A 57671-nucleotide genomic window follows, 5' to 3' on the forward strand; every position below is an offset into this window, starting at 1 on the left:
ATGCCACGGAACATGGCCGCCTTGCCCTGGTAGATAAAGCCAAGCATCACGGCAAACACGACGCATGCCACCCAGGCAATAGAAAGCTTGTGGGTATAGACGTAAGCGACACCCGCATTGTTCTTGTGGGTATTCCAGAAATTGTCGAGAAGATCTTCGAGCTTATTCATTTTTCAATCCTCCTTACATTTCCGTCGTTGCGTCTTGCATCATGAACTGGACATCCGAAATACCTTCGACCTTCGATAGGAGCGTGAGGATTTCGGCAGCGGGCTTTGTGGCACGGAGGCGAATCTGGTAAGCGACGTCCAAGCGGGCACCGCCATCGACCTCGCGCATCGTAATCAAAATAAACGTCTTTAAATTGCCCTTCATGATATCTTCAATCTGGCCACGAACCTTGGGTTCGTTCGGGAGGGCAAAGCGGAGCATGCCGTCAAAGAAGTGCTTGGTGCCAAGACCCGTGCGGGAAAGGAGGAACGCGACACAGCTGAAAGCGATTGTACCGCCCACAGCGGCACCCCAGGCATAAACACCGCAACCGATACCTGCACCGAGAGCGGCAAAGATGAACATGATATCGCGCGGGTCCTTAAAGCTCGTACGGAAGCGGACCACCGAGAGAGCACCCATCATGCCAAGACCACGACCAACGTTATCGCCGATAGCCTGCATCACCATTGCGGCGACCACGGCACTAAGCACAATGCCCTGCACAAAATTTCGCGAATACGAAAGTCCAAGGAACGTCTTTTCATAGGTCCAGGCAATCGTCGAAGACAAGACAAAAGCCAAAATCAAGGTGTATGCAAGCGTAATAATCGTTGCATTTGTTGAGCTGGACTGGACAGCAAGAAGGTCAAGCATAGTAACTCCGTTAATTAATTCTTTTTTTTGCCCGTTTCCCCAAAATCTACTTAAAAACAAGCAAAACACACTCGAAATTATGTAAATAATGGACTAACAAAAAAATTACAATCCGCTTTTTTGATTCGGATTTGGGCGAATATCACCCAATTTTTTTATTACAGGCTGTAGAACCCACGCTAAAAATAATAAAAGTACATTTTTCGTTTCTGAAAAAAATAATTACACGTTGGTTACTCTAACAACGCATTGAGTCAGTCGCAACGTATGTTTATTTTAGGTAACAATTCAGCGGTTTGAAGGCGGTTGATACCTACAATTTACAGCGTCTAGTTAACAGAAAGTTACAAAGAAGTCCTTGCGGAGTAAAGGCGAACTGAATGGAGCAATTCTATATTCGGAATGACAAAAGTCCTCACGATTGTGAGGACTTTTGGGGGTGTTGAGGAGTGTTTTATTTATAAGCCGTTTTTGTTGAATAGCGTGTAGCCGCGAACGAGGCCGCCTTCGTAAAGACGTACAATGTAATTGCCGTTCTTGAGGCCCGCAATATCAACCGTGAAGTTGTTTGCACCGGCGGAGAGCATCTGCGAAAGTTTCAGGCGCCCATCCATCGAGTAGATTTTCACGCTTGTCGTTTTTGCAAGCGGGAGGTTCGATTCGATTTGGAGAGTCTGCGAAGTGGCACGCACGCGGAATCCCTGATTTGCGGCGGCAACAGGCTTGATACTTACTGGTTGTGGCTTTGGCTTGTTGCGGAGAAGGCGCACGCTATAGATGCCGCCAACCATTCCAGAGCTTGCCGAGAAGGAGATACGCACAATCTTTTTGCCCTTCACCATTTTATCCGGAATCGGGTACGTGACATTCACGAATTCATCTTTTTTCCAGCGGTTCGAAATCGTTTCGGTCACGAGCTTTTCGCCGTCAATGGAAATATCGAATTCGCGAGTGCATCCTTCGTTGCCCCAGTAGCGCACCATGAGACTCAAGGAATCTTCGCTATTCGTCTCGAATTCGTAGCTGATGAGACCGCCATCGCCGCCGGAGCACTTACCAGCATCGCGGTAGAATTCACCTTGGTGCGTGCCCGAAGTGGAATTTTCGATTTTCATCTTGTGGTCTACTTCTGGCTGCTGCTCGCCCGGAGCGACCTTATCGACAGTCTTTTCGTCAAGCGCCAAGGCTTCTTTTTGCTCTTTTTCAAGGCGGGCGAGAATGCTCGGGTCCGTAAGCACCATCCAGTACATCATGTAACGGGCGTCATGCACTTCGTAGAAGGGCTGCAAAAGCAGGTTTGCGTCTTTTTGCTTTGCGAAGAGGTAAGGCGCCTTGAAGTGCAAGGGTTCGCCCTTCACGGGTTCCACTTTCGAGGGGATATCTTCTTTTTTGCTTGCAAGCATCGGCGCCTGATCCAGCGATTCCAGCGCACCGGAGGCAATGTGGCTCCAGCGACCATCATCGGCGACAAGGCCGTTCAGGTTCGCCGTTCCCGTCTTTGCAGAAAGCACAATCGGACCATGCAAAAGCGCCACGTAATCGGTCACGCCCGGCAAATCTTCGACATGCGTGTACATCGGGTAAAGCACTTCGACGACATCGCCCGACTTCCAGGACTTCCCTGCCGAAACATAGCTCGACGGCGTAGACTTTTTCACGACGGTATCGCCATTGACGATGACCTTGAATTCCCCTTCCTTGACCCAGTACGGATGGCGAATCTGCATGTCAAATTCACCGCTACCGGTAATCGTAAACTTGGAACTTTCGCCCTTCGGGAAGGCGGTTTCCTGCTTGATTTTGACGCTCTTGTCTTTCCAGTTCAAGACGGAAGCGGCAAAGAGGTTCACATAAAGCGAATTGCCATCTTTCGTATAAATAAACTGATTGTACTTGGCCGGATTTTCCATGCCCGAACCCACGCAGCACCACATACCCGCATTGACCTTGGAATACACGCGGTAATGGCGCGGACGAGCCGGAGTAAAGTACACGTAGCCGCCATGTGTCGGGTGGATTGTCGAAAGGATGTGATTGAAGAGGGCGCGTTCGTAGAAGTCGGTGTAATGCGCATCGTGCTTGATGTTGAACAGACGTTCCGTCAACTTGAGCATGTTGTACGTATTACAGGATTCTGGTCCTTCACGTTCTTCGATGAATTTTTTATGGTTGTTGAGCGCCGGGAAATGTTCCGAAATGCTGTTGCCGCCAATGGCGATACTGCGTTTATTCACGACCGTCTGCCAGAAGAAATCGGAGCCCTTCTTGTACTTTTCATCGCCCGAGAGTTCTGCAATTCGAGCAAAACCCACAACCTTCGGCACCTGCGTATTCGCGTGGACATTCGTTAAGTTGTCATTGCCCTGCGACATCGGATTCAAAAGCCACTGGTGCGACCACTTCTTGGCCGCATTCAGGTACTTCTCGTTTTTCGTGAGATAGTAAGCGTCCGCATAGACTTCGGGCATGCCACCGTGTTCCGTACCGAGCATCTGTTGCATCTTGGAATCGTTCAGGCCGTTCGTAATCGTAATGCCCCAGTCGCAAAGCGCCAAGAACATCGTCTTTGCCTGTTCGTAGCCCGCATAAACGTAAGCATCGCGGAGGCCCGCATAAAGCTTGTGGATATTGTACCACGGCACCCAATAGCCGTTCTGGGCGCCCGCATTGCCACTCTTCATGCTAAGCCACATCTTTTTGCCGTTGGGAACGCCACTGATATAGCCCTTGAAATTGTTGTCCTTGGAATTCTGGTCCTGAATCGTCTTGAGTTCTTTCAAGATGTATTCGAGACGTTCCTTGACTTGGACGTCATCGTTATCGGCATAATGCATGGCCAAGGCACTCAGATAATGCCCAAGCACGTGGCCGTCGAGGCCCGCCCAGTTCGGGAACTTGCTCGCCTTGGGGCGCATGCCTGCTTCTTCGTAAAAAGGCGCCAGCAAGCGGTCCACATCGTAGCTGAGGAGCGTTTCGACGTTCAAGTCCTGACGTTCCTTCAAAACGCCATCCAAAAGCTGTACATCCGACAACGCGAACATGTCAGGGTACAGCAAATCCTGTGAAAATCCGAGACCGCACGCAAGCCCCGTCAAAGCAAGAGCCGTGCGAACACGTTTACCAAACCATCCGAAATTCATTGTTTCCACCTTTTTTCTAGCCCAAGGGAGATTCCCGCTCGGAGGCGGGAATGACATGCAAGGTTTTCATGCAAGAAAGCCCCACACTCTAGAAAATAGATTGGAAAATAGGGGTCAGATAAGGGGTGGATTCAATTAGTTTTGACAATTCTACAATAGGGTTTTACGGTCAGAAGGAATCTATGTGAACCCCATCATCGCCACAATTGGTCTTTGATTCGACGGTAAAATTGCTCAAATACGCGTCATAATCGGCTTGTTCGTCAGTATAGGCACAATAAGCTTCTAGAGAACCGTCATCATCACAGGCGCCACTGAGCTGGTCATTTACATTTTGAAGCAAGCACAAGTCTTTAAACTGTTCAAAAATCGCTTCACAGCCTTGGCCAAATTTTTCCACTTTTACTATTCGTTCTATACGATTATCTAGACCAAACTTAAACTTTGCAGAATAAGATTTTTCATCGACAGAACAAGAAACAGCAGCTCCTTTTTCGACCTCATAGACCTCAATTTTACCTTCAGTCTTTTTGTCATATCCTTTTGTTGTAGCATCAATGACATACTCTTTAGTAGCATTACTGGCAAAATCAATGTTGACAGAAACCGTTAGCTCTTCTTTAACCACAACAATATAAGTTGCATGCGCATTCCCCGAAACATGCTGCGTAACAGAACTGGAACTCAAAGAAGATTCCGGCGGGAAATTAATCCAAACGCTGCTCGAGGAACTATTGCTTGAAGAATTTTGTTCCTCGCTAATACCCGCCATAGGATTGGCGTTCGGGTCAACAGTTCCACTAGAGCATGCAACCAATGCAAGCCACGAGATGAATCCGATTATATAAAAGCTCTTTTTAAGCATGTTTCTTCCCAATTATTTTATTGGTGACGGGAAAAAATTGAAAGTTTATTCTGCACACTTGATCAAAATTACCACATTCATTCGCAATTGCAACTACTTTTTTGCAACAAGCCTTAATTTCTTCGACAATTCTCTTATAAGCGTCCTGATTTACGCCAAGAGTAATGCCGTTAAAGAAACGTTCACTTGCTGAATAGCGGTCTACGGCACGGGCAGCCATAATTGCCATCTCTTTGTGCATAGCACGGATAGCAATAGGGAGCGCTTCCTTGGAACCGATAACCGTCTGCGCCGTCTGCGTGTAGACTTTTTCGTCTTCCTTTTTCAAGAAGCCGGCCTTCACGAGAAAATTGAGCACATCGCGAACTTCTTCGGCAGAGACGTATTCCTTGCACTCCTCGGCAATGTCGCGAGGGGTCGCCCCCGGCATGAGCGGTGCAAGTTCACGGATAACCGGATATTTCCAAGATTCATAATACTGGAACGCCTCTTTATCGACAACGCGAACTTCGTGCTCTAAGGCAATTCGCTGCATTTCGAGGAGCGCCGCACGCTGGGATTCGTTATTTTCGGCATTTCCAAATGCAACAAGCTGGTAAAAATATTGTTCTTCGTAGTCGACAAGTCCCATGGATTTTGCAACTTGGCACGCCTTGATTTTGCTGAGCTTGCTCTGTCCCATGCAAACGAGTTTCAAGAAATTCGGCGAAGAAAACCCGGCATTTCTGCAAAATTCGCGCCATGAGAACGAACCTAGACGTTTGCGTTCGTCGTAGTAATCCTGCAAGTAGAGGTGGTAATCCCGGTACTCAAAAATAGACTTCATAATACATAAAATAAATTTTTACATACAAAAACGCAATATCTGTATTATACGCAAAAGCATATTTTTAGGCTATAAAAGGGGTAATTTTATAAAAAAACGTAACTTTTCAAAGCTATATAATACACCTTGTATAATAGAGAAAAAGGACGTAATTAGTTTTGCCGATTCAACAAAAGGCGATATTATTTTATGGTAATGACACGGATGTCCTGATCAATCTTTAAAATATACCGGCCAGCACGTGACACGCGGTACTGACGGTTCATCCCCCAAGAACTCTGATAAAGCATTTTGCCCCGAGAATCGAAAACGGACACCATGGCATTAAAATCAGGGGTCGTAATTTGAAGGTCACGTCCAACAACTTGGACATTGTGCAGTCCTATGTTTTTGACGCCCGACAAAACGGTTGTACCTTTACCCGTTGAATCAAGAGGCACCGCAAGACTCAACAAATCTTCCGAACACATATACTCCGCAAGAGACGCAATAATGGGCAAGCCTTTGTCAGCACATCTGGACCAAATTTTGTTATCCGCAGAAGCGTTTTGATTCAACAAATCCACAAAGTTGGAATTTTCCGCTTCGGTCTTCGAAACACCCTTAGTTTCGCTTATTGTTGCAAGCGAATCAATGGATGCCACGGTCTTCAATTTATCGCCATCAACCGCATATATTCGACTTAAAGACGACGTATCTTTAGCCATTCCCACCAAAGATCCAGCCATATTGTCGGACTGCACGGAAGCCATCGAATAACTGTTTGTAATGCCGGAATTATTCAACATGCCTACAATCCCGCCGGCAGCGGCATTATTTTCAACATTAGGACACGTTGCCTCTACAGTGCCGTAATTCACGACATTTTCGACAAGTCCATCTAAAGAAACGCCAACAATTCCACCGGCTTCCGGGTAGTTAATGACTGGATTTCCGGTATCGTAATCCTTACTCAATTCCGAGCTTGCCTGGGCTTTCATCGAACCATAGTTGGCACATTTTGAAACGGAGCCTTGGTAATTAAATCCAGCAATTCCGCCAACGCGAGCCTCGGCGTTCCGAGTTGACATTTCTGTTTTCGTATCCACATGGATGTTCCCGACATTGACACATTCCATGATTTTTCCGCCTGCATTATACCCGACAATACCGCCAATAGTTCCAGCTACACGAATGGACTTTGCTCCACTGCCGGACATAGCCGCATAATTAACGCAATTCGAAACTGTCCCGCCATTTTTCCCGACAATACCACCAACATAATAGCCTGTATATTCGCCTGTATGCGTTATAACTACTTTATTCGTTGAATGAGAAACAGATCCCCGCGCATTCTGCCCCACAAGACCGCCAGCAAAACTCGTACGTTTTGCATTCATGCGGCCCGAAACAAAGCTGCTATCTACCGTTCCATTTAGCAAATACGCAACAATACCTCCCCCACAAGGCGCAATTTCATTGGGAAAGTCACTATTCATATCGATATTCTTGAGGTTCAGATTCTTTATAACGCCCTGACCGCCAACAATTCCAAAAAGGCCAAACATGCCATGATTCGAAACAGAACCAACGCTCTTAAGGCCATATATGGCATGGTGATTTCCGTCAAACACTCCCTTAAACACGATGCTGTCTGGGGCTCCAATAGCAGTCCAAACTGTAGAGCCAACGCTTGCAGAATCCTTGCCCATGAAGATATCGTTTTCGAGGACTGCATTTATGGAATCATTGCCAGCCTCAATTTGAGCCTTGAACCAGGCCAGTTCTTCAGGACTTGTAATAGACCAATAGGTTTTTCCGCCAACCTCTCGCGAAGAAGACGGTTGAGACGCATCACCCGACCATTCTGCAAAACAAAAAGCAGAAAGGATATACAGAATGCCAATAATTCTTTTCACTTCACTCATATCAACGTCTCACTACAATTTTTCAACAAAATATAAAATTTCAAAAATGATGACCAAATATAAAATAAAGGGGCGGTTTATGCCGTCCCTTATTATACCGAAGCAAAATTTAAACACCTATTCTTCGTCAGGATTGAAATGATTTTCGAAGCTTTTGAAAAGCGGACCCCAGTAATAATTATAAATATCATCAACCTTCACATAGGTTACTTCGTTTTCATTATTCCATGCCTTGTACTTGGTCACTTTTATGGTGCATGTTTTTTCATCGCCCTTCACATCAATATAATAGCGGTGCGTTATTTTGCCCATGCCTCCACTATAGTTAGTCACATTCCCTGTACGGTAGCCTGTATATGTGGCATAAACTAAAGCGTCATGACGTTCTGTCACAATTCGCCCGTTTTCGGCATCTTCTTTAGTCAGCGCAACCTTTTTCTCGGCAAACGCTCCTTTCACCGCATTGAAGCAAGTTCCAACAGGCTGGTTATAGCTTTTAGTGAGGTACTGGTCATAGAGATTGGGATCATCCAATTGCATGGTTTTAGCACATCCAGTGAGAAGCGCAAATACAACCGTCAAAACAGGAAAAAGTTTTTTCATAGGGGGCTCCCTCTTTATATTTGAATATCCTACAAAATAATATAAATAAATCCCCGCCGAGGCGGAGATTTTTATTCAAAACGATGTCAGGAAATATCCGCGGGGTGGTTTTGTTAGCGAATCTGGACTTGCATCACCTTGCCCTGGCATTTTGCAATGTAGTTGCCTTGGCGGAGGCCCTGCAACTGCATTTCGGTCTTGGACGAAGCGGCAGCTCCGACGCTACGAACAAGGTTTCCGTTCATATCGAACAGCATAATCTTGCCGGAACCGTAAAGCGTATTGCCATTGCGATGGAATTTCACCTGAGCGCCCGCGAGAACCGTCGGCAATGCAATCGTCGCCGAGCTACTAGACTGCGTAATTTCGCTGGAGCTAGAAACTGCGACGCTAGAACTAGAGGCAGGCGCGTCGTTACCGCCATTGATAAAGTCTTCGACGTGCGTGACGCCATTGTTCACGTAATTGCCGAGGCCATACACACCGCGCATAGCATTGATAACGTCCGTTTCGAGAACCTTGCCCACCGGCGAAGATTGACGGCGGAGGTAAGCCATGTTGTCGTAGCCCGAATTGCTTTCGTTGCCCATATCCCAAAGAATCGGGGTAAGGCCGTACTGCTTAGCAGCCGAAACGACATCCTTGTGCCATTGCACGCGGCCCTGCTTGTGGAGATTCAGGTCGGAGCCATTCAATTCCGGAGAGCGAACGTTTGCACCGAACTCGCCGACAATGACCGGGTAACCCTTGTCCACGTAATTCGTCTTCATCTTGGCGAACTGTTCCTGCGGATGCACGATGCTCCCAAGTTTGGAATCGACGGAGCCCGCCCAGGCGTTGTAACCCGCATTGCGCTTAGGTTCGCCAGCCTTGGTGTAATCGCCGTAGTAGTACTGCGGCTGAATCGGTTCACTGGCACCCCAGTCCTGCGGGCTCGTCATGAGTGTGTACTGATATGGGTCGTAGTAGTGCACTTCGAACATCAGGCGACCTTCAACCTTGTCCTTCGGGAAGGTGCTTACCGGAGCACTTTTGACCGACTTGTCAATGTCCGTATTGAGGCCTTGGATAATCAAGGTACGCGTTGCATTGTTGCCGCCCGTAGCGCGGACAGCATCAATGAACGTCTGGTAGTAGTGCATAAGCGTAGACACGTGCTGCGATGTCCACGTATTCACATTCGGACCGGGTTCGTTTGCGCCGGCAAAAAGCAAACGTTCGTTGTAGTCCTTAAACTTGTTCGCAATCTGCGTCCAGTAAGTCTTCATCTTGTTGTCGATGTTGCTATTGACGCTCGTGCCGATGTTGCTCTGGAACCAGCCACCTTCACCTTCGTGGTGGATGTTGAGGATTGTGTAAAGACCTGCGCGCATGGCGTAATCAACGACCGTCTTCACAGAATCAAGCCAAGTTTCGGTGACCTTGCCACCGCTAGTGTGACTGTCCCAAGCGCAAGGAATACGCACCGTATTGAAGCCTGCCGCCTTCACGGAGTCAAGCAAAGCCTGAGTCGGGTAAGGGTTGCCCCACAAAGTCGGGTTGTTCGGCACTTCCATCGAGTTGCCGATATTGAAGCCCAAGCCCATCTTGGCCTGAACATCCTTTGCGGTCGGAAGAGTCGCTGCAGAAACGGCGCCTGCAAGCATCGCTACGCCACAGGCAATTCCAAAAAATTTTGATTGAACCATAACATCTCCTTAAATACCCCCACTATGAATATAATCAAAAGAATTCGGAAAAGGCGATGTCACAAAAAAGGAAGAATTGACAAAAAGGAACGGGGTCTCAATTTAATGCTATTTTACCAATTCTCCTGCGCAGGTCTTTTTAGATTCTGCGATAAAAACGCTTAAAAGAGTGTCGAAATCAGCAGTTTCGTCTGAATAGACACAATCTGCCAAAAGCAGTCCATTTTCATCACAAGAGACACCTAATTCATCATTTCCATTTTTGATGGAGCATGAGCTCCTAAAATCTTCAAACATGCTATCACAAACACTACCGTTTATTTTCACACGCACATTTCTCTTTACAAGATTTGAGCCTTCAACTTTAAATTTAGCGGAATATGCAACAGTCTCATTTTCGCAAACAGCCGATGCACCATTTTCTTCGGCATAGACATCAATTTTCCCAAATGGCTTGCCTCCTTTCCATTCTTCGCCGCCCTTCGCTATTTCAAGCGTCTGCGTAATTTCAGACTTAAATACAATTCCATCAGAGTCAAAGCCCTTCATCCCAGGTCCACCATTTGAAGAACTACTGTTATTTGCATAAACAGCAGGATTTGCATTCGGGTCAATCGAAGAACCACCTCCTAAAGAATCATCGGTACAAGCCAACGTAAAAAAGAACAAAGAAAAGGCAATCAAAACAAGGATCTTATTACGCATGTTTTTTCTCCTTAATTTTATTCGTCACTGGGAAAAATTGAAAGTTCACTCGGCAAACTTGGTTCGTCTTTTTATTTGCGCCAACAACGGCAACAATTCTTTTACAGCTATCCTTAATAATATCAACAATTTTATCGTAGGCAACTTCATCGACACCAACCGTAATCCCGGTAAAAAAGCGTTCCTTTGCAGAATATCGATCCACAGCACGTAATGCCATACCCGCCATTTCCTTATGCATTGCCCGAATCGCAGCCGAAAGAGCATCCTTAGAACCAATAACGGTTTGATCTGTCTGCGAATAAATTTTATCCCCTTCTTTTTTCAAGAAGCCAGCATTGACAAGAAAATCGATAACATCCCGGATTTCTTCGGCAGAGACGTATTCCTTGCATTCTTCAGCCATTTCGCGCGGATTGGCCCCTGGCATTAACGGCGCTAGTTCGCGAATAACAGGATATTTCCAGGATTCATAATATTGGAGTGCATCTTTGTCTATAACACGAGCTTTATGTTCAGAGGCAATCCGTTGCATTTCAGCTAGAGCAGCATTTTTCACATCATCATCTACGGCATTCCCAAAGATGACTAATTGTCTAAAGTATTCTTCTTCATATTCAACAAGACCCATAGCTCTTGCGACTTGGCCGGATTTCACTTTGCTAAGATTCCATGCGCCGTCACGAACAAGCTTTAAAAAATTTGGAGACGAGAAACCGGCTTCACGGCAAAACATACGCCATGAAAATTTTTCATACCGTTTACGTTCGTCTAAGTAGTCTTGCAAATAGAGACGATAATCGTTATACTCAAAAATCGATTTCATACTCCGAACCCTTAAAATAGAGTAAAATCCTCGAAGGGACATCGAGGATTTTTCCATAAATTGAGCTAAATAAACAAAGAAAAACTACCGACGGTGAGGAATAATGCGTAAAGTCCCTATTCCTCTTTTACGTAGGCAATGGGATAAATAACCGCATAGCGATTTATACTAACAAATTTCACACCAACATATTCCATAGGAACATCTATTTCATAATTGGCATAGCAGGCACCACATTTAAACACTTCTTGACCAACAACATGTTTTGTCGAATCTGTTAAATAAATAATAGTATCTTGGGGATATTCATAGTAGTCTATGGAAACTAGCAACGTATCTTCCAACTTTTCAAGAGATATATTCGATATTTTTCCATAATACCAACAAATTGCACGCATTTTTTCTTTCAATACAGCAGAACCGTCCTCATTCATATACAAATAAACAGAATCATTTACAGATGCAGTCTTTTTTAATGCGTCTCCATTGCCGCCACACGAGCCTTCACTTGCAACAAAAGAGACTGAATCTAGTTTAGCCACTGTTGAAATATTTGGGGCAATCACCTGCAAATTATTGGAATCGGAGTCATTGGAGCAGGCGGCAAAAAGGCCAATGGACATCACAAGGCTCACAAATGGAACAAATATTTTTTTCATCATAATTGACCTCTTTGTTTTTCTAGAAATAAAATTAACAGAAAAAAGATTCTTTGAAAAGTATAAAAGCACACGTATTTTTTCTTTTTCTTCAATTTTTCCGTCATTTTCTTTCAATTCTTTTCTCAAGTGAATAGAATACGACAAAAAGGATTGGCGACGGTAGGCAAAAGGGGCTGCCAGGCAGTCCCTTTTATAAACGTGTTACTACACCAAAGAAGATTCGCAAGCTACTTACTGTTGTAGGTCGCCCGAGAATCCCGAAGTTTAAGAACCTTACTTTCGGGAAGGTGCGAGTACTTGACAATTTTTTCAATCGGTTCATTGTCGGCGAGCATGTCAAGAGCCACCGCAGTACGTTCATCGTCACGACCTTCAACGCGGCCTTCTACACGCCCTTCTGCAAGGCCCTCGGCTCGGGCATTTTTCTTTTCAACATAGAGTTCATAATTGTGGTCGCTCATTTTCATAGCCTCGCTTACAAGAAAGTCCTCTGTAAAGATACTCAATTTAGCCTTTTCCTGCAATAGGGCATATTGCGAGCCCTTAGGAACATCAACAAGGCTTTCATTGTTCAGCCCATCGAACACGCGAAGCCACAACGCAAGCCTACTGTTGTCCTGTTCGTATTTGCGTTTGAGAAATTTGGGAATTTCAACAAGCGTTATCGTTTCCTTGTCGTAAAACAGCTCATTATCCTGATTCTTAAGTTGAATACAGTGTCTGTAATTGCGCGACTCGGGGAATCCGTCAAACATCTGAAGGCTAATGACATTCAAGTTGCGAAGTTTGTAATCATCGCCCTTAATACGACTTGCAATTATATGCTTTGCAGCATAAAGAACCAGACGGCTATTAAAAGATTCATGTTCGACATGCTGAACTTCGAGCACAATACGATCCTGACGCTGGTCGAGCGCTACAACATCCGAGGTAATGCTCTTGCCAAACGCACTTGGAAGAGCGGGATTTACAAAAGAGACCTGTTCAATGCAATCACCGCCATCAAGCTTAAGCACAGCATTGAGGAAATCCACGGTAATCGACTCGTTTTCAGGTGTTCCGAAAAGTAATTTGAAGATATTGTCATTATAAACATATACATATTTGTAGAGTTTATTGTATTTGGCAATACATGCGGAGACATCGCCTCCATTCTTGTACGTTTCGCTGATATCTTTGAGCATTTCAGCATATTGCGTTTTATTCATCAATGTTCCTTTGCCGCAAGCGGCTAAATTTGCATAAGCGGGGGGTGCTACCATGTAAAAAAGGCAACAGACAAAAACCCCGCCATACGGCAGTTTAATTTTACAGTTTCTCTGCAACTACAGAGAGAATATTTAGCGCAGTGTATTTAGCACTTTGTTCCAAAGTCTAGACATGCAAATTCTGACCTTGGTTAGCGGGGCATTCATGTCCACGAATTAATATACACTATTCAAAAAGCGCGGTAAAGGGGACCTCTTGTCGGCGGAAAATACGCAAAAAAAAACAAAGCCCTCGCCTTTTAGCGAGAGCTTTGTTAAATGGTGATTCCGGCACGTCCCCATCAAGCGAGGACAGGTAGGCCGGAATGACAGTCCAAGCAAGAATTACTTCTTCAAGAACTCATTGATGCCTGCAGCAGCACGACGACCTTCGCCCATGGCGAGGATCACGGTTGCAGCGCCGAGCACGATGTCGCCACCTGCATAGACCTTTTCCATAAAGGTCTTGTTGGCGGTTGCATCTTCGAGAAGGATGTGACCCTTCTTGTCGACGGAGAGTTCCGGAGTGGTGTTGCTGATAAGCGGGTTGGAACCGTTACCGATTGCAACGAGCACGGTGTCGCATTCGATTTCGAAGCTTGCGCCTTCGACCTTGACCGGACGCGGACGGCCCTTTTCGTCGGGTTCGCCGAGTTCGTACTTGTCGACGAGCATGCCGCGGACGTGACCGGCTTCATCGCCAAGAATCTTGGCCGGGTTCTGCAAGACGCAGAATTCGACACCTTCTTCCTGAGCGTGGAGAACTTCTTCCTTACGGGCCGGAAGTTCGTTCATGCTACGACGGTAAATGATACGGACCTTTTCTGCACCGAGGCGGAGAGCCATACGGGCAGCGTCCATAGCGACGTTACCACCACCGAGGACGACAACGTTCTTGCCCGGCCACATCGGCGTATCGGCATTTTCCTTGTCGTAGGCGCGCATGAGGTTTGCACGGGTGAGGTATTCGTTAGCAGCGAACACACCGACGAGGTTTTCACCTTCGATGTTCATGAACAACGGAAGACCAGCACCGGTACCAACGAACACAGCGTCAAAGCCATCCTTTTCGATGAGGTCCTTGAGCTTGCGAGTACGGCCAATCACAAAGTTCGTTTCAAACTTCACGCCCATAGCGGCGAGAGATTCAATTTCCTTGTCCACAATCTTCTTCGGAAGACGGAATTCAGGAATACCATAGCGGACCACGCCACCGAGCTTGTGGAAAGCTTCGAAGATGGTCACGTCGTGGCCTTCGCGGCGAACGTCAGCAGCGACGACCAAGCCGGCAGGACCGGAACCGATCACAGCCACCTTCTTGCCCGTTGCAGGCTTAACAGCCGGAACGGAAGCACCACCGTTGTTGCGTTCATAGTCAGCAGCAAAGCGTTCCAAGCGACCGATTGCGACAGCCTGGTTCACATCCTTGTGCATCTTGCCCATCGTGCAGTTCATCTGGCACTGACGTTCCTGCGGGCAAACACGACCGCAGATAGCCGGGAGCAAGCTGGTTTCCTTAATCTTGGCGATAGCGGCCTTGAAGTCGCCTTCGGCAATCTTTGCGATGAAGGCCGGAATGTCGATGTGTACCGGGCAGCTTTCGACGCAGAACGGCTTCTTGCAGTTAAGGCAGCGGTTAGCTTCGACGATAGCCTGAGCTTCGGTATAACCCTGAGCCACTTCTTCCATCACGCGTGCGCGATAGGACGGTTCGAGCTGCGGCATCGGCTGAGCCGGGATAGCAGTCTTGTCCTTCGGCTTCAAGGGCTTCGGAAGGGCATTAATCTTTTCAAGTTCCACCTTGGCGGCGGCGTCCAACTGTTCACGAGTCAAATGTTCAGACATTACTTGCTCTCCTTGGCCTTTGCGTCAGCCATCTTGTCAATGTTGCACTTGTGGCCATCGTTTGCACCGAAGCGGTGCAGAGATTCCTGTTCCTGGGGCTTGAATGCACCCATACGCTGGAGCATGTTGTTCCAGTCGACTTCGTGGCCGTCGAATTCCGGGCCATCGACGCAGACGAACTTCGTCTTGCCGCCGATAGTGACGCGGCAACCACCGCACATGCCCGTACCGTCGACCATGATGCTGTTGAGGCTAACGACAGTCTTCACACCATACGGCTTGGTGGTGAGAGCGCAGAACTTCATCATAATCGGAGGACCGATAGCGATGACCATGTCCGGCTTGCCCTTAGTGTCTTCGCAAAGTTCCTTAAGCGGTTCAGTCACGAGACCCTTGCGGCCATAAGAACCGTCGTCGGTCATGAAAATGATGTTGTCAGCAAGAGCGGTCATTTCTTCCTTCATGAGGAAGAGGCTTTCGTTGCGAGCACCCATGATGATAGTCACCTTGTTGCCTGCAGCCTTGAGAGCCTGAACGATCGGGTGCATCGGGGCAATACCGACACCACCGCAAACGCAGACCACGTGACCAAAGTTGTCGATATGGGTCGGAGAACCGAGCGGGCCAACCAAGACCGGGATATCGTCACCGACTTCGAACTTGGAGAGTTCGGTCGTCGTCTTGCCAACCGTCTGGAAAATGAGGGTGATAGAACCTTCTTCAGTATCGGCATCGGCGATGGTGAGCGGAACGCGTTCACCATTGTCCTTGTTCGTCTGGAGGATGATAAATTGTCCTGCCTTACGTTCTTGCGCGATCAGCGGGGCGTGGACGCGGAATTGGAATACCGCGGGAGATAACTGCTTTTTAAAGAGAATTTTTGCCATAATGCGAGGCAATATAGAAATTTTTTTTGACCACTGATAGTAAAATTATATGAATGAAAGGTAGCAAAAGCCCCGTTTTCGCAAACGCCCGATAATTCCAACCGATGCTATAGGTTTTACCAATAATTAATGTATATTTAGGTTCAAAGGAGTCATGAATCATGAGAGTATCAACGAAAGGTCGATACGCTATTCGCGTTATTATTGATATGGCAGAAAACGGAGAATCCGAATTCCACTCACTGCACAATCTGGCGGAACGTCAGGGACTTTCTGAAAAATATCTCGAAGCGATTCTTGGAACACTCGTGAAAAACAATGTGCTCGAAGGTGCCCGCGGCAAAGGCGGCGGCTACAAGCTCGCAAAGCCGGCTGCTGAGCTCACGGTCTGGGAAATCCTGAACGTCATCGAGACTTCCATTAGCCCGGTAGAATGTGTTGCTGACGGGAAAAACGGTTGCGACCGTGCAGACGTCTGCCCGACACTCCCGATGTGGAAGGACTTGGCGAAAATCATCAAGGATTACTTCACGGGAATTACCATCAGCCAGCTAGTGAAACAGAAGCCGACCAAAACGAAGTAGTAGTTTTTACTTCGCGTAACCCACTGGGTTGTTCAACAGCGGAGTTTCCGTATCGGACAACTTCAACAACTTCTTGATAGCAGGGGTATCCATAGTCATTCGCGGACGCGTGACAAAACCTGCACCTGCGCAGAACAAGTTCACGTTCTCGCTTACGATACCGACATCAATCGCCATCGCGAGTTTTGCATGCGCATCACTAGTTCCGAACTTTTTTTCGTCGGCCACAAACAAAAGGCTCACAGGCGCGGACTTAGCCCAATCTTGACGGTCGGCAATCAGCCCACGATGGTCACCCTTCGCCACCTGCTTCAAAGAATTTTCTTTGTTCAAATATTCCGAAACGCCCTTAGCCGTAAACACGAACACGCGAACTTCCTGGAAATTACGTGCTGTGGGTGACGTAATTTTGCCTTCGGCGGGGCGGTTCACCCCGATAGCCGCAAAGAGCAAGTTCGACAAGTCCTGGTCACTCAGCATTTTGTCGCTGAACTCATTGCCCGAACTGCGGCTCCAAAGAGCCTCCATCACATTCTTGCCGAGCGACTTGGCCGGTGCCGGAAGTTTCTGAACCTGAGCCATGGAAAGAGCGCAGCAAAGAAGCGTCGTCAAAAGCATGGAAACAATTTGTCTTTTCATAAATTTCTCCTTGGTGAAATGGCTTTGATAATACCAAATCAAATATACCCTTTTTATGAACAACAAAAATAGGATAAACTAAGAGTTCTTAATCAACTCTGCAAGTTCATCCTGTGCGGCGGGGTTGTTTGCATAATTCCGCATAACCGATTTCATGTCGAGAAGGATGCAGTGGATTTTGTGGTAAGGCTTTGAACGGTCTTTCCAATCGCCGTAAATGTAGCCCGCACGTTTCATTGCATAAACGTCATTGCGAGGGAGCTCCGCGACCGCGGCAATCTCATCCCATTTTTCCGCATCCGCACAATACGGCATAATGAAAGCATTGTAGATAGGTTTTGGCAGAGCGTCATTCTGAGAATGCGTAGCATTCGAAGAATCTCCATTCGCTCCTAAAATTTCTTTCCAGTGCGTTTCCACATATTCCGCATAAGCCATCTGCTTGCAAACAGACTCAGCACCAGGCAAATGCGAATTGAAACCAGTCAAGCCGTATTTGTAGTACTTGGAATCAAGGATATACACACCCTCCCCCATAACCATTATCGTATCTGGTCGGAGCGTAGAACGATGATTTTCATCCTTATTATCTTCATCCTGATAATTGAAGCCATCACCATTCCTTGAACCTTCAACGACAAACTTAAGGTGCGGATTAAATTTATCCTTGGTGACCCCCTGCGGCAACTTCCCGAAAATCTTATCCACCATCGCTTCCCACACGGGGGCGAACTTGTTGACTCCGAAATAGAATTCGTTTGCAGTCTTTCCGTCTTCGGTTTTATGCCCAGCAAGATACTCCACAATTCGCGCCAAGTCGGCGAGCAAGCGTAAATCACGGTCGTTAAACGTTTTCGCAAGCTTGGAATGAATTGCGTTGCAGAACAGGTCATAATCAAAATCCAACTGCGGCTCTTCGGACGGATCTATGCCGAATAAAAATCCGAGTTTCACAAGAGCGTCATGAACGCAGAACTTGTGGACTTGCGTAATGAGCGTATCTTCGTTATAACTGACTTTACGGGCGACAAAATCCAGGTACACAAGATTCTGTTCATTTTCAGTAATGACGGGTCGCACGGCCTTGATTGTCCGTCCCCAACTGATTTTCCCGTTCGCGCCCTTTTTGTACAGAATTTCCTTTTCATCAAGGTAACCGAAATCGAGAAAATTTCGGATAACATTCAAGTACGAAACCATCGGAAATTCAGATTCGCCATGTTCCTCCGCGAATGTGGAAATAGAGGAATTCTGATGAATCTGTTCCTGCAGCGAAGGGTCAGAAAGCACCGTAAAAAGATTGACAACACATTCCCGTAATTCATCTTCGGGGAGCTCGCGCAAGGCCGAGTCGTCTTTGAAATATCCCAAGGGAAAGATGATACTTGTTTCTAGCGCTCCATCTTCCTTTGATTTTTCACAGCGAATGCCGACGAACTCGGTCTCCGAATTCGCCTTGGATTCGCAGGAACATATTTCGTTCAGTTTTTGCATCAAGGATTACAGCGTTGGCGATGCTACAAATGCGACAAGATTCGCCTTGTCCTTGAAAACGTCAAAGCGTTCTTTCCCTTCAGACGGTTTTTCAAAGAAGTTAATCAGTTTTTCCAACGTGTCGATACCATCTGCAAAAATCTGCGGACGCTTGAACTTGAAAACGTCATCCCACAGGAACTTCAAAACCTTTTCGGCAAAGACCTTGTCGTCGATAATGCCGCCCACGTTGCTCACAAACCAGACTCCAAGCCGCTTGTCTTCGGTGCTAGAAAGACCCTTGAGGGTGGCCGTAATTTTGGCGTTGATCCATCCCCAGAATTGTCCCCATTTAATACCGGTATCGTCAATTTCCGCTTCGTATTGTGTTTTGACAGCGGGCTTAGTGAGGTCAAATTCGTTGCGAACCAGTTCCATGTCGAAACGGCGCTGGAATGCGTTATCCAACGTGAACACATTCTGGTCGCTAGTATTCATCGTCGCCAAGATGGAAAGGTTAGGCGGTAGGCGGATAGCCGTATTCGCATTGAAGTGAATTTCTTTTATTTTAATTTCTTCAATAGGTTCACCGTCGTTCCGTTCTTGGTAAGAACCATCATCCAGTTCTGTTGTTTTGCGGATATACGCATTAACATCATCGTTCTGGACAAAATACTGGCTCCAGCCTTCTGTAAACGTGTTTACCGCCGCATTTGCAGGGTCGTTGCCGAGAGAGTCCGTTTCACCAGCCTTGAGCCTATCCAACAACTGGAAGGTGTCGCCGAAAATGGCGGCCGCATTACCGCGGTTGATTTCTTCGATAACCAGGTAAAATTGTTCATTGGGATTGAGATAAGCCCGCTTGATAATTTGCGTAAACGGCCCGGGCGTAAATTCGTAGGTGACGTGACCGTTGACTTTCGGCAAGATTTGCCCGATGAACTCGGCGTTGGTGTATTCCGGATGGAACACGACACGAACCTTGTTCTTCTCAGGAACGTCCTTCAGTTGCTCCCTGATTTTATTGCTCTTTCCGCAACCCGGAACACCGTAATAGATGATTTGGGAAGGAGTATGGGAGGAAGAAAAATTAAAGAAGAAAAAATTTTGCCCACCGGAAGATACCTGCATTGACGCTGGTAACAGGCTCATCCACGTTTTCTTTCTCGTTTCAGGATTTGCATATGATTCATGAATATCGGAAACTTTAATAACAGAAACAATCAATTTACTTTGCTCAACAACGTCAATCGCATATGCAAACCAGCATGCGTTCGGTCCACCCAACTTAACTTGAACAGCATCATAAAAATCTTTGTTATTAAATTCACCTATAGATGTTGAATCGGAATATTTCAGCGTCCTTCTTCCTTTATGCGTATTTTCGTTTTCACGAGTAACAAGAAGAATAAATGGTTTGTCAATAGAAATCAATTTTTCATCAAGTTTTATATAAACGTTATTAAAGATTGCGGCTTTAGTGATTTCATATTTACTTTCAGCGCTTTGCGATTCAATCGCTTTATACTCCTTGCCTCCCTTTCCCAATTTACAGGATATAGAATTTGAAAGCGGGCAATAACAATAATCCATACCAATCAAAATTTCCGCAGCACCGGGATATGTTAGTTTGTAATCTGGAGCAGATTGTCCGAGAGCTGTACCCCAAGAAGGTGTTCCTCCTCCAGTTTCAATGGAGGCGTTAAAGAAAAGAGAGCCTAAATCAATATTCATTATAGTTGCCTCCATATATGGGTCAAAAGAATTCCGACGACATTCACATCCCAGCCATTTCCGGCTCTTTTGGATAATTGTGAATAAGACTGATTGTCGAAGTTGATTTCGCAATTCTTTTTATCACGAGATATGTCAAAACCCATCAGACGAAATTGCTCATGAACAGACATCTTTCGAACAATTTCTTTGCCCTTATCTTTACCAGATTTCTTAGGCGGCTCAATAACACGAAGACTATTATGTTCCGGCTGGGTGATTGTTATGCTGTAGCCATCTTTTTTGATTTTCTTGTTATACACGTCAAAACACAACGGCGTTTTTACGACAAAAGAATCAATATGATGTTTCTCCTTCAAATGAGCAATTTGTTCATCTGACAGATAAAGAAATTTTTCAGGGGAATTGTCCAAGAAATCTGCCATTTTCAAATCACTTTGGATTTCTGGGGGCTTTATTTCAAAGTTTTCCGGTAATCCACCTAATCGAGCGAACATCCAAAGGCGCTCTCTATTTTGCGGAACCCCATAATCCTTCGAGTTCAGAACAACCTTTGCCAATGTGTTTTCTTCCGTCGTGCCATATCCCATTTCAATCAAGTCTTTTACAAGTTGATCGTGGATGGGCTTAAACTTTCCAGAAGTAAAGCCTTTAACATTTTCCAAAAGGATATACTTCGGCTTTTTTACTCGACATATTCGAATGATATGTCCAAGCATTGCCCCTCGACCATAGGGATCTTCGGTTCCCAATTGCATTCCTGCGGAAGAGAATGGTTGGCAAGGAAAACCGCCTGTAAACAAATCAAAATCAGGCAATTCATTAGGGTCAATCTGTGTGATGTCGCCCCAATTCTTTATAGGGTTTCCTTTCGCATCACGATGATTCGCGTCAAATAACTTCGAAGCGTATTTATCGAACTCTGAATAACCAACAACAGTGTAATCAAAATTCGTCAAAGCTTTTTTTGCTCTTTTCAATCCAAAGGATGCTCCGCCATAACCAGCAAAGCCTTCAAAAACCCTGATTACATTCTTCTTCTGTCGAGTCTGGGCCATATCGCTCCGTTTTGAAAGTGAACGAGTTCACTCTCGCGGGAGCGGTTCTGGCCGATTCGCTTGGCCGGGGTGCGGACAAAAAGAACGGCGGGGAGCCGACTCACTCCTCGCCTAAAAGCGCGACATTTTCAAAAGAATACAATACACCCGCACAATCTTGCAATGGATTGCTTCACCCTTTCAGGGTTCGCAATGACGTTGCAAAACATCCCGGGCGGATACAGTACGCCCAGGGTACACTACGCCCATGCAATCCACGGGCGATGGCGAGTCATTGTCTTATTCTCGTTGTTGAAATTGTCGAAGTTCCAGATAGAGGACAAGAGCAAAACTCAGCGAGTCTACCCCTGTTCGGCACTAGTCCAATCTTTTTCGGAAACAAAAAAGGCGTGGAGTTGAATGCATTTACCTACCTGAGGCCTTCGACTGCCCACAACGAATAAACGCAAACAACTCACGCCCCAAAAGGTCGTGCGGCATAAACAAATACAAATTTGCTATGTAACCAAACGATGCGGCAGGCGGAGACCTGTCGCAGACGTGAGCGTCCGTCTTGTTCCCGTTGTTGAAATTGTCGAAGTTTCAGATAGAGAACAAGAGAAAACTCTATTTTACGGGTGAAATATAGATTATTCCGGTGTCAAAAGGTGACGCCACGCTTGGAAGGCAAGAAAAAAGCAAAAAAACGCAGAATTCAACCGCCTGCAGGGGTCGATTTTCCTCGAAATTATCAAAATTTTCGCGAAAATCGCCAATTGTCATAATGTGACATCCGAAGAATGTATATTTGTATCAAGAACACTTTACCCCGCCTTTTTTTGCTTGTAGGCGGAAGGAGTAGAAGATGGCTAGAAAGACCGAAAAAACGGATGATATCGCACTTAACCCGCTTATGGAGTCGGGCATCGGAAAGATGATTCAAGTCATTCGAGGCAAGCAAGTGTTGCTAGACCGCGATTTGGCAACGCTTTACGGGGTGGAAACGAAGCGTATAAATGAGCAGGTAAAGCGCAACATTGAGCGCTTTCCTAAAGATTTCTGCTTTCAACTGGATGCCACGGAGCATAAATTTTTGAGATCGCAAATTGCGACCACAAAAACCGAAACCAGAGGAGGCCGACAATATTTTCCATATGTTTTTACCGAACAAGGCGTTGCGATGCTGTCTTCGGTTCTAAAAAGCGAGACAGCAATCAAAGTCAACATAGCCATCATGCGGGCTTTCGTGCAATTGCGTCACCTTATGATGGGTAACGGCGGTCTTATCAACCGTCTTTCAAATGTAGAAGCAAAGGATTTGGAACAGGACAGCCGCTTGACTGGTCATGACGAGCATCTGCTTGACCATGACCGAAAATTTGACGAACTTTTCGAGGCGATGGACCGTGGCGAGCTCAAAACCAAGGGTTTATTTTACAACAACCAGGAGTTCGATGCCTATGTATTTGTCTGCGACCTGATTCGTCAGGCAAAGAAAAGAATCGTACTTGTCGACAGGTACGTGACTGAAAAAACGTTGACCATGATGCTCAAACGGGAAAAGGGCGTTTCTGTGACAATCTACACCTACGACAAAAGCAAAGTCCTTGAAATGGACCTAGCCACTTACAACGAACAATATCCTGACAGCCCGATGCAAGTCTTGCCAAGTTACGGAATGCACGACCGATTCTTGTTCATAGACGATACGGCCTACCACTTCGGGGCTTCGCTCAAGGACCTTGGCAAGAATACGTTCTTCTTTACGCAGGAAGATTTCACATTGGACGAAGTGCTGAAGGAATCGCAGAAGATTCAGGCAGAAAAAGAAAGCCAGGCATTACAAGGTGACAATGCGGATTAGAGTTCTGCGGGGGGTTATTTTCCTCATTTCACTTCTCGGATTGCAATTCCAGCAAATCGGCTTGCAAGGAACCATCGTTCGGGTAATATTTAAGCGCGACATTCAGCAGGCGCACAGCCTCATCGTCGCGTTTTTGCGCGTGGGCATCGTAGGCCATATTCTTGAAGCCAAAGACTGCTTCGGAGTTTCCGTTCTTGGCGGCAAGTTCGTAAGCTGATTCCGCACGATCATAGAACTTGGCATCGTACGCGAGATTGCCCATAAAGATTGCAGCATCAGAAAAATCGGGTTTGATTTGCAGAATGTTATTCAAGATTTCCATTGCAATGTAGGGCTTTTTGTCTTCGGCGAGGACATCGGCAAGTTTATACATAATCTGCACATCATCGTTTTTGATGCTGAGCGCTTCGCGGTAGGCATTTGCACTTTCGTCATAATTTTTGTTCAAACGATGAACATCACCAAGATAAACCAAGAAATCCGTTTCTTCGGGATGGAGCGTGTAGCCTTCGCGGATTACGGTGACGGCTCGGTCAAAATCGTTCAAAGCTATGTTTGCCTCGGAGAGCTGATAAACTATGCTAATGTCATTTTTGTCGAGACCGTAAGCATTTTCGATGGCACGGAGGGCACCAACTTTGTCGCCAGTTTTGGAATAGGCTTCGCCTAGATAGAGCCAGCCAGAAATGTTGTTCGGGTCAAGTTTTAACGCCCTGTGATAAACGGCAATACATTCGGGATATTGTCTGAGGCGGAAATAGACGCTCGCCATGTTGAAAAGCGCAGGAGCAAAATTGCCTTCAGAAAAGTCTACGGCCTTGCGGTAAGCAGCAGCTGCTTCCGGAAATTTTCCCATTTGATAATAGCTGTTTGCGACATTGAAACTCACGGCAACGGGATCGGCGCCGCGGTCTTGTGCTTTATGGTACAGCATAATAGCTTGCTTGAACTTTCCATCACGATAAAGGGCGTTTGCGCGTTCCATCAAGTCAAAGGAAGACTGGGCCGCAAACGACGACATTACAAAAAGCAAAACAAGAAAAAATGGTTTCATACTAGTCTCTAAATTTCACTTCGAAGGGTTGTTCCATTCCGCAGAAGGCAACTGCCTTGCCGTCTTTTTCGGCAGGTGCAAAAGTCATACGAGCGATAGCATCCTTCCCCGCTTGCGCAAGTCCCGAGCCTACCGGAGATTCTTCAATCACCTTGATATCGTAAGCGCGGCCGCCAACGTCAACACAAAAGCTCAAGCGCAGCATCGCATCGATTTCACGGTCACGAATTTGCGGCGGCACCTGGAAATTTGCAATAGAGCGGCTTTCCGGTTTTTTATCGACATCACCCTTTCCGGTAGACATGGCGCCGCCACGGAAATCAGCTACAAGTTCTTCGCTAATTGCGGCTCCTGTCGTTCCCGAAACAGCACCGAGATTCATCGCAAAACGTGGGCCCGCCTTGGGGGAGCGCGAGTTCGATTTTTGACGGTTCGGTTTGCGCGCGGTATGCTTTTTCTCGACTTTCTTTTCGACTTCTTCGATTTTTTTCACGGAGACTTCGGTCTTGACAAATTTTCTTTCATGGAATACTTTGCCGTTCAAGAACAAGTTCGCCATCGTCACAGAAAATACGAGAACCAGACTCGCGAGAATCGCTGCGAGAAGGATTGTAAAACGCTTTAAAAACTTTTTTATAAACTTTTGCATAATTAAAAACTTCACTGGATTCTTCGACTACACTTCGTTTCGCTCAGGATGACAAGATGCAATTTCAAGATTTTTACTGGATTGCTTCGCTACGCTCGCAATGACGTATTTTTGAACCCTATGGTCCTCAGGACGATTTTCCGCGAATGGCGCCCCCGGAACGGAGTCCGGGGTGACACAAACCGTCACTCGGCTTGGGCGGCGATGGAGACTTTCTTGACTCCGGCCAAATTGCACATATCAATGACCTGAACGAGCACGCCGGTTTCGGCTTCTTTATCCGCAATTACAACGGCTTCACGATCGGGCGCTTTCGCAAGCGACTGCTTCAAGATATCTTGCAGGCTCGCCAAATCCACCTGGCGTTCATTCATGTGGATTGTTCCTTCGCGCGTGATGGCAATGAGCAAGTTTTCTTTTTCAAGTTGGCTTGCAGATTGCGCCTGCGGTTTTGTCACATCCACGCCCGTTTCGCGAGTGAATGACGACGTCACCACAAAAAAGATGAGGAGGATGAACACTATGTCCATGAGCGGGCCCATTTCGATGCCCACGTCTTTCTGTTTTCTTCTCGGTAAATTAAAGTCCATAATAAACCTCTTAGATTGCTTCGCCGCTTCGCGGCTCGCAATGACGTAAAATGCAAGAGTCGTCTGCATAAGTTTCATTAATGCGAGAGTCATCAGCACGGGTTGCAAAATAGTTGTCAATCACAGTTGCGCCAAGTTCCATTTCCTGTTTCAAGATTTCAATGCGTTCGTCCAAACGTTGTTTCAAGAGCGTCAGCGGGAACGCAATTAAAAGTCCACTCTGCGTCGAAATCAGCGCTTCCGAAATTCCATCCGCCATCAGCACGGGATTCTGGTTACCGTATAGCGTGATCACTTCGAAAGTAGAAACCATCCCCGTGACTGTTCCAAGCAAGCCCAAGAGCGGAGCGGCAGCCGCCATCACAGAAACAATGTGATTTCCCTGTTCCATGTAACGCACGCTTTTCATCATACGCACTTGCATATAGTCGCGGAACTCATCATAATTTTTCCGAGCGACTTCAATTGCGTACGAAAGTTCTCGCGAGAGGAATCCACCACGTTTGCGAAGTTTTGTCAAAGTCACCTGAACACGCTGTTCATCAGTGCTAGACTCTGTTCCGTCACCAGCTTTTTCGCCAGTCAAGCTGCGTTGCATGCGCCTTACGACTTTATGAATATCATTCTTGAAAAAGTCGCTACCAATGCGCAGCCAGCTCGCAAACAGGAAGTAGAACCCGACAACACCCGCCAAGAGAATGGGGAGCATCACCACCCCACCCGCCTCATACGTATTCCGCAGGGATTCTATGAATATGTAATGAAAATCAGTCAACTTTTTCCTTCCCGAAGACTTTATTCATAAGCGAGGTGCTTTGTACATAGAGTTCGCTGGTAATCTTTTCAATTTTTTCGCTCAACAGGCCATGCAAAATCATCACGGGGATAGCGATGATTAAGCCGGTTTCAGTCGTGACAAGCGCTTCGGAAATGCCACCAGCGAGCACACGAGCATCATTTGTTCCAACTTCGGTAATCACGGTAAAGAGCGTGATGATACCAGTCACCGTACCCAACAGGCCCAAAAGCGGAGCGATAGTTCCCATCGCAGCCAAAAGGCCCATGCGACGTTCGAGTTTCGGCTGTTCACGGAGCAAAGCTTCTTGCAAGGCGCGTTCCGCATTTTCGCGTGTATCGTTCACCTTGTTGAGCACGGCAAACAGCACCATTGCAAGGCTCGTCTCTTTTTTAAGGCAAAGGTTTGCAGCTTCATTGTACTTTTTCTCAGCAACAAGTTCATTCATCGTCTTGGTAAAGCGACGACCGAGATGACCGCGATAAGAAAGCATCACGAAACGTTCAAGGAACAGGAGGAGCGCAATAATCGCCACAAGCATCAGCGGATACATCACGATACCGCCCTTCTTGAAGAACGCATGGAACTGTTCCGTCCAGGTGAGTTCCTTAACATCAGAAATAGAATTCTTGATAGCCTTATTTTGCAGCACATCCAGAGGAATTGCGATAGTCGCAGACTGATTGCCCGTTGCAGAACTCGTCACTGTTTCTGCCTGTTTCACAGCAGCCTTGATGTTCGTCGCCATTTCAGTCGGCAAACCTGCATTCCATTCAAAAATTTTTCCTTGCAATGCACCAGAACGCATCAGTGCCTGCACATCGCCATTGTCGTTTGCAACTTCACCGAGGAACACAGTTCCCAAGCGCATGCGAGTCACATTCACATCCGGGCGAGAGCCCACCTGCGAAACTTCATTGCCATAGAATTGCGTATAAGTGACTTCGTGACGTTTCAGCAAATCATCCATAAAGCCTTGTACCGCAGCAATCGTATTCGGCACCTTCTTTTCGGCTTCAATGTTCGCCTGCTTCAAGCGCAACAAGCGAGCGTTCATTCCGACCGGATAATCGCCAGCGACATCGCCAAGCGTCTTTTCAATCGAAAGTTTCACCTGCGTATTGAGGGCATCAAAGGCGATTTCTTCACTCTTAGATTTTTCTTCGGCTTCTTCGGTGATGTTCTTGCTCGACATCGCTTCTTCGGTGATGCGGCCAAGATCTGTCGAAAGTTTCGAATAGCGACCGTCAAGCTCACGCGTTTTGTTCTGGTGTTCTTCCGTCATTTGCGATTCCGCATAGCGATTGCTCCAATGCTTGGCATCGAGCTTTTCGAGGGAATCTGCTTTTTGCATACGGATGCGAGTGAGCGTTTCGACTTCGCGCTGCAAGTTGCGCACTTCGACTTGCAACAAAGAATCCTTGATGCGAGCTTCGTCTTCGGCGCTTTTCTTACCGTCATTAGACCACGGCCAAGCAAAGGCGGAGGAGGCGAGCAATAAGACAAATGCAAAAATGATTTGACGCATAGATTGCTTCGCCGTTTCGCGGCTCGCAATGACGTTTTTTTCTTCGCTCAGAATGACGCTTGTTTTCATTTTGCACCTCCCACAACAGACAAACTTACCGGCAAGTTCACAATCTGAGGAGGCTTTTTCGCCTGTTTCACATCAATTGCAAGTTTCACCGCTGCGCGTTCCTCTAGATTCAGGTTTTCATTCCATTCGTACACAACATTACCATTTTCAATCTTGCGTTCGAGGCGACCATACTGTGCGCCGTTTTCGTCCACATAAACCATCCACTGGTTACCAATGCGGAGGATCGAAGCGTTCACGATTTCGCCATCCTTGCGAGTCAATGGGCTATTGACAATCGCAACTTCGTCACCGAACTTGATTTCTTCATTCAGCAAGGACTTGAGGCGAGAAAAAGCTTCTTCTTCGGAAGCATTGCCGCTTTCGATTTCACGAGTGAGCGACTTGGCGCGATCCAGCCTGCTTTCGCGTTCCCACGGAAGAGTCTGTGCAATTTGCGATTCCAGCTTTTTGCTGATTTTTGCAAGTTCCAGGCGCAAGGCGCGGCGCTTCGCAGCCACATTTTCACTGCGATTCTTTGCACGGGCTTGTTTGTTGCGCTCTTGCTGGAGGCTTGCGGCCACCTTACGGATTTTCGCATTCAGGCTGTCGATTTCTGCAACGCGACGATCCGAATCCGCTTTGTAGCGCTGTTCAAGCACCTTATGGCGCGAAACATCCGCACGGAGCATCGAATCTGTCGATGCGATTTTCACATTCAGCTTTTGAATCTCGGAATTCAACTTTTCCTTTTGCATCTTCAAGTCACGAATCTCGGACTCGTAATCCGCAAAAGCATTCACCGCCAAAAAGGCTGACATCAAAATAATAACAAGTTTCTTTTTCATATTCACCTATGTAACACCTAAGCTACTTAAATCTGTCACCAGAAAAATGAAAATTTAATTTTCTTAAAAACAAACCTCTTTAATATACAGCACGAGTTCCTCCTGTCGAATATGTTATAGGCTCAACACAAACCTTAGTACCTTCATGCTTGTAGCCTAAATCTTTGCAAACAGCATATTCTTCATTGCAGGGGTCTTCACACCATTTTTTGACTTCTTTTTCCCATATAGTCGATTTCAAACCGTCCACAACATAGCGGCTTACCATGGCAGGGCCACATTGCGGATACTTCTTGTAATTCCAATTGCGATCAGAGCACCAGAGCCACAAATAAGAATTACATTCATTTTTAGACAAGCTATCGTTACACATTGTCTTTAAATTCGTACAATTTGCGATATCGTTATTTTTAAAATTACTAGCCACGCAATATCGTTTTAATCCATCGGCATAAGCCATTGACTTTTTCTCAGCAGTAATGGTATCAGGCAGATACTTGCTCCACTTGTCAACATCCCAATCTTCTTCGTTTGCTTGCATCATAGCCGCTTTTACACGAGATGGATAGCAAACGTCTTCGTTTTCGACATATTCGAGGTCGCTATTGCTATAATACAAATAAGCATTTTCATTCGCCGATTCCAAGTCGCTAGAGGGGCCACGTCCAGCACAATAAACATCCAAATAAAGTCTACAACCTTTTGAATCCCAACCTTTTGAATTATCTCCATCTTCATTTTTACAATGTCGATTCGCAATGCGTTTCATACTCACCCATTTTTCAGAGTTCACTTTCATAAACACTGTTGTACGCGCCATTCCTGTAAACACGCCCATTCCATTTTCGATATTGGATTCAGGAACAACACGTGAATCCGAAACAGACTGTTTTACCTTATTCACATAATCAATATAGGACTCATCCGTTGAATAAAGATCTACAGAAAATTGGCCCACCGGAAGCATCATATTCGTCAGGTGAAGAGTATCCAAATTTTTGATACCACCAATTATATAGTTTGCGGCATACCCGAGATTCTGCTGCGTTTCCAAAGGATCGTGCATTGCAATGCCGCGGTAGCCATCTTCATCTTCAGAGGTAAAGCCTTCAAACATTTTATTGACGGTCGTGTTCGTGGCCTCACCGTTCTTGGAACCGTAATTCATTATGGATAAAACGCCACGGACAGAATGGTCATAGTCTAATGCAGCTCTTACAAATTCCATATCCATCGGGTATTCCAAGAAATCCATTTCAACTACATCGCCATCATTATACTCCACCCATTCAAAACTTCCGTCTTGCTTGGGGATATTGAAACCCTTGACCTTCACAGGGTTTGGAATTGTCGCTTTAGCCTTATACGTCGATTCTACATAATGGCCTGCACTATCCCATTCAAATGTCGCTTCAAGCGTGTATGTTTCGCCTTCGATACCTGTATAATTGGGTCCGCATGTAACATATCCAGCCGCAGGAATGCATTTCGAAACCATCAAGTAAGACGATGGATAAAAGCAATTTGGAGTGCTACCGGATGCCGTAAGTTGAATCGTCTCTTCTTCACCTTTACCAAATTCACCTCCAAAGCGACCTTTCATAGTCACCTTGGCGTTTTTGTAAAATGCAAAGTTTTCTGCCGTTGTTTCATCAAGTTCATAGACTTTCGAGAAGCAAACCTCCGGTCTTTCACCCGCGACAATGTAACCGTACGTATAAATGCCGGTATAGATATCACGTTCCTCAGGATAGTATTCCCACGGGCCATGGAAATCGCAAGCCGTAAGGATAAAAGACGAGAGAATCCAGACGAGAGACGAGAGGAATCGCCTACAAAAAACATTATAGATTGCTTCGCCACTACCGTGACTCGCAATGACGCCTACATTCTTACATTCAAAAAAAACATTCATAACAAACCTTCTTGACTATTAACTACAAACTATTAACCAGCAACTAAAAGTAGTATTCATAATTCAGCATAATCGGTAAAAAGGGGAACTGAGTAATTTCTGTTTTCTTCGGAGGAGTCTTTTTCGTATCGTAATAGGTAAAGAACATGTTTTCGTGATTTGTCAAGTTGATAATCGTCCAACTAAAGTTCCACTTGCCTTCGCGACCAATATCAATCGCCTTCAAGTCCACGCGGAAGTAGTCTGTTTGGCGGCCCGCATTGCGGCTTCCCGGAAGCACGACAATTTCATCTGAATATCTTTGGTGCCCCAAATCCTGGGAAACATAATATCCTTTGTATTCACTGATCGGCATACCCGACGAATACTTTAGCGCCAGCGACGAGCGGAAATAACGACCTTTTTTCTTGTGTTTCCAAAGGGCATCTTCACCGCCCTTCCAATTAATCCCCAAATCCAACTTTAATGCATACGGCTGATGCCAACTCGGGAAATAAGCCTTGGTCCCATCATTTGTTCGTGCAACGCTAAGACTTTGGCTCCAGTTGATTCCGCCAAACCACCAACCTTTATCTTTACGGAGCGATAGCTCGTAACCAAGGGAATAGCCTTCTGCCGTACCAAAGCCATCCGCAATCACAAAATCATCCGATGAAGTTTCTTCATTACTGTCAAGAACAGCCTTAAACGTATTCAAATCGTTTTGCGTCTTGTAATAAACGCCTGCCGTAAAATCGTAGCCTTCAAAGAGGTCGCGTTGGCTATATTCCGCAGCAAACAACCATGACGATGACGGTTTCGTCCGTTTGCCCTTGGATGTTGTCGTTGCCGGGTAATAAAATTCGTTCAATGTTTCTTGGTCCGTATAAACAATGGAATTCAAGTATTGCAAGTAATAACCGCCATACAGTTCCAGCGACTTTGTATCATCGAGATTGATGTTCAACGATGCGCGCGGTTCCACACCAAAATGTTTCGCAGCCGTTTGATAATTGAAACGCAAACCATATTGCAACAAGTAATCGGGATTTATTTTCCATGCATCTTGCACATAAGCGACATGATGGAAAGTTTTTTGAATGTCCTTAATTGTCATCGAAGCCATCGCTTCTTGATAGCGTTCATAATCATATTCTAGTTCGTAGCCCATCGTAACTGTATGATTGTCGATACCACGATAATTCAACCACTGCTTACCGGCAAATGTATAGAGGAACATTTCAATGGACATGAGGTCGCCCACCTTCATCGTCTGGTAGAATTTACTGTAAGCGAGTGTCGCATTGTAATCCAGGTCGCCATTAATCCGGTGATAGATTCCAAGCGGTATCGCAACATTACCCCAGTCCATGTAAAGCGGGTCAAATTCCAAGCGGTCCTTGCCAATGTAATAGCTGAACTTGAGTCGGGTATCTTTAGAAAAGTCGTACATAAATGTACCCTGCAAGTCCGTAAATTCATAATCGAGATCAAGGTCCAAAAGCCCAATGGCATTGCACAAATCAAGAATGTAGCCGATGTAAGTCGTACGCCCCGCAAGAACCCAACGAGCCGGGCCCTTATGACCTTCAGTATGGAGCTGTGCCGCAAACGTACTGATTTTAATGCTCGACTTGCTGAACCATTCTTCCACAGAATCCTGACCGCCGGCACGGCCATCCATCTTGAGCACGGAACTCAGGCGGTTACCGTACTGCGCCGGGAAACCACTCTTGTAGAACTGCACATCGTCAATACCTTCGACAAGGAACGTGCTGAAAAGTCCAAAGAAATGCACCGGAGAATAGACAACCGCATTGTCGAACAAGAACAAGTTCTGGTCGGCAGCACCACCGCGCACGTAAATCTTGGAGCTAAAATCGGAACTTGCGACAACGCCCGGGAGCGCCTGGATACTCTTAATCACGTCTGCTTCGGCAAGGCCCGGCATGCGCTTGATGGACTTTGCGCTCACCACGGATTCACCCGGTTTACGCTTAGGACGGCGACGCAACTGCACCACGACTTTTTTGAGTTCGGTAATTTTTGAATTTGCGCCACCTGCAGCCAGGAGCGCATCGACGTCGACACTTTTCGCGCTATCCTGTGCAGATTCTACATCGGGGCGTTGCGGGGTGTCCCCGCTAGAAGGGGTAGCGGGAGCCGCCTGCGCGGCGGACGCGAGGGGAGAGCCCTCCCCACCATTGTTTTCACTTGAGACAACGCTTTCTGGACCAAGCGTCATGCTGAACGTGCTGTCGTTTCCAAGATAAATCAACTCATAGCATTTTTCTTTTTCAGCCCCCGCTGTATCGGAATTCGTGACGCACACGTTCCAAAGCGTATCTTCCGGGAGCACCACGCTAAAAGGCGTCCCTACAGTCGTCTGCAGCGCTTCACCGGTTTCAAGAATTTCGACATTCAGCTTTTCGTGAGCTCCAAAAGACACATCTTGGACAATTCCATTAAAGACAATGCTATCGCGAGCCGCCGCAAAAGACGCCACGATTAGAACAAGTGCAAAAATTCTCAACATAAAATTCATTACAATTTCAATTCCTTTCCCCAATGGAACACTTCAAGATGCAAAAAGTGTTACCACATAATTTTAAAATTTAAATTTTTTTGTTTATAAAAAAGGAGATCCCCGAACAGGTCGGGGATGACAACTCAGCCTCAAGATGGCTCACTAGAATCGTCCGAAGGTAAGTCCTGCGTAGAATCCCGGCCACCAGCGGCCCTTATGACTTCCGCTGCTTACATTGACATGGTAATCGCCCAGCGGCTTGAGCAACAACTTGTTTATATAGCCTTCACTCGTCAAGTTCAGCGTACCGCCCACTGAGAGGCCAAAGCCCGGAACAACCTGATAAACATAGCCTACGCGACCGCGATGGTGGTATCCAAACTTACAATCGCCTTCATCCACGCCAAATTTATCGTAAACGTTGAAGAAGGTGTATTCCAATTCCCAATGGCTACCATACTTTCCGAACTGGGTGCCAACACCCACACCGTGTTCATAGAACTTTTCGAACTCCTTAAAGATGTGGCTTTTTTTGAAGAATGCCGCCCATTCAATGTTGGTATAGAAGTAGGCAGTACCCAAATGAAGGGATCCTCCAAGTGCACCCATTTCGTTCAAGTAAGGGGTTGCGCTCCATACGCCGTTTCCGACAACGTTGATGATGCCAACCGGAGACTTTTCGCAATGCGCACAGATATTGATAATACCCCACTGGCGACCCTTTTCATTCGTGGCATAGTTGACAACGCCTACCTGCAAATGTTCGTTGACGTGAGTCGCGTTCACACCGGCAGCCACCTGAACACCAGATTTGGTCGCATAGTTAACGCCAGCAACCACCTGCGTTTTTGTTGCTTGAGCAACATTCACGCCAGCCGTCACTTGTAAATCCGTAGTTTTCGCATAGTTGACACCCGCAGAGACCTGCAAACCATTCAGCGAATCAACGGCCACGTTCACGATACCAATCTGCGCACCCGAGGACTTGTCCTTCGCAATGTTCACAACCGAGCTCACCTGCGCACCATCAAAAGACCCTGCGTAGTTTGCCACAGAAGAAAGCTGAGCGCCTTCAAAATGATCTTTTGCCACGTTCACAATCGTTGTCGCCTGCAAGCCGTGCATTTCCTTTTGAGCAATATTTGCAAACAAGCTCACCTGCGTACCCAACATGTAATCCTTCGTACGAGCGACGAACAAGCCCAACTGCAAGCCCTTACGCGGATCGCTATCCGTATTCACGAAGTTAAACGTCGTACGGAACTTACCGTTATGATCCAGGGAATCAAGCGAGCAAGCAATCGTATCGCCACCTGGACAACTTCTATTGCCGCCAATTTCGCCACGGAACACCGTCTGTTCGGCCATAACACTCTTGAAATTGCCAATGGAAAGCTTTTCGCGTTTGCCGTTCGAAAGCACAACCGTAGCTCCCATGTAATCCAGATTCTGCTGCAGGTTTACCGTGTAATTCCCTGCAGGGAGCCCAAGGCTCATGGCGTGTCCCTGTTTTTTGTTGAGTTCCGCCACGAGTTCACCAGCATTATCGCGAATGTACAGGCGTCCATATACACTTTCATCCAAATCCAGACCTGCACTTGTTGCACGCAAATCGGTCATCACCACGTCACCCGTACCGGCAAGGTTCATGTCGCGGCTTGGGTGTTGTGCGCCACCCAGCGTTGTTTCCGTTTTCTGGAGCGTTTCGTTAAATGCAAACTGGTATGCTTCCGAGAGCGTCACGCGGCCATCGCTGCTCAAGTCGCCTGCGCCACGGAGACCGCTCACAAGCGAGTGCGTAAAGAACGAACCCTTGAGTTTATCGCTTTCCTGACTAGATTCATCTTGCGTGCTGCTCGTGATGAACGCATAGCCCTTCATATCACTGCTCTGATCGACCATGAATGCAGGCACTGCCTTACCGCCTTTCACGCGGGTAATCGCACCAGAACCACATGCATCAATCACAGCAATTTTCACGTCGGCACTGAGTGCGTCAATGCGGTTGCGCAAGTCTTTCCAGGCATAGGTTTCTTCGCCCAAGCGAAGGCCCTTTTCGTCGGCATGGCCGCTGTAATAAACGAGCACTTCATTGCGGCCACTCACGCTCTTGTCCTGCAAAATCTTTGCATCCAACTTAGAAAGTTCCTTCTGCAAAGCATTGACAGACGGTTCCTTCACCAAGATTACATTCTGCGGCAACACGCCACCCATTTCCTTGAGCACTTTGGCAAAGGAACGGGCATCGCTTTCCGCATAGCGCAACATTGGACGGCCAGCCCCGCCGTTATTGGCACTGACGGCAACCACATAGCGATTGATACGGCCCTCTGTCGTAGCATTTGCGGCATTCGCATTAGATGCAAAAACCAACAAAATGAGCATAAACGCAAAAGACAAACCAGACAAAACACCAAAAGCCTTATTCGAAATCATAAACATTATTTACCCACCTTTTTGAGAGTAAAACCAATCACCTTCACGTCGCTTCTTTTGAGCAACTTATCGACATCATTTTCTTCGACAGCAAATTCCTTGGAAGACGTCACAAAGAAGAACTTTTCAAAGTAAGGAGCGTTGTCCAATTTGTACGCAAACGGGAGCGAATTCATTTTGCCCGGAGCAAGTTCAACAGCCTTTTCTCCATCGCCCATGTGGAGAGTCAATGCGCCATTGCCGTCCATGCTAAAAAGGAGACCAAAGCATTTTTCAGGCACGGCATAGCGCAATTGAATTTCATCACCTTCGCCGACAGAATCAAGATCGTTCAGTTGGACAATCCCGGCAAGCGTCTTCTTCCAGACTTCCATGCGGGCGTCCAACCCCTTGATTCGCGTATCGGACTGAGTTTCGGCAAACGCGACCTGCGTGTTTTGCGGGCCACCGACAGCAGCAACATCGTTATCCACGCGTTCGTTCATCACGGAAGTTTCACGCTGGGCAAAGAACGCCACCAAAGCGACCGCAAATACGAACACAGCTGCAGCCGCAAATTTCACAAGCGTAAAGCGCGGTGCAGTTTCCGTAACCGTTCCAAGATTCGCGCGACCTTCCCCGGCTACATCCGTCGCATCCGCGATTCTTTCGGCAAGTTTTTCAAACGGCAACTTGTTCAAAATCGCCTTATTGTCTTCGCGAAGCATCTTTACGCGATTTGCAAATACGGCATCATTCGCTTCGAGTTCGCGAAGCTTATTCATTTCTTCTTCCGGCAAATCGCCAGTCAGGAATCGTTCTAATTTCCAATCGGGAATCATCACTGAACCTCCAGAGTTTTAACTTTGGCCTGTAACCCGCGCAAACGCTTGCGCACACCGCTTACCGAGAGTCCGACTTCACGGGCAGTCTCTTCGAGAGTCATACCATCGACAAAATGAAGAACTGCCATGGTTCGGCTAGATTCGGGTTCCTTCGAAAAGAGCTTCGCCAGCACATTTTTCGTTTCGTAATCGTCATGCTCGTCTTCGGCACAAGCGATGCTCAAAAGCAGGCTAGAAGAATCCACATCCAATCCACGACGACGCTTATCGCGAATGCGGTTGAGGCAAAGTCTCGTTGCCGTATTCCACAAAAGGCTACTGGGCGATTCCATGTCCAGGCGTTCTACCGCAGAATAAATCCGCAAAAAAACGTCTTGCATGAGGTCGCTAGCCTCAGCGTCATCGCGAAGGAGTTGCAGGCAACGCCTATAGACCATAGGCGCGTACTTCTCGTAAATCTTTGCAAATCCTGCTTTTTTTAAGGTTTCTAGGCTTTTCACGTTTATGTAACACCGGAGGTATTCAAAAGTGTTACCATAAAATTTAAAAAAATTGAATTATTCTCTATCGACTAGAAGGCGATCCCGGCACAAGGCCGGGATAACAGCGCTAAATCGAATCAGAACTGCGCAAAGTTTGCATGGAACGGCGGAAAATTTCCTTCCCGGCCCCAAGTTCAAAGAAATACTTGAAAATTCCCAAATCGACCTTGGAAAAGTAAGCCAGACGGTGCTTTGCAAAAACACGCCCGCTTTCATCTATAGTAAACTTAGCCTTAAACTGGTTCAAAGCCGAAGGCGCAAGCATAACGTAGTCAATTCCCTTCTTGAACCAATCCGGAGCCTTATCGTAATCCGGCGCAATACGCGTCACAGGCTTCATCGGGTGTTGTACCCCTTGCGTTTCACCGTAGCCAATCGCAATCACAAGTTCCAGCTTTTCGCCATCGTCAATTTCAATGGTAGGCGTTTTCTTGAATGTAAGGCCCACAACGCAAGTATTCAGGCCCAAAGTTTGCGCCAAAAGCACGAGTTCCGCCGCCGCGTAGCCCGCACGTTCATCAAGCGTAGCCTCGCAACCAGCCGTCGATTTTTGCCCAGCCACGGCGATATAATTCTTTACATTCCTAAAAGACCCATAATGAGCCAAGCGGCCACTAAAAGCCACATCATCATTCACAATAAGTTGCATGTGGAGCGCAAAAGTTTCATTCAACCTTCTAATATGCGCTTGTAGTTCCTCCACTTGCTCCTTTGTAAGCGGATCAGGGCGATACCGACGTACAGAATGTCGTGCAAAAACAGCTTCGTCCAAAGTCATTTTTTCTCCTTTATATAACACCCGATGTGTCCGCTATCACCAAAAAAAAGATAAATTATATATGAACAAAGTGAATCAATTATTTTGTCATTTTTAATTTTTGGGGGATAGGATCATATGAAAGTTCAAGATCGTTTTCTCAAGTACGTTAGCTTTACTACCACCTCAGACGAATCAAGCGAAAGTTGTCCGAGCACCAAACAGCAACTGGAACTTGCCAAATTTCTAGCCGATGAGCTAGAAAGCATCGGCCTTTCGCAAGTAAAAATGGACGAAAACGGCTACGTTTACGGGCTCCTACCAGCCACCGCAGGCCGCGAAAACGATACCCCCATCGGCTTCATCAGCCACATGGACACTTCGCCGGACTTTTCGGGAATTAACCCCAAGCCACAAATCATCGAAGACTACGATGGTGGCGACGTGCTCCTCAAGGGCTCTGGCGCAACGCTAAAAGTCGAAGATTTCCCAACGCTCAAATGGCTAAAAGGCCGTACGCTCATCACGACCGACGGCACAACGCTCCTCGGTGCAGACGATAAGGCAGGCATTGCCGAAATCGTGACTGCCATGGAAGAACTCGCCGACACCGACAGGCACGCCGAAAGCCGCGGCTACGAAAACCTTTCCGGCCATGGAGACATCTGGGTCTGCTTTACGCCTGACGAAGAAATCGGACGCGGAGCCGACCACCTGGACTTGAGCTACTTCAAGGCAAAATACGCCTACACCGTCGATGGCGGTTACGAAGGCGATATCGCCTACGAAAACTTTAACGCCGCAAGCGCTACATTCAAGATTCACGGCAAGGGAGTGCACCCCGGCGAAGCCAAGGGCATCATGAAAAATGCAAGCCTTATGGCCGCTGAAATTGCAATGTCTCTCCCCGAAAACGAGACGCCAGCCACCACCGAAGGCCGCGAAGGGTTCTATCACCTGACCGACATCCAAGGAGACGTGACCGAAGCGACTCTCAGCTACATCGTCCGCGACCACGACCAGACAAGATTCGAGGAACGTCAGGAATTCCTGCGCGAAATTGCCGAAAAGTTCAACGAAAAATTTGGCGAGGGCGTAGTTGAACTCGAAATCAAACATTCCTACAGCAACATGCTGCAAATTATCGAAAAAACGCCCGAAGTCCTTGAGCGCGCCCGCACCGCCATCGAATCCGAGGGCGTCACAGCCGTGAGCGACCCCGTCCGCGGCGGTACCGACGGCGCCAAGCTCAGCTTTATGGGCCTCCCCTGCCCGAACCTCGGCACAGGGGGGTACGGCTACCACGGCCCCTTCGAGCACGTTACCGTCGAAGGCATGCAAACGGTCGTCAAAATCATCAAGAAAATTGCCGAAACAAGAGGATAAAAAGAGCTAAATCAGCCAGCGCCCGATTCATTCCAAATTGAAATAAAAATTCCCGTAACATTGCCGTAATTTTATTATACATTTTCACCTAAGAAGGAAAAAATGTTACAGGGAATACTTGCTTTCAATTTTTTAGGTCTTTCGGGGAATGCCTGGTTTACCATCCTCGTCATCATTGCGCTTTTTGCCGCAATGATTTTTTCAAAATTGCGCACCGATCTCATCTTCGTCGCCGCCATGTCCATCTTATTTATAAGCGGAGTCCTTGATGTCAAAGGTGCTTTTGGTGGTTTCTGCGCGCCATCAGTCCTCGTCATCGGAGTCCTTTTCGCAGTCATTGCAGGCCTCAACCAGACAGGCGTTTTAAACTGGATTGTCAAGCACCTTATGGGCACTCCCAAAACACTCACGGGAGCCATCACGCGCCTCATGCTCCCCGTTGCCCTTTTGAGTTCCCTCCTCACCAACACAACCATCGTCGCCTTATTCATCAACATCGTGAAGATTTGGTCCAAAAAGCTTGGCATTTCGCCGTCCAAGCTTTTGATTCCGTTAAGTTACGCTTCGGGAATGGGCGGCATCTGCACCTTGATCGGAACCCCGCCGAACCTCATTATTTCAGGGCTCTACACCGATGCGACCGGCATCCACCTCGGGATTTTTACGACAACGATTTGCGGGCTATTCTGCCTCGCCGTTGGCATTTTGTCCATTATCGCTTTGCAAAAACTCTTACCCGAACGCAAGTCCCCGTTAAGCGGCGTTGGCGATGACGAAATGACATTGGAACTTTGTGTGCCCTCAAAGCACAACTTTATCGGCATGACTTTGCAAGAAATCTACGACAGCAATCCGCGCGGTTTCGAGAAAGACAAAAAATCAATTCTTGCCATCCGCCGATTCGATAACGAAGTGGAAGTTGCGACTCCAGACTCCATCATCATGGGCGCAGACCACATCATTGTTTCTGGAAGGCCCGATCAACTCCAATGGATTTGCAATAATCTTCATTTAAAGAACGAGCACTTGGAAGGCGTTATCGAAAACGCCACAGTTGGCAAAAAATTCGGGAAGAAAACGGCTATTTCTGCAGCCATCATGATTGCCATGGTGCTCCTTTCGGCATTCAATATTTTGCCGTTGCTCTCATCTTGTTTACTGGCGGCTGCCGCCATGATTGTTTTCCGTTGTTGTTCAAGCAACCAAGCGATGAACGCCATCAACTGGGAAATTATCATCGTTTTTGCAGGCAGCATTTGCCTCGGTAAAGCGCTTGAAACCACAGGAGTCGCCTCAAAAATTGCAAGCAGCATTTTGAGCATTAGCGGGAGTAACCCCTATATCACGCTTGCCATCATGTGCGTTGTCGCGACATTCATCACCGAATTCATCAGCAACACTGCAGCCGCAGCCTTGTTCTGCCCCATCGCATTGAGCGCAGCAAATGCCCTTGGAGTAAATCAACTCACATTCTGCATTGCATTGATGATTGCCGCAAGCAGCAGCTTTGCCACCCCAATTGGTTCCCCCACCCACATGCTCGTTTACGGGCCGGGAGGTTATCGTTTTACAGATTTTGTTAAAATCGGTCTTCCGATGAATTTTATCATCCTAGCCGCAAACATATTTATAACAACATTGATTTTTCCATTTTAATAATATAAGTTAAACTTATCAGATTCATCAAAAGCAATTATACATTTAAACATACGGAGGTCAAATATGCATATATCTTTCGTTATATTCGTTCTAATTGTTATCGTCATCGTCGCCGTTGCTGCATACGCCCTTGGGCGTAGAGTCCGCAAGGAAACCAAGCAGAACGCGCCCGAAGCTTTGAACAACACTCCTTACGAAGACTGCATCAAGGAAAACGAGACTAAGTTCAAATACGGAACATTCACGGACGCCCGCGATGGTGAAACGTACCGCACCATTCAAATCGGGAACCAAGTCTGGATGGCCGAAAATTTGCGTTTTAAGACCGATGGCAGTTTCGCTCCAAACAACGAAGAATCGAACGTCGAAAAGTTCGGTCGTTTGTACACATGGACAAAGGCTCTTGACATCCCTGATGAATACGCCGAACAATCCCCGGCAAAGGACATCGAGATGTACAACCGCATCAAGGACAAGAACTACAAAGGCATTGCGCCGGAAGGCTGGCACATTCCAAGCAACAAGGAATGGGAACAACTTCTCAGCAATCTCGAACCTAAATCCGATGGTGGTGAGTTGCGCGGCAAATTCATGTGGAAGAACAAGGGCAAGGATTCGTTCGGATTCTTCGCACTCCCCGCGGGTTACCGCTTTGACAACGGCAACTTCTGCCACTTCAGCAGACGCGCCCGTTTCTGGAGCAAGGATGAATACGGCAAGGCAAATGCATTCCGCCTGAGCATTACCAACAATTCCGTAGACATCGAAGGGGTGTACAGATCCGACGCCCTTTCTATCCGCTGCGTGAAAAATGTGTAGCAGCCTTCATCCTGAGCGTAGTGCGTAGCACAAAGTCGAAGACAACCTCGAAAGGCGAGAGTCGCATCCATACTCCTATGGATATGACCGAGCCAAAGAGGTTGGGGCTTGCCCCATCCAGTCAAGTCTCGACAAAACAATTCATTTAACGCAAAAGTCCCTCGCGAAAATTCGCGAGGGCTTTTGTTTTAACGCTTATGTAAGAGCTCCATTATTATCGGGGAGTTTGGTTGGATGGGTTATCGCCGTGAATGTAGCTTACAAAAGCGAAACGTCTGCTATCGGGAGCCCAAGAATTGACATTAATCGTTCCTTGCCCACCAAATAGTTTAAATATGGTTTGTGGAGTGCTCCAATTTTCAACAGCATTTTCACGAGCATCCTCATTTTCATGCGCCACTCGACGCATCAAGCGCAATTCCACAAATTTATTCGGAACATGTTCTCCAGGACGAACATCCGTTTCCGTGTATGCCACCATCACGACCTTTTGACGATCAGGCGAAACATGCGGGAACCACGTATTCCAATGCGAATCGAACGTCATCTGCATTTGTTCAGAACCATCCGCCTTCATGCAGAAAGCCTGCATACGCCCAGAACGCTCAGAATTAAACCAAATATATTCGCCATTGCAATTGTATTCAGGACCATCGTTCAACCCGAAAGCAGTCGTGAGGCGAGTTTCATTGCCACCCGTCGCCGGGATCGTGTAAATATCATACGAACCATTGCGTTCCGCACAGTACGCAAGCGTTTTTCCGTCCGGCGTAACGCCGTGGAGATAGCTTGGAGCAAGCGGAGTAACCAATCGCGGCAAGCGACCGTCAAAGTAAATCTTGTAAATACGCGAAAGCCCGTCTTCTTTCGTATGATGGCTAACATAAACGCCACTACCATCCGGATCAAGAACATGGTCGTTATTGCAGTTATCTACAAAATAACTTTCAATTTCGCTCACTTCGCCTGACGCTATCGTGTACTTAAAAATACGACCATTGCTGTTGTACGTGAGGAATGTTCCATCAGCGCTCCAGTTGGGCGCTTCAATCACGCAATCAAATTCCTTGAGAACCTTAGTTTCGCCAGTTTCGACATCAAAGACTTGCAAAATAGATTTGTCGCCATTACGGTTCCAAGTTTCACCCGGAGAAATTTCAAACGGGAAACTCACGCCAAACTGTTCGCGAATTTTATCCATCAGCGTCATGAATTCCATCGTCTTCGCATGGGGCATTTCTGGACGTTCCCAAACAATGGCGCGCATCAGGCCGTCGCAAAGTTCATGCCGGAACTGCGCAGGGTTTTCAATAGCGTCCTTACATGCAAGAACTTCGTATTCGTAACAATTGCAAAGACGCGGAGGTTCAACCGTTTCGACGACATTCCCCGCAACATCAAGCAGTTCCAACTTTACCATGTCATTCAAGTTTTGCACACGGATTTGGCCTGCGGTTCCATAAATAAAGCCTTCGTTATGCGTTGGCGAAACCATCGAAGTCTTGAGATAAGCGCGCTGACCATTTTCGTACGTGATGTTGACCCAATCACTCGCATCTACGCCCGTCTTGAACTTAACGCACTTGCAATCCATCGATGTCATTTCATTGCGCACGAGTTTGCCATTAGGCGTTTCGCGCGTGCCAAGAAATAAATCTGCAAACGTAAGGCTATAAATACCGATATCTAAAAGCGCACCGCCCGCCAAAGCAGGATTATGCAAACGTTCATTATGGCTAAGCTTCATCGAAAAATCAGCCTCGACCGTTTCAACATTTCCAATGCGCCCATCGCGAATCCACCCCCGAATTGTTTCCAACGCAGGCAAGAATCGTGTCCACATCGCCTCGCACAAGAAAACGCCCTTATCATGCGCAAGCGAAATTACTTCTGCAGCAAGCTTTGCATTCGCCGTAAAAGCCTTTTCGACAAGGATATTTCGGCCATGTTCAATACAAAGTTTTGCAAATTCATGATGGTGCGAATGTGGCGTCGCAATATAAATCAAATCTATTGCAGAATCCGCCGCAAGTTCCTCGTAACTGCCATACGCTTTTTCAAAACCATATTCTTTAGCAAAGGCCGTAGCCTTTTCCAAATTGCGGGAAGCCACGGCGTAACACTCCACGCCTTTCCCCTGTTTCTCCAAAGTCTTTACGGCAGCCGCCATCTTTGTAGCGATATGGCCACACCCGAGAATCGCAAACCTCAAAATTTTCATATCATTAATATAAATCGCCCTCAACAGAAACTGCCAAAAAATTTTGCACAACCTGTTTACCGCTGTAGCCGAGTTAAAATGGAGCCTTATTACATTTGTCCTGCCCGTCACCGAACAAGCATCTCCCACTCCGTCAAACACTCTAGAATTTGATATATTTCACAGCATGAAACACCTAAGATCCATATTTATTTTTCTGTTTATTACATCAATTACAATCTATGCAGGGGGAACTGCATCTCTCGTCGCAAAGAAAAGCAGTACAAAGGGATACACTTATTCCAAATCAACACGTTCAACATTCATCCAAGAATGTTCTGAGAACGCCAACCAAGATATTTGTTACTGCGTCCTAGACATAATTCAGCAACAGTATAGCGAAAAACAATATCTTAAATTTGACGCCGATTTAAGAAAGAACATCAAGCATAATGATTTCATTTCTTTCATATCATTCGCTGCAGAAATTTGCGATGCAGAATACACAGTAAACAATATTGACGAACAAGCATTGAAAGATTATCTAAACGAGAACCAATCATCAAAATTAACAGAAGAAGAAGCCAACGAATATGTAAACATATTTTTAAAAGATGTATCTAAAAAGAATTTTGTATCAAATTGTGCACCAGCAGCAAAAGATTTCTACGGAGAAAAGACTGCATCTCAAGTGTGCGGTTGTGCATATGACCATATAGTCTCAGACGTCCCTCGATTTACACAATTTATCATGAACAACGGATATCCTGACGGAACAGATACTAGCACTTGGGGAAAAGAATACATGTATGAATGCGCCCCTGAAAAATTCACCCCCGAAATGAAGAAAAATTTAATAAACCTAATGAACCAAAAAGGAGTTCCACAATCTGTAGGAACATGTTTTGTAAAAGTCATAGAAAAAGAATATTCTGTACAAGCTTTTATCACAGCAGCAAAAGACTACTTTGAAAAAGATCCCGTTTTCATGAAATATCTAAACGAAAGAATTTCAACGTGTTTAATAGAAATGGAAATAGATAGCTACAGCAACGAGCCGATTAACAATAATTTCAATAATGGTTACGCAGAAGGCGGCTCTGAGGGCATCGGAGATGGACTCGCAGGTCTCCTAGGAGGAGGCGGTGGTGGAATAGCAACAAAAGCAAAAGGTTCCATCAAGACTCCGTCAACGCGTGATGTTATCATTTCACACAACGACGGGAATCGCGGTGAAAACGATATAATGAAAGTTGTCCGCCAGCGTACTCCAGGTCTTCGCCACATCTATAACAAAAGCCTGAAGAAGAAACCAGGATTCCAGGGTAAGGTCACCTTGAAGTTCACAATTGCCCCGGGCGGCGAAATCATCAGCATATCCATAGTGTCTTCCACGACCGGTTTCAGCGAATTCGACAGAGAAATCAAGGACGCAGTCGGCCGCTGGAAATTCAACAAAATTCAATCAGGAAACACAACCGTCTCTATTCCGTTTACATTCTCTGAATAAAATTTAGCCTATATTTCATCCTATGAATCAAATCAAAAGTGTTGCAGTTGTGGGTCTCGGGGCTGTCGGTGCCGTTGTAGCAGAACAGCTTTTGAGCGTTCTTGGAAACAAGCTTTATTGCGTGATGGACGCCAAACGCAAAGCGCGATACCAAGCAAGCGGAATCATCATCAACGGGAAAAAGGCCGACTTCAATTTTGTCACGCCGGACGAAGTCCCGGTCGTTGACCTTGTGATTTTTGCGACCAAGAATTTGCAGTTCAACGAGGCTCTTGAAGAAGCAAAAAATGCAGTCGGCCCGAACACGGCTTTGCTTTCGCTTTTGAATGGCGTGCATTCCGAAACAGAAATCGAGCGTGTTTACGGTGCAGAAAAGACGTTGTACGGATTCATCGTCAATTTGCAGTCTATCAACAAGCACGGAAATATCGACTGTGCAGGCCGAGGCATCATCCTCTTTGGCGAGAAAGACAACCGCCATTCTGAACGCGTCGAAAGCATCCACCAGCTTTTTGAAGCAGCGCACATTGTACACAAGATTCCAGAAAACATCCGCCTAGAAATGTGGAAAAAGCTCCTGATGAACACCGTATTCAATTCGATTGGAGCCATTTGCCGTTCCACATTTGCGGGTTTCAATTTTCCAGTGATGCAATCGCTTGTGCGTAAAATCGGAAACGAAGTGATCCAAGTAGCAAACGCCGAAGGTTTTGCCCTCACAAACGAAGACCTTGAAGAGAACCTGCGTCTCACATGCAACTACACGCCACTCGGTAAGTGCTCCATGTTGCAAGACATCGAGGCCGGTCGCAAAACGGAGAATGCATATTTCTGCGGAACCATCAGTAAGCTCGGCAAAACGCACGGGATTCCGACGCCCTACTGCGAATTTTTAGGCGAACTTATCGAAGGGACCGAACTCGCACGAGAATTGCAAAAGAAGCTGTCATAACAAGATTTCACTGGATTGGGCTAAAGCCCCAACTCTTTGGCTCGGTTATAAAAATGAGCAAGCTCATTTTTGCAACGCTCACCTTCTGAGTTGTTTTCGCTTCGCTCAGAATGACGAAGAAGCAGGATGCATTACGCGCAAATGACGATGATACTAAAGGTATTTCACGACTTCCACGTCGGCGGGGAGCCAGTTGACCGTATTCAGGTTTTCACGGTCAAGCCATTTGGCATCTTCGTGTTCCAAAAGTTTCGGTTTGCAGCCTGTGGCGAGTGTGCAATAAAAGCAATGCATGGTCAGGTGGAATTTCGGGTAATCGTATTCCACCGTGCAAATTTTTTCGTCAACATTTACCTTAACCGCAAGCTCTTCCTGAAGCTCGCGAACGAGCGCCTGTTCCGGAGTTTCACCCGGTTCCATCTTGCCGCCCGGAAATTCCCAGCCATCTTTTTGGTCGCCATACCCGCGTTGCGTGGCAAAAATGCGCCCGCCATCTACGATAACACCTGCGACAACTTCTATCGATTTCATGGTGTAAAATGTAGAAATAACAAGATTTAACGTCAAAATTTGCCTAAAATCAAAAAAAATTACGCTTATAAGAATTTTATATAGCCAAATCTCTTGACTTTTTAAATTAAATTTTATAAAATTTAATTGTATAAAATTTAACAGTGTATATGGAGAAAAAATATGACAATCTACAACTTCACACTTACCGACGGTAAAGGCAACGAAGTTCCGCTCTCAAAATTCAAGGGCGAAGTCATGCTCATCGTGAACACGGCAACCGGTTGCGGATTCACCCCGCACTACAAGCCGATCGAACAGATGTACACGGACTTCCACGACAAGGGCTTCGAAGTCATCGACATTCCATGCAACCAGTTCATGGGCCAGACCCCCGGCACAGACGACGAAATTCATGAATTCTGCACGCTCAAGTACGGCACCACGTTCCCGCAGATGAAAAAATCCGACGTGAACGGCCCGAACGAACTCCCGCTCTACACCTACCTGAAATCCCAAATGGGTTTTCAAGGTTTCGGGTTAGGAATCAAGGCCGCCGCAATGGCCATGCTTCTGAAGAAGATAGACAAGGATTACAAGAACAATCCTGATATCAAGTGGAACTTCACAAAGTTCATCATCGACCGCGCAGGCAATGTTGTCGCCCGTTTTGAACCCACAGCCAAAATGGAGGACGTGCGTTCTTGCGTTGAAAAGCTACTTTAGGGGGTGCAATGACATGTCCTCAACTAAAACTTGAAAATCAACTATGCTTTCCGTTGTATGCGGTATCCAAGGAAATCACACGTCGCTACGTGCCTTTCTTGGAACCGCTCGACCTCACCTACACGCAGTACATCGTGATGCTCGTGTTGTGGGAAGAAAAAAAATGCAATGTAACGGAACTCGGGAAAAAGCTATTCCTCGATTCAGGAACGCTCACCCCGCTCCTGAAAAAACTCGAGAGCAAAGGCTACATCAAGCGCACCCGCGAGTCAAGCGACGAGCGTTGCCTTTCTGTAAGCCTTACCGATGAAGGTGAAAAGCTGCAACTTAAAGCAGCGAACGTTCCTAAGTCCATGGCAAGTTGCGTAAATTTGCCGGAAGACGAAGCCAAACAGCTATACATCACGCTATACAAAATCTTGGAAGGCTTCAAGGACAACGTATGATTAAAATTTTGTTTGTATGTCACGGGAATATATGCCGTAGCCCCATGGCTGAATTTGTAATGAAAAAGATGGTACGTGATTTGCGGGCTGTTATTCAATCAAACACATCGCTAACTGCTGCAGATTTTGAAATCGCCTCCGCTGCCACAAGCACCGAAGAAATCGGAAATCCGGTGTACCCACCTGCAAGGCGCATGCTCGCCAGTCACGGAATCGATTGCAGCGGAAAGACAGCACGTCAAATGACCGTCGCCGACTACAACCATTACGATTACATCGTACTCATGGACCAGAACAACCTCCGTAATCTTCGTTGGATTTTGCCCCGCGACATTTACGAACGAGAACTTGACCAGGCTCGGGATGTGCGTGACACCCACGACGGCAAAGTTTCACTCCTTATGGATTGGGCGGGCAAAAGCCGCGATGTGGCAGATCCTTGGTATACCGGCGATTTCGAAGCAACATGGCGCGATGTCAACGAAGGTTGCAAGGCCATGCTCCAATCTATTTGCAAATAAAAAGACCGATTATTCCAACTTGGACTATTTAATACTGGTCTACGGATTTTCAATTTTGTAATTTGCGCAGCAACTCATACTTCAACCTAGCGCTACCCTTTTGGGGTAGCGCTTTTCATTACAAACTAATTGTAAATATTCCAATTTAAATCAAAAATCACTACTCTGGAGAAATGTTGCTTTGTAGTTTACATAGTGGGCGGTCATCCGTCTAACAATAAAAAACAGGAGGCAATCATGAAAACGGTAAAATTAATGACGGCTGTCGCGCTCACGTTTCTGGTCACAGCGTCGTTCGCGTCAAACAAAGTCGTCAAATCAAAACTCGGTGACCTCGAACTCACCAACCAAAAAGACGGTGGTTCCGTAGTCTGCACCGCAGGTTTCAATGACGAACTGAAGATTCTTAAAGAATCAGAAACGGCAGTCCTTGTCAAAGGAAAGTGCGGTAATGGTTGGGTCGAAAAATCGAAAATCGAAACAGTCGCAGCCAAAGTTGGTGATAAATCTATTTCATTGGACTCCATCACCATCGGCGGTTACACTGACGATCCGACCCTTTGGAACATCCTCGTGGATAACGTCAATGATTTCGAAGGCGTCGAAATCAATCGCGACTTCAAGGAATACCTGACGTACACGATGGATAGAGAACAAACTGAAATTCGAAATGGAGAGAACTAGTAACCAAAAACAACATCATACAAATTATTTAAACTCATCAACCTTAACCTTGCGCTACCCTCTAGGGTAGCGTTTTTTTTTACAAGCTAACTATAAATATTCCAATTTGAATCAAAGATAACTACTCTAGAGAAATGTTACTTTGTAATTTACAATCGAGGCAATTAAGCGCCTCACAATAAAACAAGGAGGCAATCATGAAAACGGTAAAATTTATCACAGCAATCATGCTCGCGTTCATGGTCACATCATCGTTCGCGGCAAAAAATGTGAAGTCCAAATTGGGTGACATAGAACTCACCAATCACAAAGACGGAGGTTCCGTAGTCTGCACTGCAAGTTTCAATGACGAGCTCAAACTTGTGAAAGAAACCGAAACAGCCGTTCTCGTCAAAGGAACATGTGGAATGGGTTGGGTCGACAAGTCCAAAGTCGAATACGTAGCAAAAGCAGAAAACAAGACTATCATTTTCGACGAATTACCTTTATACGGTTGGTCAGACCTCCCTACAGTTGCAGGAATCATTATCGATGACGTAGAGGATTTCGATGTCGCTCAAATCGATCGCAATTTCATGGAATACTTGACATACACAATGGATAGAGAACAAACTGAGATGCGAAATGGAGAGAATTAATCTCACACATAAAACACAAACGCGGTCCCCAAAGGACCGCGTTTTCCGTCATCTATTTTCTAATAAATTTTAGACCTTTTTGTTCACCGGACTTCACCGTAACTACAATGCCATAAATTCCCGGTGGCAACGCCGATAAATCCAACTGTTTTTGGACTACCCCGCTGGATGCAAACGAGCCATCAACAGAAAAAACTTTATAGCGGCATACGTCCGTTCCATACACACGCAATTTATTTCCGTCTAGTTTTACGTTAAAATCAGGAACATTCTTACTTGCGATAAGACGTGTCGTTCCATTTGATGAAGAATCTGCTTTTTCGGCCTTGGCTTTTCGGACTTCATCAAAGAACGAAGTCATCTTGCCCAAGTTTTCACTCGAATACATCTCGTTTCCACCGTGAGTTCCGCCCGACACAGAAACGAGTTCACTTTTCACATTGTACTTTTGCAGAGAATCGTAAAGTTCCTTACTTTGCTCTGGATTCACAATCTGATCGGATGTTCCATGGAACAAAATTGTCGGAGCATCATCTTCGCTGGCATAATAAGGTGAACTTGCCACCATCCATTTATCCTTATTACCTTCGCGTTCGGCTCCAATAAAGGCGCCCTCGTAGGTACCCGATCCCATAAAATTATTGATGGGATTCATGGTGTAAATATCCGTCGGAGGAGACCAAAGCGTAGCGGCATCAATACAACTGCTAAACGAAGTAAAACTTCCAAGGTCACCTTCCAAATCTACAGTCACAGAACCCGACTTACCTTCTTTTAAGCCGCACGTAGTCGCAACAAGACTCGAAAGGTGACCTCCTGAAGAGAATCCCGACATGGCAATAAACGACGTATCTATTTTGTACTTACTTGAGTTTCCGCGCAAATACCGCACCACAGCCTTGAGGTCATGCAGTTGCGCAGGGTAAATAGCATCACTTGCCGAGCGATGGTTTGGCGTAACAACCGCATAGCCCGCCTTAAGAAGCGCCGCACAGATTGTATTTAAATCCGCCGAGCCTTTAGAATTATTCATGCTCCAGGCGCTACCATAAGTATGGACAACAACCGGATATGAATCCTTCGTCTCTTTGGGCAAGTAAATATCCATTGTGTGATAGGTTTTTCCGTCACCGACGTAATTCACATCAGCAAATTTTTCGGAATACTCTAGTTTGTTTTGGCCAGATTGTGGTCCACCAAAGCCACCATCCATGTTACCGCCCCACTGGGCGAATGCAGAAACAACGGTAAAGCATACCGTCATAGCGATTTTTTTCATTTCCACTCCAATCAACTACAGTCCTAACACAGAACCGCATCCACCTAAATATATACACAAAAAAGTTCCGCAATAAAGCGGAACTTTTAGTTTCGTTGTTCTAAATTACAACCGGAATCACTTTATAGGATTTCTTCTACTTAATCAGTTGCCCATCTTCACTGCACAATCCTACGAGGATGCCATTGCCATCAGCATCTACTTTTAGCAAGCCGTATTTGGCATTTTCGAATTTTTTAGCAGAACCTTCCTGAAAAAAGTAGTTGTCCGCCCCGACACTCAACCGTCCCGATTGTCTTTTAAAACGGATTAAATGTTCCCCGTCGTTCACGTTCTTATCGCTCTGCACACGCACAAACTCTGCAACCCTGTCGCTACCCACCTTCACCACCAAGTAACCAGATTCAGAACGATAGTCAATCTCGAGAAACATTTCATAATTCAACGCCATATAGTCACCCTGCATCAGCGAGCGCGGGTCTACAGGCGCAAGGCGTAACAAAATTTCAGTACCCTTGTCAATCAGCGTTTCTTTTTGTATCACGGAAAAGGCGAAGAATGCGAGTACCAATATCAAATTGGCGGCCAATACGATTTTATATTTTTTACTCATTTGGAGACTCGTTTAATAAAGTAAAACATCAGCAAGAACAACGCACCCGACGCCAACAACAGGTACGACTTGTTAATCAGCAACATATCTAAATCGTAGTAGAATTTTGCAATTCCACAAACAAATGCTACAGAAAAGATAACCAAGCATGCATAGTCGAGAATCAAAAACGACAAGAGCATCCCCACAATCGGCAATGCCATAGCAGGATACATCGCCGTAGATGCACAGCACAGCAAGGCAAGGGCACTACTCTCAATCAACCTTTTGCCTGTAACATATTTACGCAGCAGGGTAAAAGCAATAGCAAAACTGATTACAGCAAAGACAACCGCAAAAACAGTATTATCACATTGAATAAACTTCAAAAGCGCGACTGATATCAAAGCGGCAGCAATCCTAATTGTGTTCAAATAGTCTTTAAGCACTGTTGATGCAAACCATTTATATTTAATGGTGGCAGCAAATGCACCCATATAGGCAACGATAATTGCAAAACAGGATATTTCGATTGCAGGAGGTATTTTGCTATAATGAGAGTACAGAGTGGACAATCCATCAAAATACGAGAAGAAAATAAGCGGCAGCACCACCAATGCATAGCAGAGCAGCATTTGACGGCACATACGAATTTTGCTAAAAGCAAATGATAAAACGGCAGCCACAAATTGCAACACATAAGTCAATGTCAAATATTCAAATCCAGCGATATACCCATATGTAAATCCGGAGAAAAACAGCGGATATGTCACCAGCAGCAACGGCACTTCATCGTCATCAAGCTTTCCATCTCGCGAAAGCATTATTGCACCAATAATTGAAATTACAGACAACACGGCGTACACAATCTTGTTGTCCCGCGCAATAAGCGCCACAAAGCCAACCGTCAGTGCGGCAATGATGATTCCCCCAAAAGCCATCACTATCATCAAAGGTGCAGGCAATTGTTTAGATTTACGGCTGTTGTTTTCCATTGTCCATTACCGATTGATTTGTTGATGTTCCAGATTCTTCTTGCTTCCACTTTTCGTTTTGTCTTACAATAGCGAATGATGCTCCTCCCAAGGCGGCGGCACTCATCATTATTTGATAAAATAGTCCAAATGTAGGTAAGAGACATCTAAAATACACACATTCCAGCACACTCAACGCACCTATGAACAACATTGAATAAAGCCATATATCCTTTTGTTTCAACGCGTACCATATTGTTGCTGCAGCTACGGCAAAAGCCATCAATAAATTTTGAGCCTCAGAACCTTTAACAGTCACATAGCACACGGTGAAGACAGCAACACCAAATTCAACAGTAAACAAGGCACTCGTAAACCAAGACGGCGGAGCGGATAAACGCGGCAGATATTTTGGAGCAAAAACAAAAAACAAAATCCACGCAGCACCGTACAACATAAGCAGAGTCGAGTGCCAATCACAAGAAGGAATGAGTGGAATCACTCCCATCGATGCAAGAACAATAAAAACCGCCCAAAGCGGATAGAAGTCAGCAAAAAACACCCACGCCAAAATGCAGAGCGCCCACGTGAGAAAAAATACGTAAGAGTCGGCCTTGGTCTGATACACCTGCCCGAATATAGCCCAGAACACGCCCACAAGTCCACACAGGACAGACAACGTGATTTTGTGGGTAAAATCGCTCATTTTTACTTTTATAGCCACAGCAAAAACGGCAAGGATCAACGCAACAGCGATGCCCATTTTTACAAAACGGTGCATCTGCTCCCAATTGTAGGCGAAGAAAAAAATGATGCCCGCCAACATCAACCCCGAGCCTAACGTTAGCGTAAGCACCTGCACGAATCGAATCCAAGCCTTGGCATCGGCAGTTTTGGCTTGGTCGCTCCCTGATAATGTAATTGAATCGTCCATATTTGATAACGGTTTAAAGTACCGTTGAAATTTTGAAGTTATTTCTAAAATATATCTTTTCACGTGGTCATTAGTCAATAGTTATTAGTCATTGGTTATTAGTTATTGGTTATAAAAAAATGTCATCCCATAGCGATGGGATGACAAAGCAAGCAACAATATTTTCTACAACTTATTTCAAGAAACCTTCCGTCATGAGGCGGGCTTCCTTGTCAGCTTCGAGAACTTGTTCAAGCGAAAGGTGACCGGTGACATTCGGGGCCTTGTCCATCACCATTTCCACGTACTTCGGAATATCGGTGAACTTGAGATTACCCTTGAGGAAACGATCCACGAGAACTTCGTTTGCAGCATTCATCATCGCAGGAACAATACCGCCACGGCGACCAGCATCAAATGCAAGGGCCAAACAACGGAACTTGTTGAAGTCCGGTTCAAAGAACGTGAGCTTTGCAAGAGTCGGCAAGTCGAGGCGCTTGGTTTCGAGCTTGAGACGTTCCGGCCATGTGAGCGCCACCTGAATCGGAATGCGCATGTCGGGAGCGCCGAGCTGAGCCATCAAGGAACCATCGCGGAACTGCACGAGCGAATGTACCATGGACTGCGGGTGAACCACAACCTTGATTTGGTCATACGGAATGTGGAACAAGAAGTGCGCTTCGAGCACTTCGAGACCCTTGTTCATCATGGAAGCTGAGTCTATGGTAATCTTCTTGCCCATGCTCCACACTGGGTGATTCAAAGCATCTGCAACGGTGATATTTTCAAACTTTTCGATAGGCCATTCGCGGAACGGGCCACCCGAAGCCGTGATTTCGAGGAATTCGACTTCGGATTCGCGCTTGCCGCCTTCGAGGCACTGGAAAATGGCGCTATGTTCGGAGTCAATCGGCGTGATGAAGGACTTCGGATTTTCGGCAAGTTTGTCCCAAATGACCGGGCCAGCCATGACCATCGTTTCTTTGTTGGCAAGAGCCACATGCTTGCCGTGTTCGATGGCGGTAATCGTCGGGAGGCAGCCCACAGCGCCCATCAAGGCGTTGATGATGATGTCGGCCTTCGGGTCGGCTGCAAGTTCGCAAAGACCATCCATGCCGGCGAGCACCTTCATGCCGAGTTCTTTTTCAAGTTCCTTAGCGGCAGCTTCGTTAAACATGCAAACACGTTTGACGTTGTACTTGCGCACGATTTCAGCGACTTTTTCGACGCTACTATTCGCCGCAACAGCATATAAACTAAAAATATCCGAATGTTGATGAATGACATCAACGCTAGAAGTGCCGATAGAACCAGTGGCACCGAGAAGAACGACGTTTTTCATTTTAAAGCCTCTTTTTTTTATTCAGTTAAAAGATAAAAAAAGAGACGGATGTACCCGAAGTAGTCATCCCCGCGCAGGCAGGTATCTCCCCCATTTTGGGGATTAGTTTTTAACATTTAAATAAAACAGGCATCCTACTCAGACCGCACAATCTGTCCACACGTTTGCAAAAATTTACAAACGGAACCTTCTTTTTTAGGTTATTTTGAAATTGGGTTAGGTTTGTTGCTCGAAGGAGGTGCTTATGCGCATACTTTCCTCGGGTGTATATGCTGCGTGTTGTTGCGCAGTTGGGGTGCTTTGGAGCTGTTCGGATTCGTCAAGCAATGACATTTCCGGGTCGGATATCAATATTTCATCGTCCACCGATTATTTGTGGTCTTCCGAGTCTGGCAATTCGCCAGACAAGAATTATTCTGCCGAAAATGGCGGAACAAATTCATCATCATCCATTACAAGCGTATCTGAAAGCTCGTCGGGAACATCGCCGGGAATGTCCACAGATTCGCGCAAAAGTTCTTCGAGCAATCATACCCATCGGAGTTCATCTTCGGGTTCCGAGCTGGGCAAATCGTCTGGAATCCAGGCAAAGTCGAGTTCCAGTGAAGGACCTTTTGTCTACACCTCGCCTGCAAATTTCGCCGATACGGTAAACGGTGTCGCCTTCAACATGGTGTACGTTGCAGGCGGCTCTTATACACGAGGCTGCGACAATTGCGCCGAACAAGACAAAATTTACGAGAGTCCATCGCACAAAGTAACAGTCAGCGAATACTTCATAGCCAATACCGAAGTAACTATTGCGCAATGGAACGCTGTAATGGGCGGCAAAAAGAGCGCCTGGGAATCAGACAAGGCGCCTAAAATTGGTGTCAGCTGGTTTGACGCCAACAATTACGCCTGCAAACTCGGACAAAAAACAGGGCGGCAATACCGCTTGCTCACAGACGCCGAATGGGAATTTGCAGCCCGCGGCGGCAAGGACGGAATTGCAGACAAGTTTAAATTCTCGGGTAGCAATAACGTCGATGACGTAGCTTGGTATTCCGAAAACAGTAGCGGGAAATCCCACGATGTCGCCACCAAGAAGCCAAACAAACTTGGTCTTTACGACATGAGCGGGAATTCCTGGGAATGGGTCTACGACTGGCTTGTCGCCTACACGGATGCAGACAAGGTAAATCCCGTACAGCTCACGGGAAGCGGCAACAAGACGCGAAGAGGCGGGAGCTACGGCGAACCCGCGGAATTTGCGCGCGTGAGCCGTCGCGCCATCCGCAGCCGCGATGGCGCCGCAGACATGGGCTTTAGACTCGGCATGTCTGCGGAACTCCCGCCGGGAATGGTCTCGCCATGCGAAGCGGCAAATCCGTCAGCAGCCACCTGCCAAGGCGATAAAAATCGCGACTGCCGTTTGATTACCGCCGCAGACGAAGCCTGGATTAGCGATGATTACACGGTCGTTATCGGCGAAAACGGAGTGGCAGCAGTCTCAGGTTTCCCGAACGTTTCGGGACAATGGTACACGCTCAACAACCGCAGTTTTAACGTTGTCACCAAGAGCGGCACAAAGACTTACGCTTACTACGTTTTCAGCGAAGACGAACTTACAATGATTAGCGATGACGGCATCCCCTACCGTTTGTATCGCCGCGCCGCAAGCGAAGCCAAAAATAAGGTAAGCCTCCCGACAGTAAGCAGCCCCAAAACCTTGCAGCAGTTGCTTGCTGCCGTGGAGCCCGAGCGTATTGTCACCGACGAGCAACTCGCCCATCCCGACACGAGCGTCCGCGATCCGCGAATCGCCGCCGCCAGCGGATACACCTGGTTCTTTGACGGCCGTTGCTGCGGCGGAAACCACAAATACCGATTCCACCTCGACAAAAACGGCGATGCCGAATTTGTCGTGATGGACTACGACGACACCCACCACGAGAACATCCTCGCGAAGGGGCGTTGGTTCACCGTCGGAAATATCGGGTTACACATCGTTTTGAACGGCAAGTACTTCAACTACCTCTACACCGCAGGCGAACGCACCATGAGCTACAGCGAATACATGCCCGCGGGCCCAATCTTCTGCCACATTTCATTCCAGAGCTACGAACGCGGCGACTTCCGCATTTTCAACAAGACTTTATTCGACGACAAGATCAAGCGCCCCCGCGGCTTCAACGGAGAAAATCCAGTTTACGAAGCAGGCGATTACCAGTGGGGATCGTAAATGCAGAAACTCAACCATAGTGTGCTCCTCGCAATTGCGGCAAAGCCCCTATTTGTCGCAATTGCATACACAGCGATGCTTTCAGCCTGTAGCGACACCACATCCTCTACAGCTCCTGAGAGCATCGCTTCATCCTCAACAACAACAATCGAGTACCTATCATCATCGGAGACTACAACCATCGAGTCTTCGAGTTCAGCATTATTTGATTCAACGGGTTCCGCACCATCTACGGGTTCCAACAGTTCAGCAATTCAACAAAGCTCATCGTCAAGCGGACAAAAAGAATTTTCCAGTTCATCACGAAATAGTCATCGGCGGTCTTCGTCTTCTGTAGCGCAAACAAGTTCATCCGCAATTTCATCATCGCAAGCCACGCCCGTTTCATCGGCAAAAGAGGCTTC

51 protein-coding genes and 1 pseudogene (2 of these 52 only partly in view) are annotated in these 57671 nt (G+C 46.5%); 14 read left to right on the forward strand and 38 right to left on the reverse strand.

Annotated elements, in window-relative coordinates; all coding sequences use genetic code 11:
* From BUQ91_RS09570 to BUQ91_RS09635, 14 genes are all read right to left on the reverse strand, one after another.
* A protein-coding gene (locus BUQ91_RS09570) for an HlyD family secretion protein (protein ID WP_072827835.1) crosses the window boundary here: on the reverse strand, positions 1-170 show its beginning. Its footprint begins 940 nt before the window's first position; the window shows 170 of its 1110 coding nt (coding positions 1-170); the start codon lies at positions 168-170; its stop codon lies off the left edge, out of view.
* 13 nt (positions 171-183) lie between these two features.
* Entirely contained in the window at positions 184-867 is a 684-nt protein-coding gene (locus BUQ91_RS09575) for a DUF4956 domain-containing protein (protein WP_074209088.1), read from the reverse strand.
* A gap of 458 nt (positions 868-1325) precedes the next feature.
* Complete coding sequence (locus BUQ91_RS09580; RefSeq protein WP_074209469.1) at positions 1326-4007, reverse strand: beta-L-arabinofuranosidase domain-containing protein; 2682 nt, start codon at positions 4005-4007, stop codon at positions 1326-1328.
* Between the two features lie 169 nt (positions 4008-4176).
* Positions 4177-4872, reverse strand: a complete 696-nt coding sequence (locus BUQ91_RS09585) for a hypothetical protein (protein ID WP_074209089.1) — start codon at positions 4870-4872, stop codon at positions 4177-4179.
* Positions 4865-5698 (reverse strand): TIGR02147 family protein, encoded by an 834-nt coding sequence (locus BUQ91_RS09590; protein ID WP_072827832.1) that lies wholly within the window; start codon positions 5696-5698, stop codon positions 4865-4867. Before BUQ91_RS09590 ends, BUQ91_RS09585 begins: the two co-directional genes overlap by 8 nt.
* A 182-nt stretch (positions 5699-5880) precedes the next feature.
* Positions 5881-7605, reverse strand: a complete 1725-nt coding sequence (locus tag BUQ91_RS09595) for a hypothetical protein (RefSeq protein WP_074209090.1) — start codon at positions 7603-7605, stop codon at positions 5881-5883.
* 117 nt (positions 7606-7722) lie between these two features.
* On the reverse strand, positions 7723-8208 hold the full coding sequence (locus tag BUQ91_RS09600) for a hypothetical protein (protein ID WP_074209091.1): 486 nt from the start codon (positions 8206-8208) through the stop codon (positions 7723-7725).
* 113 nt (positions 8209-8321) lie between these two features.
* Complete coding sequence (locus BUQ91_RS09605; RefSeq protein WP_074209092.1) at positions 8322-9896, reverse strand: glycoside hydrolase family 5 protein; 1575 nt, start codon at positions 9894-9896, stop codon at positions 8322-8324.
* A gap of 108 nt (positions 9897-10004) precedes the next feature.
* Positions 10005-10601 (reverse strand): hypothetical protein, encoded by a 597-nt coding sequence (locus BUQ91_RS09610; protein WP_074209093.1) that lies wholly within the window; start codon positions 10599-10601, stop codon positions 10005-10007.
* Positions 10594-11427 (reverse strand): TIGR02147 family protein, encoded by an 834-nt coding sequence (locus tag BUQ91_RS09615; RefSeq protein ID WP_074209094.1) that lies wholly within the window; start codon positions 11425-11427, stop codon positions 10594-10596. The genes BUQ91_RS09610 and BUQ91_RS09615 overlap by 8 nt, the downstream gene beginning before the upstream one ends.
* 116 nt (positions 11428-11543) lie before the next feature.
* Positions 11544-12203 (reverse strand): hypothetical protein, encoded by a 660-nt coding sequence (locus tag BUQ91_RS09620; protein ID WP_074209095.1) that lies wholly within the window; start codon positions 12201-12203, stop codon positions 11544-11546.
* A 113-nt stretch (positions 12204-12316) separates the two neighbouring features.
* Entirely contained in the window at positions 12317-13297 is a 981-nt protein-coding gene (locus BUQ91_RS09625; protein ID WP_175566624.1) for an Rpn family recombination-promoting nuclease/putative transposase, read from the reverse strand.
* 384 nt (positions 13298-13681) lie between these two features.
* Positions 13682-15181 (reverse strand): NADPH-dependent glutamate synthase, encoded by a 1500-nt coding sequence (gene gltA / locus BUQ91_RS09630; protein ID WP_074209097.1) that lies wholly within the window; start codon positions 15179-15181, stop codon positions 13682-13684.
* A complete protein-coding gene (locus BUQ91_RS09635) occupies positions 15181-16068 on the reverse strand; it encodes a sulfide/dihydroorotate dehydrogenase-like FAD/NAD-binding protein (RefSeq protein WP_074209098.1) in 888 nt (295 codons plus the stop codon). The genes gltA and BUQ91_RS09635 overlap by 1 nt, the downstream gene beginning before the upstream one ends.
* Before the next feature lie 161 nt (positions 16069-16229).
* Between BUQ91_RS09635 and BUQ91_RS09640 the strand changes: the two genes are divergently transcribed.
* The gene (locus BUQ91_RS09640; RefSeq protein WP_074209099.1) at positions 16230-16652 is read left to right on the forward strand and encodes an RrF2 family transcriptional regulator; all 423 of its coding nucleotides are present in this window, start codon (positions 16230-16232) and stop codon (positions 16650-16652) included.
* Positions 16653-16658: 6 nt separating this feature from the next.
* On the opposite strand, the gene BUQ91_RS09645 is transcribed toward BUQ91_RS09640, so the two are convergent.
* The 4 genes from BUQ91_RS09645 to dcm all read right to left on the reverse strand — a co-directional run bounded on the left by BUQ91_RS09645 (position 16659) and on the right by dcm (position 21556).
* Positions 16659-17291 carry a nitroreductase family protein gene (locus BUQ91_RS09645; protein ID WP_074209100.1) on the reverse strand — a complete coding sequence of 211 codons (633 nt, stop codon included), beginning with the start codon at positions 17289-17291 and terminating at the stop codon, positions 16659-16661.
* Between the two features lie 78 nt (positions 17292-17369).
* A complete protein-coding gene (locus BUQ91_RS09650; RefSeq protein ID WP_074209101.1) occupies positions 17370-18785 on the reverse strand; it encodes an LlaJI family restriction endonuclease in 1416 nt (471 codons plus the stop codon).
* A gap of 6 nt (positions 18786-18791) precedes the next feature.
* Positions 18792-20498, reverse strand: a complete 1707-nt coding sequence (locus BUQ91_RS09655; RefSeq protein WP_074209102.1) for an AAA family ATPase — start codon at positions 20496-20498, stop codon at positions 18792-18794.
* Positions 20498-21556, reverse strand: a complete 1059-nt coding sequence (dcm, locus tag BUQ91_RS09660) for a DNA (cytosine-5-)-methyltransferase (RefSeq protein WP_074209103.1) — start codon at positions 21554-21556, stop codon at positions 20498-20500. Before dcm ends, BUQ91_RS09655 begins: the two co-directional genes overlap by 1 nt.
* Positions 21557-22400: 844 nt before the next feature.
* Here dcm and BUQ91_RS09670 point away from each other — a divergent pair.
* Positions 22401-23399, forward strand: a complete 999-nt coding sequence (locus tag BUQ91_RS09670) for an ORF6N domain-containing protein (RefSeq protein WP_072827818.1) — start codon at positions 22401-22403, stop codon at positions 23397-23399.
* Positions 23400-23427: 28 nt separating this feature from the next.
* Here BUQ91_RS09670 and BUQ91_RS09675 read toward each other — a convergent pair whose 3' ends face one another.
* The 12 genes from BUQ91_RS09675 to BUQ91_RS09730 all read right to left on the reverse strand — a co-directional run bounded on the left by BUQ91_RS09675 (position 23428) and on the right by BUQ91_RS09730 (position 37913).
* Positions 23428-24453, reverse strand: coding sequence for a tetratricopeptide repeat protein (locus BUQ91_RS09675; protein WP_074209105.1), 1026 nt, complete (start codon positions 24451-24453; stop codon positions 23428-23430).
* A 1-nt stretch (position 24454) separates the two neighbouring features.
* Positions 24455-25102: an energy transducer TonB gene (locus BUQ91_RS09680; protein WP_074209106.1), complete on the reverse strand. Its 648-nt coding sequence runs from the start codon at positions 25100-25102 to the stop codon at positions 24455-24457.
* Positions 25103-25287: 185 nt separating this feature from the next.
* A complete protein-coding gene (locus BUQ91_RS09685; RefSeq protein WP_072827815.1) occupies positions 25288-25692 on the reverse strand; it encodes an ExbD/TolR family protein in 405 nt (134 codons plus the stop codon).
* Between the two features lie 10 nt (positions 25693-25702).
* Positions 25703-26467, reverse strand: coding sequence for a MotA/TolQ/ExbB proton channel family protein (locus BUQ91_RS09690; protein ID WP_254794348.1), 765 nt, complete (start codon positions 26465-26467; stop codon positions 25703-25705).
* Entirely contained in the window at positions 26460-28085 is a 1626-nt protein-coding gene (locus BUQ91_RS09695) for a MotA/TolQ/ExbB proton channel family protein (RefSeq protein ID WP_072827814.1), read from the reverse strand. The genes BUQ91_RS09690 and BUQ91_RS09695 overlap by 8 nt, the downstream gene beginning before the upstream one ends.
* A complete protein-coding gene (locus BUQ91_RS09700; RefSeq protein WP_072827813.1) occupies positions 28082-28912 on the reverse strand; it encodes a DUF3450 family protein in 831 nt (276 codons plus the stop codon). Before BUQ91_RS09700 ends, BUQ91_RS09695 begins: the two co-directional genes overlap by 4 nt.
* A gap of 79 nt (positions 28913-28991) precedes the next feature.
* Complete coding sequence (locus BUQ91_RS09705) at positions 28992-30827, reverse strand: DUF4249 family protein (RefSeq protein WP_074209107.1); 1836 nt, start codon at positions 30825-30827, stop codon at positions 28992-28994.
* 43 nt (positions 30828-30870) lie between these two features.
* On the reverse strand, positions 30871-33351 hold the full coding sequence (locus BUQ91_RS09710; protein WP_074209108.1) for a TonB-dependent receptor plug domain-containing protein: 2481 nt from the start codon (positions 33349-33351) through the stop codon (positions 30871-30873).
* Positions 33352-33495: 144 nt separating this feature from the next.
* A complete protein-coding gene (locus tag BUQ91_RS09715; protein WP_175566625.1) occupies positions 33496-35769 on the reverse strand; it encodes a caspase family protein in 2274 nt (757 codons plus the stop codon).
* Positions 35770-35774: 5 nt separating this feature from the next.
* The gene (locus BUQ91_RS09720; RefSeq protein WP_139299730.1) at positions 35775-36593 is read right to left on the reverse strand and encodes a hypothetical protein; all 819 of its coding nucleotides are present in this window, start codon (positions 36591-36593) and stop codon (positions 35775-35777) included.
* Complete coding sequence (locus BUQ91_RS09725; RefSeq protein WP_074209111.1) at positions 36590-37093, reverse strand: RNA polymerase sigma factor; 504 nt, start codon at positions 37091-37093, stop codon at positions 36590-36592. The genes BUQ91_RS09720 and BUQ91_RS09725 overlap by 4 nt, the downstream gene beginning before the upstream one ends.
* 109 nt (positions 37094-37202) lie before the next feature.
* Positions 37203-37913 carry a nitroreductase family protein gene (locus tag BUQ91_RS09730; RefSeq protein WP_074209112.1) on the reverse strand — a complete coding sequence of 237 codons (711 nt, stop codon included), beginning with the start codon at positions 37911-37913 and terminating at the stop codon, positions 37203-37205.
* Positions 37914-38030: 117 nt separating this feature from the next.
* On the opposite strand from BUQ91_RS09730, the gene pepT reads away from it, so the two are divergent.
* The 3 genes from pepT (at position 38031) to BUQ91_RS09745 (ending at position 41756) form a co-directional block, all read left to right on the forward strand.
* Positions 38031-39278 carry a peptidase T gene (pepT, locus tag BUQ91_RS09735; protein WP_074209113.1) on the forward strand — a complete coding sequence of 416 codons (1248 nt, stop codon included), beginning with the start codon at positions 38031-38033 and terminating at the stop codon, positions 39276-39278.
* Positions 39279-39380: 102 nt separating this feature from the next.
* Complete coding sequence (locus tag BUQ91_RS09740) at positions 39381-40934, forward strand: SLC13 family permease (RefSeq protein WP_074209114.1); 1554 nt, start codon at positions 39381-39383, stop codon at positions 40932-40934.
* Positions 40935-41000: 66 nt separating this feature from the next.
* On the forward strand, positions 41001-41756 hold the full coding sequence (locus BUQ91_RS09745) for a fibrobacter succinogenes major paralogous domain-containing protein (protein WP_074209115.1): 756 nt from the start codon (positions 41001-41003) through the stop codon (positions 41754-41756).
* 214 nt (positions 41757-41970) lie between these two features.
* On the opposite strand, the gene BUQ91_RS16050 is transcribed toward BUQ91_RS09745, so the two are convergent.
* Complete coding sequence (locus BUQ91_RS16050) at positions 41971-42975, reverse strand: TolB family protein (protein ID WP_371590751.1); 1005 nt, start codon at positions 42973-42975, stop codon at positions 41971-41973.
* Positions 42976-43206: 231 nt separating this feature from the next.
* A pseudogene (locus BUQ91_RS16055) lies at positions 43207-43977 on the reverse strand (Gfo/Idh/MocA family protein); the annotation flags it as partial.
* 166 nt (positions 43978-44143) lie between these two features.
* On the opposite strand from BUQ91_RS16055, the gene BUQ91_RS15875 reads away from it, so the two are divergent.
* Together BUQ91_RS15875 and BUQ91_RS09760 are read left to right on the forward strand one after the other, a co-directional pair.
* Positions 44144-45466: an AgmX/PglI C-terminal domain-containing protein gene (locus tag BUQ91_RS15875; RefSeq protein ID WP_254842313.1), complete on the forward strand. Its 1323-nt coding sequence runs from the start codon at positions 44144-44146 to the stop codon at positions 45464-45466.
* Between the two features lie 22 nt (positions 45467-45488).
* Positions 45489-46418 (forward strand): ketopantoate reductase family protein, encoded by a 930-nt coding sequence (locus BUQ91_RS09760; protein ID WP_074209117.1) that lies wholly within the window; start codon positions 45489-45491, stop codon positions 46416-46418.
* A 153-nt stretch (positions 46419-46571) separates the two neighbouring features.
* On the opposite strand, the gene BUQ91_RS09765 is transcribed toward BUQ91_RS09760, so the two are convergent.
* Positions 46572-46949 (reverse strand): (deoxy)nucleoside triphosphate pyrophosphohydrolase, encoded by a 378-nt coding sequence (locus BUQ91_RS09765; protein WP_074209118.1) that lies wholly within the window; start codon positions 46947-46949, stop codon positions 46572-46574.
* A 162-nt stretch (positions 46950-47111) separates the two neighbouring features.
* Between BUQ91_RS09765 and BUQ91_RS09770 the strand changes: the two genes are divergently transcribed.
* The 5 genes from BUQ91_RS09770 (at position 47112) to BUQ91_RS09790 (ending at position 49943) form a co-directional block, all read left to right on the forward strand.
* Complete coding sequence (locus BUQ91_RS09770) at positions 47112-47654, forward strand: glutathione peroxidase (protein WP_074209119.1); 543 nt, start codon at positions 47112-47114, stop codon at positions 47652-47654.
* An 8-nt stretch (positions 47655-47662) separates the two neighbouring features.
* Complete coding sequence (locus BUQ91_RS09775; protein WP_074209120.1) at positions 47663-48100, forward strand: MarR family winged helix-turn-helix transcriptional regulator; 438 nt, start codon at positions 47663-47665, stop codon at positions 48098-48100.
* Positions 48097-48621, forward strand: coding sequence for a low molecular weight protein-tyrosine-phosphatase (locus BUQ91_RS09780; RefSeq protein ID WP_074209121.1), 525 nt, complete (start codon positions 48097-48099; stop codon positions 48619-48621). The genes BUQ91_RS09775 and BUQ91_RS09780 overlap by 4 nt, the downstream gene beginning before the upstream one ends.
* 237 nt (positions 48622-48858) lie before the next feature.
* Positions 48859-49305: a hypothetical protein gene (locus BUQ91_RS09785; RefSeq protein WP_072827798.1), complete on the forward strand. Its 447-nt coding sequence runs from the start codon at positions 48859-48861 to the stop codon at positions 49303-49305.
* A 197-nt stretch (positions 49306-49502) separates the two neighbouring features.
* Complete coding sequence (locus tag BUQ91_RS09790) at positions 49503-49943, forward strand: hypothetical protein (protein WP_074209122.1); 441 nt, start codon at positions 49503-49505, stop codon at positions 49941-49943.
* A 52-nt stretch (positions 49944-49995) separates the two neighbouring features.
* On the opposite strand, the gene BUQ91_RS09795 is transcribed toward BUQ91_RS09790, so the two are convergent.
* The 5 genes from BUQ91_RS09795 to dxr all read right to left on the reverse strand — a co-directional run bounded on the left by BUQ91_RS09795 (position 49996) and on the right by dxr (position 55043).
* Complete coding sequence (locus BUQ91_RS09795; RefSeq protein WP_254842314.1) at positions 49996-51222, reverse strand: alpha/beta hydrolase; 1227 nt, start codon at positions 51220-51222, stop codon at positions 49996-49998.
* A 136-nt stretch (positions 51223-51358) separates the two neighbouring features.
* Entirely contained in the window at positions 51359-51835 is a 477-nt protein-coding gene (locus BUQ91_RS09800; protein WP_074209123.1) for a GDYXXLXY domain-containing protein, read from the reverse strand.
* Complete coding sequence (locus BUQ91_RS09805) at positions 51832-52809, reverse strand: DUF4401 domain-containing protein (protein WP_074209124.1); 978 nt, start codon at positions 52807-52809, stop codon at positions 51832-51834. Before BUQ91_RS09805 ends, BUQ91_RS09800 begins: the two co-directional genes overlap by 4 nt.
* Positions 52790-53722 carry a DUF2157 domain-containing protein gene (locus tag BUQ91_RS09810; protein ID WP_074209125.1) on the reverse strand — a complete coding sequence of 311 codons (933 nt, stop codon included), beginning with the start codon at positions 53720-53722 and terminating at the stop codon, positions 52790-52792. The genes BUQ91_RS09805 and BUQ91_RS09810 overlap by 20 nt, the downstream gene beginning before the upstream one ends.
* Positions 53723-53894: 172 nt before the next feature.
* Positions 53895-55043: a 1-deoxy-D-xylulose-5-phosphate reductoisomerase gene (gene dxr / locus BUQ91_RS09815; protein ID WP_072827793.1), complete on the reverse strand. Its 1149-nt coding sequence runs from the start codon at positions 55041-55043 to the stop codon at positions 53895-53897.
* A 244-nt stretch (positions 55044-55287) separates the two neighbouring features.
* Between dxr and BUQ91_RS09820 the strand changes: the two genes are divergently transcribed.
* Together BUQ91_RS09820 and BUQ91_RS09825 are read left to right on the forward strand one after the other, a co-directional pair.
* The gene (locus tag BUQ91_RS09820; RefSeq protein WP_074209126.1) at positions 55288-57267 is read left to right on the forward strand and encodes a formylglycine-generating enzyme family protein; all 1980 of its coding nucleotides are present in this window, start codon (positions 55288-55290) and stop codon (positions 57265-57267) included.
* Positions 57268-57671, forward strand: the beginning of a protein-coding gene (locus tag BUQ91_RS09825) for a histidine phosphatase family protein (protein WP_074209127.1). The gene runs 787 nt beyond the window's last position; 404 of the gene's 1191 nt are visible here — the first part of the coding sequence; its start codon is at positions 57268-57270; its stop codon lies off the right edge, out of view.

It is taken from the genome of Fibrobacter sp. UWB11 (assembly GCF_900143015.1).
Taxonomy (GTDB): Bacteria; Fibrobacterota; Fibrobacteria; order Fibrobacterales; family Fibrobacteraceae; genus Fibrobacter.

What these genes read in the sequence shown, in the direction of transcription:
- BUQ91_RS09610 (WP_074209093.1), bottom strand. Translation starts at nt 10,601, where the DNA reads ATGCGTAATAAGATCCTTGTTTTGATTGCCTTTTCTTTGTTCTTTTTT.
- pepT (WP_074209113.1), top strand. Translation starts at nt 38,031, where the DNA reads ATGAAAGTTCAAGATCGTTTTCTCAAGTACGTTAGCTTTACTACCACC.
- dcm (WP_074209103.1), bottom strand. Translation starts at nt 21,556, where the DNA reads ATGGCCCAGACTCGACAGAAGAAGAATGTAATCAGGGTTTTTGAAGGC.
- BUQ91_RS09605 (WP_074209092.1), bottom strand. Translation starts at nt 9,896, where the DNA reads ATGGTTCAATCAAAATTTTTTGGAATTGCCTGTGGCGTAGCGATGCTT.
- BUQ91_RS09820 (WP_074209126.1), top strand. Translation starts at nt 55,288, where the DNA reads ATGCGCATACTTTCCTCGGGTGTATATGCTGCGTGTTGTTGCGCAGTT.
- BUQ91_RS09650 (WP_074209101.1), bottom strand. Translation starts at nt 18,785, where the DNA reads ATGCAAAAACTGAACGAAATATGTTCCTGCGAATCCAAGGCGAATTCG.
- BUQ91_RS09695 (WP_072827814.1), bottom strand. Translation starts at nt 28,085, where the DNA reads ATGAAAACAAGCGTCATTCTGAGCGAAGAAAAAAACGTCATTGCGAGC.
- BUQ91_RS16050 (WP_371590751.1), bottom strand. Translation starts at nt 42,975, where the DNA reads ATGGAATTCATGACGCTGATGGATAAAATTCGCGAACAGTTTGGCGTG.
- BUQ91_RS15875 (WP_254842313.1), top strand. Translation starts at nt 44,144, where the DNA reads ATGAAACACCTAAGATCCATATTTATTTTTCTGTTTATTACATCAATT.
- BUQ91_RS09760 (WP_074209117.1), top strand. Translation starts at nt 45,489, where the DNA reads ATGAATCAAATCAAAAGTGTTGCAGTTGTGGGTCTCGGGGCTGTCGGT.
- BUQ91_RS09575 (WP_074209088.1), bottom strand. Translation starts at nt 867, where the DNA reads ATGCTTGACCTTCTTGCTGTCCAGTCCAGCTCAACAAATGCAACGATT.
- BUQ91_RS09680 (WP_074209106.1), bottom strand. Translation starts at nt 25,102, where the DNA reads ATGCAAAAGTTTATAAAAAAGTTTTTAAAGCGTTTTACAATCCTTCTC.
- BUQ91_RS09590 (WP_072827832.1), bottom strand. Translation starts at nt 5,698, where the DNA reads ATGAAGTCTATTTTTGAGTACCGGGATTACCACCTCTACTTGCAGGAT.
- BUQ91_RS09780 (WP_074209121.1), top strand. Translation starts at nt 48,097, where the DNA reads ATGATTAAAATTTTGTTTGTATGTCACGGGAATATATGCCGTAGCCCC.
- BUQ91_RS09805 (WP_074209124.1), bottom strand. Translation starts at nt 52,809, where the DNA reads ATGGAAAACAACAGCCGTAAATCTAAACAATTGCCTGCACCTTTGATG.
- BUQ91_RS09800 (WP_074209123.1), bottom strand. Translation starts at nt 51,835, where the DNA reads ATGAGTAAAAAATATAAAATCGTATTGGCCGCCAATTTGATATTGGTA.
- BUQ91_RS09615 (WP_074209094.1), bottom strand. Translation starts at nt 11,427, where the DNA reads ATGAAATCGATTTTTGAGTATAACGATTATCGTCTCTATTTGCAAGAC.
- BUQ91_RS09595 (WP_074209090.1), bottom strand. Translation starts at nt 7,605, where the DNA reads ATGAGTGAAGTGAAAAGAATTATTGGCATTCTGTATATCCTTTCTGCT.
- gltA (WP_074209097.1), bottom strand. Translation starts at nt 15,181, where the DNA reads ATGTCTGAACATTTGACTCGTGAACAGTTGGACGCCGCCGCCAAGGTG.
- BUQ91_RS09580 (WP_074209469.1), bottom strand. Translation starts at nt 4,007, where the DNA reads ATGAATTTCGGATGGTTTGGTAAACGTGTTCGCACGGCTCTTGCTTTG.
- BUQ91_RS09710 (WP_074209108.1), bottom strand. Translation starts at nt 33,351, where the DNA reads ATGAATTTTATGTTGAGAATTTTTGCACTTGTTCTAATCGTGGCGTCT.
- BUQ91_RS09745 (WP_074209115.1), top strand. Translation starts at nt 41,001, where the DNA reads ATGCATATATCTTTCGTTATATTCGTTCTAATTGTTATCGTCATCGTC.
- BUQ91_RS09785 (WP_072827798.1), top strand. Translation starts at nt 48,859, where the DNA reads ATGAAAACGGTAAAATTAATGACGGCTGTCGCGCTCACGTTTCTGGTC.
- BUQ91_RS09635 (WP_074209098.1), bottom strand. Translation starts at nt 16,068, where the DNA reads ATGGCAAAAATTCTCTTTAAAAAGCAGTTATCTCCCGCGGTATTCCAA.
- BUQ91_RS09675 (WP_074209105.1), bottom strand. Translation starts at nt 24,453, where the DNA reads ATGAAACCATTTTTTCTTGTTTTGCTTTTTGTAATGTCGTCGTTTGCG.
- BUQ91_RS09775 (WP_074209120.1), top strand. Translation starts at nt 47,663, where the DNA reads ATGACATGTCCTCAACTAAAACTTGAAAATCAACTATGCTTTCCGTTG.
- BUQ91_RS09715 (WP_175566625.1), bottom strand. Translation starts at nt 35,769, where the DNA reads ATGATTTCGAATAAGGCTTTTGGTGTTTTGTCTGGTTTGTCTTTTGCG.
- BUQ91_RS09770 (WP_074209119.1), top strand. Translation starts at nt 47,112, where the DNA reads ATGACAATCTACAACTTCACACTTACCGACGGTAAAGGCAACGAAGTT.
- BUQ91_RS09685 (WP_072827815.1), bottom strand. Translation starts at nt 25,692, where the DNA reads ATGGACTTTAATTTACCGAGAAGAAAACAGAAAGACGTGGGCATCGAA.
- BUQ91_RS09795 (WP_254842314.1), bottom strand. Translation starts at nt 51,222, where the DNA reads ATGAAAAAAATCGCTATGACGGTATGCTTTACCGTTGTTTCTGCATTC.
- BUQ91_RS09705 (WP_074209107.1), bottom strand. Translation starts at nt 30,827, where the DNA reads ATGAATGTTTTTTTTGAATGTAAGAATGTAGGCGTCATTGCGAGTCAC.
- dxr (WP_072827793.1), bottom strand. Translation starts at nt 55,043, where the DNA reads ATGAAAAACGTCGTTCTTCTCGGTGCCACTGGTTCTATCGGCACTTCT.
- BUQ91_RS09640 (WP_074209099.1), top strand. Translation starts at nt 16,230, where the DNA reads ATGAGAGTATCAACGAAAGGTCGATACGCTATTCGCGTTATTATTGAT.
- BUQ91_RS09810 (WP_074209125.1), bottom strand. Translation starts at nt 53,722, where the DNA reads ATGGACGATTCAATTACATTATCAGGGAGCGACCAAGCCAAAACTGCC.
- BUQ91_RS09740 (WP_074209114.1), top strand. Translation starts at nt 39,381, where the DNA reads ATGTTACAGGGAATACTTGCTTTCAATTTTTTAGGTCTTTCGGGGAAT.
- BUQ91_RS09765 (WP_074209118.1), bottom strand. Translation starts at nt 46,949, where the DNA reads ATGAAATCGATAGAAGTTGTCGCAGGTGTTATCGTAGATGGCGGGCGC.
- BUQ91_RS09670 (WP_072827818.1), top strand. Translation starts at nt 22,401, where the DNA reads ATGGCTAGAAAGACCGAAAAAACGGATGATATCGCACTTAACCCGCTT.
- BUQ91_RS09585 (WP_074209089.1), bottom strand. Translation starts at nt 4,872, where the DNA reads ATGCTTAAAAAGAGCTTTTATATAATCGGATTCATCTCGTGGCTTGCA.
- BUQ91_RS09600 (WP_074209091.1), bottom strand. Translation starts at nt 8,208, where the DNA reads ATGAAAAAACTTTTTCCTGTTTTGACGGTTGTATTTGCGCTTCTCACT.
- BUQ91_RS09790 (WP_074209122.1), top strand. Translation starts at nt 49,503, where the DNA reads ATGAAAACGGTAAAATTTATCACAGCAATCATGCTCGCGTTCATGGTC.
- BUQ91_RS09645 (WP_074209100.1), bottom strand. Translation starts at nt 17,291, where the DNA reads ATGAAAAGACAAATTGTTTCCATGCTTTTGACGACGCTTCTTTGCTGC.
- BUQ91_RS09625 (WP_175566624.1), bottom strand. Translation starts at nt 13,297, where the DNA reads ATGAATAAAACGCAATATGCTGAAATGCTCAAAGATATCAGCGAAACG.
- BUQ91_RS09655 (WP_074209102.1), bottom strand. Translation starts at nt 20,498, where the DNA reads ATGAATATTGATTTAGGCTCTCTTTTCTTTAACGCCTCCATTGAAACT.
- BUQ91_RS09730 (WP_074209112.1), bottom strand. Translation starts at nt 37,913, where the DNA reads ATGACTTTGGACGAAGCTGTTTTTGCACGACATTCTGTACGTCGGTAT.
- BUQ91_RS09700 (WP_072827813.1), bottom strand. Translation starts at nt 28,912, where the DNA reads ATGAAAAAGAAACTTGTTATTATTTTGATGTCAGCCTTTTTGGCGGTG.